Source organism: uncultured Ruegeria sp. (assembly GCF_947497005.1).
Lineage (GTDB): Bacteria > Pseudomonadota > Alphaproteobacteria > Rhodobacterales > Rhodobacteraceae > Ruegeria.
In genome coordinates this window covers 1-55,965 of record NZ_CANMFF010000002.1, presented here as the reverse complement: position 1 = coordinate 55,965, position 55,965 = coordinate 1, and the positions used below count along the sequence as shown (strand labels likewise).

60 protein-coding genes, 1 tRNA gene and 2 pseudogenes (1 of these 63 only partly in view) are annotated in these 55,965 nt (G+C 55.7%); 36 read left to right on the top strand and 27 right to left on the bottom strand.

Annotated features, from left to right (window positions below):
- From Q0816_RS02700 to Q0816_RS02675, 6 genes are all read left to right on the top strand, one after another.
- A protein-coding gene (locus Q0816_RS02700; RefSeq protein WP_298847453.1) for a xanthine dehydrogenase family protein molybdopterin-binding subunit crosses the window boundary here: on the top strand, positions 1-606 show its final stretch. 1,581 nt of this gene lie to the left of the window's left edge; only the last 606 of its 2,187 coding nucleotides appear in the window; its start codon lies off the left edge, out of view; the stop codon is at positions 604-606.
- Positions 607-742: 136 nt separating this feature from the next.
- A complete protein-coding gene (locus Q0816_RS02695; RefSeq protein WP_298847448.1) occupies positions 743-2,062 on the top strand; it encodes a glutamine synthetase family protein in 1,320 nt (439 codons plus the stop codon).
- Positions 2,063-2,120: 58 nt separating this feature from the next.
- Entirely contained in the window at positions 2,121-2,801 is a 681-nt protein-coding gene (locus tag Q0816_RS02690) for a type 1 glutamine amidotransferase (RefSeq protein WP_298847445.1), read from the top strand.
- A complete protein-coding gene (locus tag Q0816_RS02685) occupies positions 2,801-4,159 on the top strand; it encodes a glutamine synthetase family protein (protein WP_298847440.1) in 1,359 nt (452 codons plus the stop codon). The genes Q0816_RS02690 and Q0816_RS02685 overlap by 1 nt, the downstream gene beginning before the upstream one ends.
- Positions 4,160-4,167: 8 nt before the next feature.
- Positions 4,168-5,472 carry an FAD-binding oxidoreductase gene (locus Q0816_RS02680; protein ID WP_298847437.1) on the top strand — a complete coding sequence of 435 codons (1,305 nt, stop codon included), beginning with the start codon at positions 4,168-4,170 and terminating at the stop codon, positions 5,470-5,472.
- Positions 5,473-5,585: 113 nt separating this feature from the next.
- Positions 5,586-6,800 carry an aminotransferase class I/II-fold pyridoxal phosphate-dependent enzyme gene (locus tag Q0816_RS02675; RefSeq protein ID WP_298847434.1) on the top strand — a complete coding sequence of 405 codons (1,215 nt, stop codon included), beginning with the start codon at positions 5,586-5,588 and terminating at the stop codon, positions 6,798-6,800.
- 51 nt (positions 6,801-6,851) lie between these two features.
- Here the strand turns inward: Q0816_RS02675 and phaR are convergent, their stop codons facing one another.
- From phaR to Q0816_RS02660, 3 genes are all read right to left on the bottom strand, one after another.
- Entirely contained in the window at positions 6,852-7,403 is a 552-nt protein-coding gene (phaR, locus tag Q0816_RS02670; RefSeq protein WP_298847432.1) for a polyhydroxyalkanoate synthesis repressor PhaR, read from the bottom strand.
- A gap of 134 nt (positions 7,404-7,537) precedes the next feature.
- On the bottom strand, positions 7,538-7,984 hold the full coding sequence (locus Q0816_RS02665) for a phasin family protein (RefSeq protein ID WP_298847427.1): 447 nt from the start codon (positions 7,982-7,984) through the stop codon (positions 7,538-7,540).
- 131 nt (positions 7,985-8,115) lie between these two features.
- Positions 8,116-9,918 (bottom strand): class I poly(R)-hydroxyalkanoic acid synthase, encoded by a 1,803-nt coding sequence (locus Q0816_RS02660; RefSeq protein ID WP_298847422.1) that lies wholly within the window; start codon positions 9,916-9,918, stop codon positions 8,116-8,118.
- 111 nt (positions 9,919-10,029) lie between these two features.
- Here Q0816_RS02660 and phaZ point away from each other — a divergent pair, with 111 nt between their 5' ends.
- A complete protein-coding gene (gene phaZ, locus Q0816_RS02655) occupies positions 10,030-11,301 on the top strand; it encodes a polyhydroxyalkanoate depolymerase (RefSeq protein WP_298847419.1) in 1,272 nt (423 codons plus the stop codon).
- Positions 11,301-11,894, top strand: a complete 594-nt coding sequence (locus Q0816_RS02650; protein WP_298847416.1) for a DUF6151 family protein — start codon at positions 11,301-11,303, stop codon at positions 11,892-11,894. Before phaZ ends, Q0816_RS02650 begins: the two co-directional genes overlap by 1 nt.
- On the opposite strand, the gene Q0816_RS02645 is transcribed toward Q0816_RS02650, so the two are convergent.
- From Q0816_RS02645 to Q0816_RS02630, 4 genes are all read right to left on the bottom strand, one after another.
- A complete protein-coding gene (locus Q0816_RS02645; RefSeq protein ID WP_298847414.1) occupies positions 11,891-12,601 on the bottom strand; it encodes an alpha/beta fold hydrolase in 711 nt (236 codons plus the stop codon). The two genes, Q0816_RS02650 and Q0816_RS02645, sit on opposite strands and share 4 nt — an antisense overlap.
- A gap of 84 nt (positions 12,602-12,685) precedes the next feature.
- Positions 12,686-13,300: a hypothetical protein gene (locus Q0816_RS02640; RefSeq protein ID WP_298848151.1), complete on the bottom strand. Its 615-nt coding sequence runs from the start codon at positions 13,298-13,300 to the stop codon at positions 12,686-12,688.
- A 42-nt stretch (positions 13,301-13,342) separates the two neighbouring features.
- On the bottom strand, positions 13,343-14,335 hold the full coding sequence (locus Q0816_RS02635; protein WP_298847412.1) for an alpha/beta fold hydrolase: 993 nt from the start codon (positions 14,333-14,335) through the stop codon (positions 13,343-13,345).
- Entirely contained in the window at positions 14,332-15,084 is a 753-nt protein-coding gene (locus Q0816_RS02630; protein ID WP_298847409.1) for an alpha/beta hydrolase, read from the bottom strand. The genes Q0816_RS02635 and Q0816_RS02630 overlap by 4 nt, the downstream gene beginning before the upstream one ends.
- A gap of 194 nt (positions 15,085-15,278) precedes the next feature.
- Here Q0816_RS02630 and thrS point away from each other — a divergent pair, with 194 nt between their 5' ends.
- The 5 genes from thrS to Q0816_RS02605 all read left to right on the top strand — a co-directional run bounded on the left by thrS (position 15,279) and on the right by Q0816_RS02605 (position 19,964).
- Positions 15,279-17,237: a threonine--tRNA ligase gene (gene thrS, locus Q0816_RS02625; protein WP_298847406.1), complete on the top strand. Its 1,959-nt coding sequence runs from the start codon at positions 15,279-15,281 to the stop codon at positions 17,235-17,237.
- A 221-nt stretch (positions 17,238-17,458) separates the two neighbouring features.
- Positions 17,459-17,761: a DUF2282 domain-containing protein gene (locus tag Q0816_RS02620; protein WP_050602032.1), complete on the top strand. Its 303-nt coding sequence runs from the start codon at positions 17,459-17,461 to the stop codon at positions 17,759-17,761.
- Between the two features lie 72 nt (positions 17,762-17,833).
- Positions 17,834-18,691 carry a DUF692 domain-containing protein gene (locus tag Q0816_RS02615; RefSeq protein ID WP_298847396.1) on the top strand — a complete coding sequence of 286 codons (858 nt, stop codon included), beginning with the start codon at positions 17,834-17,836 and terminating at the stop codon, positions 18,689-18,691.
- Complete coding sequence (locus tag Q0816_RS02610; protein WP_298847393.1) at positions 18,688-19,449, top strand: DNA-binding domain-containing protein; 762 nt, start codon at positions 18,688-18,690, stop codon at positions 19,447-19,449. Before Q0816_RS02615 ends, Q0816_RS02610 begins: the two co-directional genes overlap by 4 nt.
- Positions 19,446-19,964: a DoxX family protein gene (locus Q0816_RS02605; protein ID WP_298847390.1), complete on the top strand. Its 519-nt coding sequence runs from the start codon at positions 19,446-19,448 to the stop codon at positions 19,962-19,964. The genes Q0816_RS02610 and Q0816_RS02605 overlap by 4 nt, the downstream gene beginning before the upstream one ends.
- A 1-nt stretch (position 19,965) precedes the next feature.
- Here Q0816_RS02605 and Q0816_RS02600 read toward each other — a convergent pair whose 3' ends face one another.
- Both Q0816_RS02600 and Q0816_RS02595 read right to left on the bottom strand, forming a co-directional pair.
- On the bottom strand, positions 19,966-20,334 hold the full coding sequence (locus Q0816_RS02600) for a hypothetical protein (RefSeq protein ID WP_298847388.1): 369 nt from the start codon (positions 20,332-20,334) through the stop codon (positions 19,966-19,968).
- Between the two features lie 41 nt (positions 20,335-20,375).
- Positions 20,376-20,693 carry an ArsC/Spx/MgsR family protein gene (locus Q0816_RS02595; RefSeq protein ID WP_298847385.1) on the bottom strand — a complete coding sequence of 106 codons (318 nt, stop codon included), beginning with the start codon at positions 20,691-20,693 and terminating at the stop codon, positions 20,376-20,378.
- 214 nt (positions 20,694-20,907) lie between these two features.
- Between Q0816_RS02595 and Q0816_RS02590 the strand changes: the two genes are divergently transcribed.
- Positions 20,908-21,114, top strand: a complete 207-nt coding sequence (locus Q0816_RS02590; RefSeq protein WP_152458488.1) for a cold-shock protein — start codon at positions 20,908-20,910, stop codon at positions 21,112-21,114.
- An 85-nt stretch (positions 21,115-21,199) separates the two neighbouring features.
- Here Q0816_RS02590 and Q0816_RS02585 read toward each other — a convergent pair whose 3' ends face one another.
- Positions 21,200-21,328 carry a hypothetical protein gene (locus Q0816_RS02585; RefSeq protein ID WP_298847375.1) on the bottom strand — a complete coding sequence of 43 codons (129 nt, stop codon included), beginning with the start codon at positions 21,326-21,328 and terminating at the stop codon, positions 21,200-21,202.
- Between the two features lie 240 nt (positions 21,329-21,568).
- On the bottom strand, positions 21,569-22,477 hold the full coding sequence (gene thyX / locus Q0816_RS02580; protein WP_298847372.1) for an FAD-dependent thymidylate synthase: 909 nt from the start codon (positions 22,475-22,477) through the stop codon (positions 21,569-21,571).
- A 175-nt stretch (positions 22,478-22,652) separates the two neighbouring features.
- On the opposite strand from thyX, the gene Q0816_RS02575 reads away from it, so the two are divergent.
- The 3 genes from Q0816_RS02575 to Q0816_RS02565 are packed head-to-tail and all read left to right on the top strand — an operon-like array spanning position 22,653 to position 24,488.
- Positions 22,653-23,081, top strand: coding sequence for a VOC family protein (locus Q0816_RS02575; protein WP_298847369.1), 429 nt, complete (start codon positions 22,653-22,655; stop codon positions 23,079-23,081).
- Positions 23,078-23,782 carry a DUF1194 domain-containing protein gene (locus Q0816_RS02570; protein WP_298847366.1) on the top strand — a complete coding sequence of 235 codons (705 nt, stop codon included), beginning with the start codon at positions 23,078-23,080 and terminating at the stop codon, positions 23,780-23,782. The genes Q0816_RS02575 and Q0816_RS02570 overlap by 4 nt, the downstream gene beginning before the upstream one ends.
- On the top strand, positions 23,775-24,488 hold the full coding sequence (locus tag Q0816_RS02565) for a DUF1194 domain-containing protein (RefSeq protein WP_298847363.1): 714 nt from the start codon (positions 23,775-23,777) through the stop codon (positions 24,486-24,488). Before Q0816_RS02570 ends, Q0816_RS02565 begins: the two co-directional genes overlap by 8 nt.
- Here Q0816_RS02565 and Q0816_RS02560 read toward each other — a convergent pair whose 3' ends face one another.
- The 3 genes from Q0816_RS02560 to Q0816_RS02550 all read right to left on the bottom strand — a co-directional run bounded on the left by Q0816_RS02560 (position 24,489) and on the right by Q0816_RS02550 (position 25,711).
- The gene (locus Q0816_RS02560; protein WP_298847360.1) at positions 24,489-24,986 is read right to left on the bottom strand and encodes a winged helix DNA-binding protein; all 498 of its coding nucleotides are present in this window, start codon (positions 24,984-24,986) and stop codon (positions 24,489-24,491) included.
- Positions 24,987-25,064: 78 nt separating this feature from the next.
- Entirely contained in the window at positions 25,065-25,322 is a 258-nt protein-coding gene (locus Q0816_RS02555) for a succinate dehydrogenase assembly factor 2 (RefSeq protein WP_298847357.1), read from the bottom strand.
- Entirely contained in the window at positions 25,319-25,711 is a 393-nt protein-coding gene (locus tag Q0816_RS02550) for a helix-turn-helix transcriptional regulator (protein ID WP_298847354.1), read from the bottom strand. The genes Q0816_RS02555 and Q0816_RS02550 overlap by 4 nt, the downstream gene beginning before the upstream one ends.
- Positions 25,712-25,803: 92 nt before the next feature.
- Here Q0816_RS02550 and Q0816_RS02545 point away from each other — a divergent pair, with 92 nt between their 5' ends.
- A complete protein-coding gene (locus Q0816_RS02545) occupies positions 25,804-27,006 on the top strand; it encodes a pyridoxal phosphate-dependent aminotransferase (RefSeq protein ID WP_298847351.1) in 1,203 nt (400 codons plus the stop codon).
- Positions 27,007-27,008: 2 nt separating this feature from the next.
- The gene (locus Q0816_RS02540) at positions 27,009-27,410 is read left to right on the top strand and encodes a hypothetical protein (protein ID WP_298847348.1); all 402 of its coding nucleotides are present in this window, start codon (positions 27,009-27,011) and stop codon (positions 27,408-27,410) included.
- Here the strand turns inward: Q0816_RS02540 and Q0816_RS02535 are convergent.
- Positions 27,407-28,777: an MATE family efflux transporter gene (locus Q0816_RS02535; protein WP_367180457.1), complete on the bottom strand. Its 1,371-nt coding sequence runs from the start codon at positions 28,775-28,777 to the stop codon at positions 27,407-27,409. The genes Q0816_RS02540 and Q0816_RS02535 overlap by 4 nt on opposite strands.
- A gap of 107 nt (positions 28,778-28,884) precedes the next feature.
- Positions 28,885-29,808, bottom strand: coding sequence for a polyphosphate kinase 2 (ppk2, locus tag Q0816_RS02530; RefSeq protein ID WP_298847342.1), 924 nt, complete (start codon positions 29,806-29,808; stop codon positions 28,885-28,887).
- A gap of 122 nt (positions 29,809-29,930) precedes the next feature.
- Here ppk2 and Q0816_RS02525 point away from each other — a divergent pair, with 122 nt between their 5' ends.
- Positions 29,931-30,809: an alpha/beta fold hydrolase gene (locus tag Q0816_RS02525; RefSeq protein ID WP_298847340.1), complete on the top strand. Its 879-nt coding sequence runs from the start codon at positions 29,931-29,933 to the stop codon at positions 30,807-30,809.
- Positions 30,810-30,897: 88 nt separating this feature from the next.
- On the opposite strand, the gene Q0816_RS02520 is transcribed toward Q0816_RS02525, so the two are convergent.
- Positions 30,898-31,506: a carboxymuconolactone decarboxylase family protein gene (locus Q0816_RS02520; protein WP_298847337.1), complete on the bottom strand. Its 609-nt coding sequence runs from the start codon at positions 31,504-31,506 to the stop codon at positions 30,898-30,900.
- Between the two features lie 182 nt (positions 31,507-31,688).
- On the opposite strand from Q0816_RS02520, the pseudogene Q0816_RS02515 reads away from it, so the two are divergent.
- The 3 genes and pseudogenes from Q0816_RS02515 to Q0816_RS02505 form a co-directional block, all read left to right on the top strand.
- A pseudogene (locus Q0816_RS02515) lies at positions 31,689-32,486 on the top strand (IS110 family transposase); the annotation flags it as partial.
- Between the two features lie 81 nt (positions 32,487-32,567).
- Entirely contained in the window at positions 32,568-32,744 is a 177-nt protein-coding gene (locus tag Q0816_RS02510) for a hypothetical protein (protein ID WP_298847335.1), read from the top strand.
- A 519-nt stretch (positions 32,745-33,263) separates the two neighbouring features.
- A complete protein-coding gene (locus tag Q0816_RS02505) occupies positions 33,264-35,177 on the top strand; it encodes a DUF3604 domain-containing protein (protein ID WP_298847332.1) in 1,914 nt (637 codons plus the stop codon).
- Between the two features lie 414 nt (positions 35,178-35,591).
- Here the strand turns inward: Q0816_RS02505 and Q0816_RS25990 are convergent, their stop codons facing one another.
- Positions 35,592-35,963 (bottom strand): invasion associated locus B family protein, encoded by a 372-nt coding sequence (locus tag Q0816_RS25990; protein ID WP_367180468.1) that lies wholly within the window; start codon positions 35,961-35,963, stop codon positions 35,592-35,594.
- A 298-nt stretch (positions 35,964-36,261) separates the two neighbouring features.
- On the opposite strand from Q0816_RS25990, the gene Q0816_RS02500 reads away from it, so the two are divergent.
- The 6 genes from Q0816_RS02500 to Q0816_RS02475 all read left to right on the top strand — a co-directional run bounded on the left by Q0816_RS02500 (position 36,262) and on the right by Q0816_RS02475 (position 41,746).
- Entirely contained in the window at positions 36,262-37,002 is a 741-nt protein-coding gene (locus Q0816_RS02500; RefSeq protein WP_298847329.1) for an alkyl sulfatase C-terminal domain-containing protein, read from the top strand.
- Between the two features lie 31 nt (positions 37,003-37,033).
- Positions 37,034-38,992, top strand: a complete 1,959-nt coding sequence (gene parE, locus Q0816_RS02495) for a DNA topoisomerase IV subunit B (protein WP_298847327.1) — start codon at positions 37,034-37,036, stop codon at positions 38,990-38,992.
- Between the two features lie 9 nt (positions 38,993-39,001).
- A complete protein-coding gene (locus tag Q0816_RS02490; RefSeq protein ID WP_298847324.1) occupies positions 39,002-39,970 on the top strand; it encodes a DUF3578 domain-containing protein in 969 nt (322 codons plus the stop codon).
- Positions 39,971-40,074: 104 nt separating this feature from the next.
- Positions 40,075-40,293, top strand: a complete 219-nt coding sequence (locus Q0816_RS02485; protein ID WP_298847321.1) for a hypothetical protein — start codon at positions 40,075-40,077, stop codon at positions 40,291-40,293.
- Positions 40,254-41,225, top strand: coding sequence for a UDP-glucuronic acid decarboxylase family protein (locus Q0816_RS02480; RefSeq protein WP_298847320.1), 972 nt, complete (start codon positions 40,254-40,256; stop codon positions 41,223-41,225). The genes Q0816_RS02485 and Q0816_RS02480 overlap by 40 nt, the downstream gene beginning before the upstream one ends.
- A 239-nt stretch (positions 41,226-41,464) precedes the next feature.
- A complete protein-coding gene (locus tag Q0816_RS02475) occupies positions 41,465-41,746 on the top strand; it encodes a hypothetical protein (RefSeq protein ID WP_298847317.1) in 282 nt (93 codons plus the stop codon).
- Between the two features lie 39 nt (positions 41,747-41,785).
- On the opposite strand, the gene Q0816_RS02470 is transcribed toward Q0816_RS02475, so the two are convergent.
- Both Q0816_RS02470 and Q0816_RS02465 read right to left on the bottom strand, forming a co-directional pair.
- On the bottom strand, positions 41,786-42,625 hold the full coding sequence (locus Q0816_RS02470; RefSeq protein WP_298847314.1) for a DMT family transporter: 840 nt from the start codon (positions 42,623-42,625) through the stop codon (positions 41,786-41,788).
- A gap of 99 nt (positions 42,626-42,724) precedes the next feature.
- Positions 42,725-43,495: an alpha/beta hydrolase gene (locus tag Q0816_RS02465; RefSeq protein ID WP_298847311.1), complete on the bottom strand. Its 771-nt coding sequence runs from the start codon at positions 43,493-43,495 to the stop codon at positions 42,725-42,727.
- 104 nt (positions 43,496-43,599) lie between these two features.
- Here Q0816_RS02465 and Q0816_RS02460 point away from each other — a divergent pair.
- Positions 43,600-44,355 (top strand): annotated as a pseudogene (locus Q0816_RS02460) (hypothetical protein); the annotation flags it as partial.
- 7 nt (positions 44,356-44,362) lie between these two features.
- On the opposite strand, the gene Q0816_RS02455 reads toward Q0816_RS02460, so the two are convergent.
- Positions 44,363-45,037 (bottom strand): TIGR04283 family arsenosugar biosynthesis glycosyltransferase, encoded by a 675-nt coding sequence (locus Q0816_RS02455; RefSeq protein ID WP_298847308.1) that lies wholly within the window; start codon positions 45,035-45,037, stop codon positions 44,363-44,365.
- Between the two features lie 73 nt (positions 45,038-45,110).
- Here Q0816_RS02455 and Q0816_RS02450 point away from each other — a divergent pair, with 73 nt between their 5' ends.
- Together Q0816_RS02450 and Q0816_RS02445 are read left to right on the top strand one after the other, a co-directional pair.
- Positions 45,111-45,848: a folate-binding protein gene (locus Q0816_RS02450; RefSeq protein WP_298847305.1), complete on the top strand. Its 738-nt coding sequence runs from the start codon at positions 45,111-45,113 to the stop codon at positions 45,846-45,848.
- 113 nt (positions 45,849-45,961) lie between these two features.
- Positions 45,962-46,903, top strand: coding sequence for an ABC transporter transmembrane domain-containing protein (locus Q0816_RS02445; protein ID WP_298847303.1), 942 nt, complete (start codon positions 45,962-45,964; stop codon positions 46,901-46,903).
- Between the two features lie 53 nt (positions 46,904-46,956).
- Here Q0816_RS02445 and efp read toward each other — a convergent pair whose 3' ends face one another.
- Positions 46,957-47,520 carry an elongation factor P gene (efp, locus tag Q0816_RS02440; protein ID WP_298847300.1) on the bottom strand — a complete coding sequence of 188 codons (564 nt, stop codon included), beginning with the start codon at positions 47,518-47,520 and terminating at the stop codon, positions 46,957-46,959.
- A 218-nt stretch (positions 47,521-47,738) separates the two neighbouring features.
- Between efp and Q0816_RS02435 the strand changes: the two genes are divergently transcribed.
- Positions 47,739-48,059, top strand: coding sequence for a DUF6280 family protein (locus Q0816_RS02435; protein WP_298847297.1), 321 nt, complete (start codon positions 47,739-47,741; stop codon positions 48,057-48,059).
- An 86-nt stretch (positions 48,060-48,145) separates the two neighbouring features.
- On the opposite strand, the gene Q0816_RS02430 is transcribed toward Q0816_RS02435, so the two are convergent.
- Entirely contained in the window at positions 48,146-48,715 is a 570-nt protein-coding gene (locus tag Q0816_RS02430; RefSeq protein ID WP_298847295.1) for a cobalamin biosynthesis protein CobQ, read from the bottom strand.
- A 62-nt stretch (positions 48,716-48,777) separates the two neighbouring features.
- Between Q0816_RS02430 and Q0816_RS02425 the strand changes: the two genes are divergently transcribed.
- Positions 48,778-50,235, top strand: coding sequence for a cobyric acid synthase (locus Q0816_RS02425; RefSeq protein ID WP_298847292.1), 1,458 nt, complete (start codon positions 48,778-48,780; stop codon positions 50,233-50,235).
- A gap of 3 nt (positions 50,236-50,238) precedes the next feature.
- On the opposite strand, the gene Q0816_RS02420 is transcribed toward Q0816_RS02425, so the two are convergent.
- The 3 genes from Q0816_RS02420 to Q0816_RS02410 all read right to left on the bottom strand — a co-directional run bounded on the left by Q0816_RS02420 (position 50,239) and on the right by Q0816_RS02410 (position 53,253).
- A complete protein-coding gene (locus Q0816_RS02420; RefSeq protein ID WP_298847289.1) occupies positions 50,239-51,012 on the bottom strand; it encodes a hypothetical protein in 774 nt (257 codons plus the stop codon).
- A gap of 73 nt (positions 51,013-51,085) precedes the next feature.
- Complete coding sequence (locus Q0816_RS02415) at positions 51,086-52,504, bottom strand: TolC family outer membrane protein (RefSeq protein WP_298847286.1); 1,419 nt, start codon at positions 52,502-52,504, stop codon at positions 51,086-51,088.
- A 95-nt stretch (positions 52,505-52,599) separates the two neighbouring features.
- Positions 52,600-53,253, bottom strand: coding sequence for a protein-L-isoaspartate O-methyltransferase (locus Q0816_RS02410; RefSeq protein ID WP_298847283.1), 654 nt, complete (start codon positions 53,251-53,253; stop codon positions 52,600-52,602).
- A gap of 224 nt (positions 53,254-53,477) precedes the next feature.
- Here Q0816_RS02410 and Q0816_RS02405 point away from each other — a divergent pair.
- Positions 53,478-53,551, top strand: a tRNA-Cys gene (locus Q0816_RS02405).
- 164 nt (positions 53,552-53,715) lie between these two features.
- Positions 53,716-55,131: a tyrosine-type recombinase/integrase gene (locus Q0816_RS02400; RefSeq protein WP_298847280.1), complete on the top strand. Its 1,416-nt coding sequence runs from the start codon at positions 53,716-53,718 to the stop codon at positions 55,129-55,131.
- A 19-nt stretch (positions 55,132-55,150) separates the two neighbouring features.
- On the opposite strand, the gene Q0816_RS02395 is transcribed toward Q0816_RS02400, so the two are convergent.
- Positions 55,151-55,965: hypothetical protein (locus Q0816_RS02395; RefSeq protein WP_298847277.1), on the bottom strand; the 815-nt coding region annotated here is incomplete at its 5' end.

The window sequence follows — 55,965 nt, the reverse complement described above, 5'->3', positions numbered from 1 at the left end:
ACGATGGAAACCATGATGGATCTGGTAGCCGAGGCCGCAGGCCTTGATCCGGTGGAATTCCGTCTGGCCCACCTGTCTGACACCAGTAATCCCGACCAACAACGCAAGGCAGCCGTTTTGAAGCTGGCGGCTGAAAAAGCCGACTGGGGTAAAGCGCTAGAAGGTCGGTCTCAAGGTGTCGCTGTTCACAAGTCCTTTGGTTCTTACGCGGCCGAAGTGGTCGAGGTCTCGGGAGATCCGGAAAACGGCATCAAGATCGAAAAGGTCACGTGTGCCGTTGATTGCGGCATTGCCGTGAACCCGGATGTCGTGCGCGCCCAAATGGAAGGTGGCATCGGCTATGGTATCGGCCATGTGATGCGTGACCAGATCACGCTGACCGGAGGCGCCGTGGATCAATTCAACTTCCCGGACTATGAACCTTTGCGTATTGGCGATATCGCTGCAATTGACGTTCATATCGTGCCCTCAGCCGAAGCGCCGACCGGGGTTGGCGAGCCCGGCACGCCGCCTTCTGCGCCTGCACTGGCCAATGCGATCAATGCCTTGTCAGGCGTGCATGTGGCGCAACTGCCAATGGAAGAAAACGGCATTAGCTTTACTTAAACGCACCGCTCCGCGCCGGGCCCAACCGGCGCGGGGTGATTCCGATATCACCAAAACCATAATTTGATCAAATTTAGTGACAAAGCAGATCCATTGAAGTAAATCACTGGGGATTAGCACCGACGGAGCCCCCCCAATGGACCTGAGCGCCCTGCACAACTTTCGCGTGGCAGCATGTGATCTGAACGGTCAGATGCGTGGCAAACGCGTACCCCCCGGTTATGCCGGAAAATTGGACAAGGGCGCGGTGCGGATGCCGTTCTCGGCACTGAACGTTGATCTTTGGGGCGCAGATATCGACGGAAGCCCGCTGGTTTTTGAAACCGGCGACGCAGATGGCGTATTGCGTCCAACCGAACGTGGCCCGGTGCCGGTGCCCTGGCTGGAGACGGAAACGGCGTTGGTGCCAATGAGCCTTTATGATGATGAGGGAGTACCATTTTCAGGCGACCCGCGACATGCCTTGTCCGCCATACTCGACCGCTATGCGCAACGCGGCTGGTCAGTTGTTGCAGCGACCGAGTTGGAATTCACACTCGTTGATGCTTCTGGCCCACAGCCGCAGCCCCCAATAAATCCGATCACCGGGCGCCGCTTGTCGGATGAGGCCGTTCTGTCGGTTGCCGAAATGGATGCGTTCGAGGCCTTCTTTACCGACCTGTACGACGGCTGCGCCGATATGGGTCTCCCCGCTCAGACGGCCATCTCGGAAAGCGGTATAGGCCAGTTCGAGATCAACCTGAATCATCAGGATGCCATGCGCTGTGCCGACGATACGTGGCTTTTCAAGGCATTGACACGTGGATTAGCGCGCAAACACGGGTTCGCCGCAACCTTTATGTCCAAGCCCTATGCTGACGATGCAGGCAACGGAATGCATGTGCATTTCTCGGTGCTGGATCAGGGCGGGCGCAATGTTTTCGACAATGGCGGGCCGGAAGGTACGGACATTTTGCGATCAGCCGTGGCGGGCTGTGTCGCAGCTATGCCGGGTAGCACTCTGATCTTTGCCCCACACGGCAACTCTTACACACGGCTCATACCGGGTGCGCATGCGCCCACGGGGGCCTGCTGGGCCTATGAGAACAGAACCGCCGCGATTCGTATCCCGGGCGGCGCTCCGGCTGCACGGCGCATCGAGCACCGTGTCGCCGGGGGTGATATCAACCCTTATCTGATGCTGGCTGCGGTGCTGGGTGCGGCGCTTGTTGGCGTCGAAGACGGGCTGCAGCCTCCTGCCCCGATCACTGGCAACGCCTATGACATCGCGGACCTGCCCCAACTGATGCCTGATTGGTCCGCTGCAATTGACAGGTTCGACTCTGATCCCATGGTCGCCCGGCTGTTCCCCGCCGATCTGATCCGCTATCTGACCATGACCAAACGGCAAGAGGTCACCCGATTTGCGAGCATCCCACCAGAGGATCACTGGCTGAGCTATCTCGAGACGGTTTGACCCCCTTGCCGCATCAATCAGTCTCGGCTAGGATTAATTTGATCAAATTTGGTGACACATGAAAATCGGTATTCTACAAACCGGCCACACCCCCGATGTGCTGCAGGATGAATTCGGGGATTATGACGAGCTATTTCCTACGCTACTGGGTGGCAACGGGTTCGAGTTTGTGACCTTTGCCGTCGTGGATGGCACCTTCCCCAAAGATGTCGATGATGCGGATGGATGGGTGATTACCGGCTCGCGCCACGGGGTCTATGAAGACCTTCCCTGGATCGCCCCGCTGGAAATGCTGGTGCGGGATATCCAGCAGAGTGGAAAACCACTGATCGGCGTGTGTTTTGGCCATCAGATCATCGCACAAGCGCTGGGTGGAAAGGTTGAAAAATTCTCGGGCGGATGGGCCGTCGGTCGTACTGAATATGACTATGACGGAAACAATATTTGGCTGAACGCCTGGCATCAGGATCAGGTTGTCGAACTTCCAGAAGACGCTCGTGTTTTAGGCCAGAATGCATTTTGCGAAAACGCGATGCTGGCTTACCGGGACACGATCTGGACAGTTCAGGCCCACCCCGAGTTTACCAATGGATTTGTCGCAGGCCTGATGCGTACACGAGGTAAAGGCGTCGTCCCCGAAGACCTGATGCGCGCGGCTGCAAATCGCGAAACCGCACCGGACGACAACGCCAAAATCGCGCGCCACATGGCCGATTTTTTAAAGAAAGAGAGAGCCTGATGGCTGATTGGACTGATAAACTGCCGGAAGCCGCCAAGTCGTATTTCCACGGACAGCGGCTGGACGAAGTTGAATGCATCATTTCGGACCTGCCGGGTATTGCGCGTGGCAAGGCGGTTCCTGCATCAAAATTCGCAAAACAATCCTATTTCCACCTGCCCGACAGCATCTTCTATCAGACCATTACCGGTGGCTGGGGCGAAGCTGCGGGTGACGATGGCTTCATCGAAAAGGACATGATCCTGAAGCCCGACTTCTCGACCACCTCTGCCGCACCGTGGACCGGAGACTGGACGCTGCAGGTGATCCACGACGCATACGACCGGGATGATAACCCGATCCCATACAGCCCGCGCAACGTGTTGAAACGCGTTGTGCAGCTTTATCACGACAAAGGGTGGAAGCCGGTTGTTGCGCCCGAGATGGAGTTCTTTCTGGTCGCCCCCAACGTAGATCCCGCACAGGGCATTAAGCCTATGATGGGCCGTTCGGGTCGCCCGGCTGCTGCACGGCAGGCTTATTCGATGACGGCGGTGGACGAGTTCGGCCCGGTGATCGACGATATCTATGATTTCGCCGAACACCAGGGGTTCGAGATCGACGGCATCACGCAAGAAGGCGGTGCCGGGCAGTTGGAAATCAACCTGCGCCATGGCAGTCCGGTAAAACTGGCTGATGAAGTGTTCTATTTCAAACGCTTGATCCGCGAGGCTGCACTGCGGCACAATTGTTTTGCCACATTCATGGCCAAACCGATCGAGGAAGAACCCGGTTCGGCCATGCATATTCATCACTCGATTATCGACATAGAAACCGGTCAGAACATCTTCTCCGGCCCTCAGGGCGGTGAAACGGACGCGTTTTATCACTTCATTGCCGGGTTACAGAACCACCTGCCCGCTGGTCTCGCAGTGATGGCCCCCTATGTGAATTCGTACCGCCGTTATGTGAAGGATCACGCCGCACCAATCAATCTGGAATGGGCCCGTGACAACCGCACCACCGGCATCCGCGTACCTCTGTCCGGCCCCGAGGCGCGCCGTGTTGAGAACCGCATCGCCGGTATGGACTGCAACCCGTATCTGGGCATCGCATTGTCACTGGCCTGCGGCTATCTGGGATTGGTTCAACAAGAGCGCCCGCGTCGTCAGTTCTATGGCGACGCTTATGAAGGCGAAGGTGATATCCCCCAGGTCATGGGAGAAGCGCTGGACTTGTTTGACGAGGCCACTGCCCTGCACGACGTTCTGGGCCCCGAATTTGCCCGTGTCTATGGCATCGTGAAACGGGCCGAGTACGAGGAGTTCCTGCAGGTCATTTCTCCGTGGGAACGTGAGCATCTCCTGATGAACGTCTGAGGCACGCCGTGAATCTGCTCTATTCCAATGACCGCAAGGGCGAATACCCTGCCAGCTGGTATGCCGCGACAGCAAACCCGATGGATCGTTTCCCTGAATTGCCGGAAGACATCAAAACGGATGTGTGTGTCGTAGGCGGCGGATATACGGGACTGTCCGCGGCATTGCATCTGGCCGAAGCCGGGTTTGATGTTGTGCTGCTTGAAGCCCACCGTGTGGGCTTTGGCGCGTCCGGCCGCAATGGCGGTCAGTTGGGCAGCGCGCAGCGGATGGATCAGGAGGATCTCGAACGTCTTGTTGGCGATGCTGACGCCGCCAAGCTGTGGGATTTGGCCGAAGACGCCAAGGATCTGGTCAAATCCCTGATCGCCAGACACCAGATCGCGTGTGACCTGAAGCCCGGCATCGCCGTCCTGGGCCTGAGCAGATCTGAGCAGAAAGAACTGCATGACCACGCTGGCCATCTTTCTGAGCGGTACGGATATGACCAGATCGAATTGTTGGACGAAAACGCAGGTCACGTGCTTTGCCCGTCCCTTGCATACAAAGGCGGTTATCTGGATATGGGTGCGGCGCACCTGCATCCATTGAACTTTGCGTTGGGGTTGGCGAAAGCGGCGGTGAAAGCAGGCGTTCGGATCTACGAAAGCACCGAGGTCACCGGGATAGATGAGACACAGCCTGCGGTGATCCGAACCTCAAACGGGAGTGTCCGCGCCGAGCATGTGATTCTAGCCTGCAACGGATATCTGGGCAATCTGAATCGCAATGTGTCTTCTCGGGTCATGCCGATCAACAACTTCATTGCCGCCACCGAACCTTTGGGCAGCGATGCGGCGCGGGTTCTGGCTCAGGATGTCGCGGTTGCGGACACAAAGTTTGTAGTGAACTATTTCCGCCTGAGTGCGGATGGTCGCCTGTTGTTCGGGGGCGGGGAAAGCTACGGCTACCGTTTCCCTTCGAACATTGCCGCCAAGGTCCGCAAACCCATGACCGAGATTTTCCCCCATCTGCATGATGTAAAAATCGACTACGCGTGGGGTGGAACACTGGCTATCACCATGCGGCGGATGCCCTATTTGACCCGCGTCGCACCCAATATCCTTTCGGCTTCGGGTTATTCCGGCCATGGTGTCGGGACCGCAACCCATGCCGGGCAACTGATGGCGATGGCCATACAAGGTCAGGCCGATGGCTTTGACACAATGGCCCGTGTGCCTGCCTTGCCGTTTCCCGGTGGCCCTGCCCTTCGCAACCCGCTGCTGGTGCTGGCCATGACGTGGTTCGCGCTGCGCGACCGGCTTGGGGTCTGATCCACGTAAATTGCGACAGATAGGTGAATTTTTGCCGCCCCGGAGTTTGAGGGGTTGGCTTGCCATTTTTTTAGCTTTATCTTTCCCAAAGATAGAATTCGGGAAATCCAAATATGACGCTTCCACCCAACGTTCATGCCGCAGAACCCATCCCCGCAGCCGCAAAAGACGCCATCGACGCCCTGATGCAATCGGGCGATCTGTTCCGCTATACCGCACCGCAAGATGCCCCGGTGGCCTTGCTGGAAGCCGAATTCGCTGAATTGCTGGGCACGAAATATGCACTTGCGGTGTCGTCCTGCTCGGCCGCACTGTTCCTGTCGCTCAAGGCGCTTGATCTGCCCCGCGACGCGCGCGTTCTGATCCCTGGCTTTACATTCGCGGCGGTACCTTCGTCAGTTGTGCACGCGGACTGTATTCCGGTGCTGTGCGAGGTGGGTGAAAACTATCGCATTGACATGGTCGATTTCGCGGCCAAGCTGGACGATGTTCAGGCGGTGATCATCAGCCACATGCGCGGACACACGTCAGACATGGACGCGATTATGGAACTGTGTGACGCGCGCGACATCCCGGTGATCGAGGACGCTGCGCACTCGCTGGGAACAACATGGCATGGCCGCAATATCGGTACGATCGGCAAGGTCGGATGTTTCTCGTTCCAGTCCTACAAGATGATCAATGCAGGCGAAGGCGGCATTCTGATCACAAACGATGCCGATCTGGTTGCGCGTGCCGTCATCATGTCAGGCGCGTATGAACATAACTGGAAGAAACACAAAGGTCCGCAGGGTGACAACTCGCCCGAGCTGGAAGAAGCCTTTGCACGCTGGCAGAATAAACTGCCGCTGTACAACCTGCGCCTGAGCAATCTGAGTGCTGCGGTGATCCGCCCGCAGATCCCGGAACTGGCACGCCGCGTCCGCGATGGTCTGACGAACCACGATTATGTGGCCGGACGCCTGAACACATCCCCTTATATCGACGTTCCAGCACCGCTGGCACCCGAACAGCGTGCGCCGGATTCAATCCAATTCAATCTGGTCGGGATGCAGGAACATGAGATCCGCGCCTTTGCCGAAGCGTCCGAGGCGCGCGGCGTCAAAGTTCAGGTTTTTGGTCTGAGCGAGGATAATGCGCGCGCCTTCTGGAACTGGCAGTTCCTGCCCGAAACGTTCGATCTGCCGCAGACACGCGATATGCTGATGAAGGCATGTGATGTTCGCCTGCCCGTACGACTGACCCGCGAAGAGCTGGACGTGATTTCAGATATCCTGCTGGCTGCGGTTGGCGAAGTGACTGGTCCCATGCCAGTTTACGGCACCTGAAACATAAAAAGGCCCACTTACCAGTGGGCCTTGTTCTTGCTTGAGTTCAAATCAATTCAGTTTTGAAAGCTTCTGCTGAAGTTCGGCCAGCTGCTTTTTAATGTCGTCCAAATCTTCTTTCGGCTCCGACTTTTCCTCTTCCTTGTCCGGGCCGGACCACCCTCCGGACAGCCCGCCGGTCATCGCTTTCAGGAACGCCTGTTGCTGCGCCTGCAATGCGTCGAAACCCGGCACCTGGGACATCGGGTTCATGGCGCTCATGTTTTCCATCATCTTGCTCTGGCTTTCGCGCAGCATTTCGAATGAGCTTTGCAGGAATTGAGGCATCATACCGCCGCCCGGCACCATATAGCTGCGGACCAGATCATTCAGCACGTTCACCGGCAGCACATTCTCGCCCCGGCTTTCATGTTCAGCAATGATTTGCAGTAGATACTGGCGCGTCAGGTCATCGCCGGATTTCAGATCGATGATCTGAACTTCGCGCCCGTCACGGATGAACCCTGCGATATCTTCGAGCGTCACGTAATCGCTGGTCTCGGTGTTATACAGCCGACGGCTGGCATAGCGCTTGATCAGCAGTGGTTTTTCTTGGTCCGACACCGGTTACCCTCCCCAAGGATGATGCGTTGCAGCGCAGGTTATGCGAGTGCAGCACAAAAAGAAAGGGCAGGTCAATGACCTGCCCAACGCGATTGCACCTAATGGGAGGGTTGGGTGCGTCTCGCTGACGTTATTTACTTCGCGGTTGCAGCTTTCTTAGCGGCAGTGGTCACGTCGTTGGTTGCTTTTTTGACAGCAGAAGTTGCTTCTTCTGCAGCATCTTTGCCAGCAGCCATCAGCAGTTCGACGGTTTCAGTCTGAACTTTTTTCGCGATCTCAGCGAAAGCGGCCATGTTCTCAGCTGCAACTTCAGCAGACGCGCTTGCAAAGTCGGTTGCTGCTTTTGCGTAATCAGCAGGCTCTGCCTTGGCTTTCGACATCTCGGTCAGTTTGGCCAGGGTGTCCTTGGTCCATTTGCTCGAGATCTCGGCCGATTTCTCAGCAGCTTCCAGAGCAACGCCCGACAGTTTCTCGTTCAGCGAAGCGGTCGATTTGAATGCGCCTTCCATTGCAGTGGTGTCCACCGGAAACGCACCCATCATGTCTTTCATGATCGCGGTAAAGTCTTGGGTCTTTGCCATTGTCCTAATCCTTTTAGCCTGTCCGGGCCCACCCCGGGTTTCATCAGCTTGAGGGCAATATGATTGCTGCACCGCAGCATTGCAAGTTTTTTCTTGCTGCAGTGCAGAATTCTTTAAGTTTCAAAATGAAATCAGGCGTTTGGTTTCGCTACAACATAGGTCCCGGGTGCCGGTGCCAGGCTCGGATGCTTCGAATCGCCCGGTTCACGAGCCGGAACCTGCTTACCGGATCGCTTCTTCAGCCAGGCGTCCCACATGGGCCACCATGAACCCTCGTGAAAATCAGCTTCTTTCCGCCAGGTGCCGGCGTCCGACTTCAGATCCGGGTTGGTGTAATGGCCATACTTTTTCTTGCTGGGTGGGTTCACGATCCCCGCAATATGACCCGACTCTGAAACCACGAAAGTTTTTGACCGAGAGCCCATTTTCTGCACGCCTCGGTAACAGTCCTTCCATGCCGCAATGTGGTCGGTTTCGCAGGTGATGGCCATCAGCGGCACATCCACATCGTCAAGTTTCAGCTTATGTCCCATCAACTCAAAGCCGTCGGTGGCGAATTCGTTGCGCTGGCACAGTCCGCGCAAATATTCCACGGCCATTTTCGCAGGCAAGTTTGCTCCGTCGCCATTCCAGTACAACAAATCAAACGCCGGAGGCACCTCTCCCATCATATAGCTACGAATGGCCGGGCCATAAATCAGGTCGCGTGATCGCAGGAACGACATCGTGCGCGCCATGATCCATGACCGAAGAACACCTTCCTTGTTCACTTCTTCTTCGATCCCGTCGATAAAGTCGTTCTGCAGGAATGGCGTAAACTCACCCTGATCGGAAAAATCTGTCAGTGCCGTGAACAGGGTCGCCGATTTGACCGACTTGTCGCCACGCTGTTTCATCAGAGACAATGTCAGACTCAGGGTGGTGCCAGCGATGCAATAGCCGATTGCGTTGACCTGTTTGACCTTGCAGATTTTCTTGGCCGTCTCGATTGCAGTCAGGAAACCGTCCTGAATGTAATCCTCCATGCCAGTTTCGGCATAGCTTTCGTCCGGGTTCACCCAGCTTACAACAAACAGGGTATAGCCCTGCTCGGTGATCCATTTGATCATGCTGTTTTGAGCTTTCAGGTCCAAAATATAGAACTTGTTGATCCAGGGCGGAAACAGGACGATCGGAGTTTCGTAAACAGTTTCGGTCGCGGGCTTGTACTGGATCAACTCCATCATGCGGTTTCGGTAGACGACCTCGCCCGGCGAGGTCGCCAGGTTTCCACCAACCTCGAACGCGCTTTCATCCGCCAGTTTGACAACCAGCTCACCATCATTGGCCTCAAGGTCTGATACCAGATTCTCCAACCCCGTGATCAGCGACTGACCTTCGGTCTCGACCGCTTTTTCCAAAGCATCCGGGTTGGTCGCCAGAAAATTCGTCGGCGCCATCATGTCGATGATCTGCTGCGAGAAGTACTGCAAGCGCCGTTTGTCCTTGGCATCCAGATCGTCGACCGCCGAAACCGCCTGCGCAATGGCTTGCGCATTGGTCTGGTATTGCTGGCGGATCAGACGGAAATAGGGGTTTGTTTCCCAAAGGGGGTTGGAAAACCGCTTGTCTCCTGACTTGGGTTCCTCGTCTTCCACTTCGCCCGAAGTCAGCGCCTGCTGCGCTTCTGCGAAGTTCAGAACCGATTTTCCCCAAAATTCTATCTGCTGCTCCAGCAACTTGGCGGGATTTTGCCAAGCCTCGGCCCAATAGGCCGTTGCTGCTCGTGCGAAAAGCTCTTGATTCGGGCCGTCCAGCGCGGGGGTATGCGACTTTTTCGAGGCCATCGCCTCAATCAGACGCTTCGAGAGCTGCTCAACCTTTTCCATATTTTCTTTAAGGCGTTCAATATGTTCTTCGGATACGTCGGGCATTTGGTCTCCGCTAGTTGTCATTTTAACAATTCCCCCCTAACCTTGCTGCTATGCAGAATAACGTCGTGGGTGCTGGGGGGCAAAGCGACGAATGGTCCGAACATTCAGACTGACACTCAGGAGGCCCCTTCTATGCGCTACATGATGACCTACGACCTTATGGAAACCATGCGCAACACCAACCAGTGGCTGGGTGCAACGGCCAGCGCGATGGCATCTTATCCAATGTTTTCCATGGTTCCCAACCCCGCGTTCAACTGGATGGCTGCCTGGGGTGAGGTAACCGAGCGGACCTTCCAGCGGATGGTTGTCAAACCGGACTGGGGTATTCGAACCTTCACCTGCGAAGACGGCAAGGATCACCTGGTCGAGATCACGACGGTTCTGGAACGCCCCTTTGGCGATCTGGTTCATTTCCGCGTTAACGGCCGGGAAGAGCAACCACGCAAGGTTCTGTTGGTTGCGCCAATGTCCGGCCACTATGCCACGCTGCTGCGCTCGACCGTCAAAAGCCTGCTGGTCAATTGTGAGGTTTATATCACCGATTGGCATAACGCGCGTGATATTCCTGTGTCTGCGGGCAAGTTCGATGTCGAGGACTACACGCTCTACCTTGTAGATTTCATGAAAGAACTGGGGCCGGACACTCATGTCGTTGCAATTTGTCAGCCTGCCCCTCTGACTTTGGCAGCCACAGCCTATCTGGCCGAGTTGGAACCCAAGGCCCAACCCAGCACGCTAACACTCATTGGCGGGCCGGTTGACCCGGATGCGACACCCACGGATGTAACCGATTTCGGTCGACGTGTCACAATGGGGCAGCTGGAAGAGACCATGATTCAACGGGTCGGGTTCAAGTACAAAGGTGTCGGGCGCATGGTCTACCCTGGCTTGCTGCAACTGGCCTCGTTCATGTCGATGAATGCGGATCGCCATTCCAAGGCGTTTTCGGATCAGATTCAGCGCGTTGCCCGCGACGAAGCTTCGGATCTGGATGCACATAACCGTTTCTATGATGAATACCTTGCTGTCATGGACATGACCGCCGAGTTCTATTTGTCGACCGTCGAACGTATCTTCAAAAATCGTGAGATTGCGCGCAACGAATTTGTCGTTGCCGGTCACAAGGTGGATATCGGAAAGATTACCGATGTTGCGGTAAAATCCGTTGAAGGTGCGAATGATGACATTTCAGCACCCGGGCAGTGTATTGCCGCACTCGATCTGTGCACCGGTTTGCCAGACAGCAAAAAAGCCAGCCACGTGGAACCCGGCGCAGGTCACTATGGCATCTTCGCAGGCCGTAGCTGGCGCGACAACATTCGCCCGCTCGTGATTGATTTCATGAACGAAAACAGCCGCAAGAAGAGCCGGCGCGCTGCAAACACCAACAAAGTCGCCTGATGGACAAGGGCGGGCCCGCACATGGTGGCCTGGCCTTTTCCTGCACTTGCGGCCAGTTGACCGGGCATATCTCGGATCGGGGCGTTCGGCTTGGAACGCATGTCGAATGCTTTTGTCATGATTGCCGTGCTGCTCAGCTGTATTTTGGGCAACCGGATCCGGCCCCCGGACCCGTTGACATTTTTCAGATGGCGCCGGATGAAATTGAAATCGATTCCGGCGAACAGTTTCTTTCGGCTATGAAGCTCAGCCCTAAGGGCATGTTGCGATGGTACGCCAGCTGCTGCAACGCCCCGCTTGCGACCACCCCTCCGAAACCGAACCTTCCGTTTGCCGGGTTTATTGCCGACAGGATTACCGGTGATGTCTCGGCATTGGGCCCGATCACAACACGCGGGTTTGTCCCTCAACCCAACAGCAAACAAAAACACGAAAAGGTCAGGTTTGCCGTATTTGGCCTCTTGCGCCGCGCCTTGGGCTCACGCCTGTCAGGACGGTGGAAGAACACACCGTTCTTCGACCATGAGACCGGCAAAGCCACGGTAACGCCAAATGTGATTTCGAAAGACGAACGCGCAGCGCTTTATCCTTAGCCGAACCGCTGCGGGATATTCAGCCGGGTTTCCAGGGCTTCGTTCGCGGTATCGGGTGCTTCAAGTGTCAGCAGATGCCCTGCACTTTCGACGACCCGCAACTCCGCCCCCGGTATCAGATCAGACATGAAGGAATGCCGTTTGACGGGGATGAGAGTGTCATGCACGCCGCAGATGACCAAAGTGGGGACTTTGATGCGGCGCAACGTGCCCTGCTGGTCCGGGCGGCGTTGCAAGGCACGCATTTGACGTACAAACGTCTCAGCGCCCAGATCATTCGCCATTGTCAAAAGGTCGTTCAGGATAGGAATTCGCTTTGGTCCCGGCGCCAACGTGTCAGTCCCGACCAGTTGGCGGACGACCTCTTCCAGCCGCCCCCCCTGGGCACCAATGATCATATCCTCGCGACTGGCAGCGATCTGAGGAGTATCCGCCTGAGCATCTGTCGACATCAGGCACAGGCGCGACACCCGTTCTGGTGCCCGGCGGATCAGCTCGAGCGCCACAACACCGCCCATGCTCAGCCCGGCCAACGCAAACCGATGTGGCAATTGATCCAACAGACCCGAGGCGATTTCTTCGATTCGCTCACCTGCGGATATCGGCGCGACAGTCACGGGCCGCGCTCGCGACAGCACCTCGATTTGAGGGCGAAACAGTCGGGCGTCACACATCAATCCAGGCAACAACACCAGCGACTCGATCACGCGGGGCCTCCATCTGCTCGGTTGTCCGAGTCCTTCCATTTACGCTCAGGATGAAAGTTTTGCCGCATCCGGGCAAGGAAAACTTCACGGATAGGCGATTGCACGAAATGCTGGAAAATCAGCGTAACGAGTTTGCCGGGCTGAAAGGTTCTCACCGGGTTCAGCAGCCGGATGCAACAGACATCCACGCGGCGCAATGTAACTGTCGATCCGACGATGGGGCTTGGGCCGCCACACCAGATTGAACGCGCAGAGTTTTGGGAAAAACCAGATCTCGGAATACTCCAGATGATCGTGCATCCACCATGCCAGATCCCGCCAATCCCGGCCCTGCGCATATTGATCCGCAAACCATGGGATAACGACGGACGCCCCGGCGATCCGCGCGTCCCCTTCTCCACGGTCCCAGATATGGCATTCCAGTGGGTTGTCGTTTCGGGCGCAGTTCAGTTTGTTTTCATTCCCAAACTGGTTCAAGGACGGTGAGCGATAACCAGATCGCACGGCAATCCGGCCAAACGTCTCCTCCAAAGGATCAAGAAGCGTTTCGCAAAACGCACGACCTGTTTCGATCGCGAGGTCCGGGTTGTCTGGGATGTTCTGCTTCTCGTGGAGATTACCAATCTCGGAATATAAAAAATCGCGCATGAAGAAGTGCCGGGACAAGCGCACACGACCCAGAGTCTCCAGGCTCCACATGCTGCCCGGTTTACGCATTTTTCACCCTCGTCTGACCGGTGTTCACTCTATCCCTAGCCCTTTCAGCCAATTCAAAATACCTGCAACGGCAGCGTCGGTTTGTCCCGGCGACATCAACCGCCCTGCAATTACGTGCGACGCGGGATCATCCTCAGGACCCATCGTGACCAACTCGACTGTTGCCGGAGCCCCCCAAGCCTTGGCGACCTTGTGAGTCCGGTCCGGGCGCACAACCTGATCATCGTCCGAGAACCAGAACAGTGCCGGCACCAGAGCGCCTGAGAAATCCAGCGCATAGACCGTGTCTACCAGAACAGACATCGGCACGACGGCTTCCCATGGATAAATTGCTGACCAAAATTTATTTTTCTCTGGGTCCGGTCCTGACACGTCACGCTCTGACCCCATTAGGATCGGTAACCAATTCCTCGCCCAAGGTAGGGAAGGCACCCATGCAGCTACGGTATTTACGCCGAAATTAGGAGAAACAAAGATCATACCGACCACATCCTTGCTGAGATCGGCGTCCAGCGCAGCAGCGGCAGCCAATGTCCCCCCGGTCGAGGTGGAAATCACGATCACCTTGTCGCCAACCGCGCGCGCAGCCGCTAACCCTTCTGCAGCGTCATCCATCCAGCCCGAGGCTGTACCGTCTGCCATCGCTGATCCATGCCGACCATGGCCCTGCAAGCGCGTGTAAACCAGATTTGCCCTCAACGCGTCCGCCACCAGATCAGGCACGGGCCGAATTTCCTCGGAACTTGCCGAAAAGCCGTGGATGTACAGAACGGAATATGGCGTCCGCTGTTCCTTGTGCCCATCCTGCCAGACCACACGCTTTTCGACACCTGGAACAATATCGTCGAAGGTGGATTCAGTGCTTTCAAAATAGACCTGCACGCCTTCGCCAAACTTTCGAGAGTCAAAAGTCGGGTGCAGGTTCACTTCTTCCCTCGGGCCGAACCAATAGATGAGGCCGCTGAGGACAATCAACGCCAGAAGAATTCGCCCCAGAAACCAGCCAAAGCGCCTCATAATACTTCTCCCAACACATTCAGAACGGCCGTCTCGATCAAGCCCAGACATGTCTCGTCCGAAAACCGGTGGTCGGCGTCCTTGACCAAAAGAAGCCGTATATTCGGACCCGTCGCATGTTCCAGCAGCCGCATGGCTGTTTCAGTCGAAACAGCTGTATCTGCAGTTCCCTGCAAGAACCGAACCGGGAACGGTAGGTCCAAAGCCCTACGCAGAACCAAATTTTGCCGCCCGTCTTCGATCATCCGCTTGGTGATTATGTATGGCTCCATGTAGTCAGACGGCAGCTCGACATGGCCGACGGTGTTCAACGCAGCTTTTTGATCGTCGCTGAATGACGCCCAATACCCATCTTCCGTAAAGTCCGGGGCGGCAGCGATCGTGACCATTCCCGCAATCCGTTCCGGCATGGACCGGGCCAACAATAAGGCTTGCCAACCTCCCATTGAAGACCCGACAACAATCAAGGGTCCTTTCGTCAATTCGCTGACAGCAGCCAAAGTGTCCTGGTGCCAGTCTCCTATGCAGCCATCCGTGAACACGCCCGAGCTTTCACCGTGGCCAGAATAGTCAAATCGCAAAAACGATCGCCCTCGCGCCTGCGCCCAAGCGTCGAGATGCACGGCCTTGGTGCCTTCCATGTCGGATTTGAGCCCGCCCAGAAATACTATGGTCGGCCCTGATCCTTGGCTTTGGTGATAGGCCAGTCGCCGCCCTTGCGCTGTTTCCAGAAAATCCGTCGCTGCCATGAAGTCCTCTTTCTCTTTCAGGAACATCATGCACGCCAGCAGGTCGGTCGCAATTCCTGAATTCGTACTCTCATAACGTCAGCGAAAACAACCCGCGACACTTGACAGAAATTGCTGCGCCTGCCAAATCAGCCGAACACACATAACCCGCAACCGGGCGTTCAGTGGGCGCCAAACCGACGAGGAGAGCCGATATGGCCCTGGACTCACAGTCAGTCTCTCTTACTTTTCCCGATGGCAATTCCCGATCCTTTGACGCAGGCGTAACGCCCGCACAGGTGGCTGCCGACATCTCAACTTCGCTGGCCAAAAAGGCCATCTCGGCCACCGTCGACGGCAAGCACTGGGATTTGCAATGGCCCATCGAAGCCGACGCGCAGATTGCCATCCACACCATGAAGGATGAAGAACAAGCCAATGAGCTGATCCGTCACGATCTGGCCCATATCATGGCGCGTGCCGTTCAGGAAATCTGGCCCGCCACCAAGGTTACGATCGGACCCGTGATCGAAAACGGCTGGTATTATGACTTTGACCGCGCGGAACCTTTCACGCCCGAAGACCTCGGGCTGATCGAGAAAAAGATGAAAGAAATCATCAACAAACGCGATCCCGTCACCACCGAAGTTTGGGACCGTGGGCGCGCGATCGAGTTCTACGAGGCCAACAACGAGCCCTATAAGGTCGAACTGATCGAGGCCATTCCGGGCGACGAGCCGCTGCGTATGTATTGGCACGGTCACTGGCAGGATCTGTGCCGTGGCCCGCACCTGCAACACACCGGTCAAGTACCCGGAGATGCATTCAAGCTGATGTCAATCGCTGGCGCCTATTGGCGCGGTGACAGTGACCGCGCGATGCTGCAGCGCATCTATGGCGTGGCCTTCACCGGCAAAGAGAAGCTGAAAGCTCACCTGCACATGCTGGAAGAGGCCGCAAAGCGCGACCACCGCAAACTGGGCCGCGAGATGAACCTGTTCCACATGCAGGAGGAGGCACCGGGTCAGATCTTCTGGCATCCCAACGGGTGGAAAATCTACACCACCTTGCAGGATTATATGCGTCGGATGCAGGACCGTGACGGCTATGTAGAAGTGAACACACCGCAGGTCGTTGACCGCAAATTGTGGGAAGCATCAGGTCACTGGGACAAATATCAGGAAAACATGTTCATCGTCGAAGTGGACGAGGATCATGCTCGTGAGAAAGCAATCAACGCGCTGAAGCCTATGAACTGTCCCTGCCACGTGCAGGTGTTCAATCAGGGCCTCAAGTCCTATCGCGACCTGCCGCTGCGCATGGCCGAGTTCGGCTCCTGTGCTCGTTACGAGCCATCAGGCGCTTTGCACGGGATCATGCGCGTTCGTGGTTTCACGCAGGACGATGGTCACATCTTCTGTGCAGAGGACCAGATCGAATCTGAGACCGCCAAGTTCATCGCCTTCTTGTCCAAGGTCTATGCGGACCTTGGCTTCCACGACTGGACTATCAAGCTGTCGACCCGCCCTGAAAAGCGGATTGGCACGGATGAAAGTTGGGACTTCGTGGAAGAGGCTCTGGGTGATGCCTGCAAGGCCGCTGGCTATGATTTCGAGCTGCTGGAAGGCGAAGGCGCGTTCTACGGCCCCAAGCTCGAGTTTACTCTGACCGATGCGATCGGGCGAAACTGGCAGTGCGGCACCCTGCAGGTTGATCCCAATCTGCCGGAACGGCTGGACGCGAACTTTATCGGCGCAGACGGGTCGAAGCACCGTCCCTATATGCTGCACCGCGCCTGCCTTGGATCGTTCGAACGCTTCATCGGCATCCTGATCGAGGAACACTCGGGCAAACTGCCGTTCTGGCTGGCTCCGCGTCAGGTCGTGGTTGCGTCTATCACTTCAGATGCCGACGAATATGTCGCCGAGGTTGTGGAAACGCTGCGAGCTGCCGGTGTGCGGGCAGAAGCCGACATTCGCAACGAAAAGATCAACTACAAGGTTCGCGAGCATTCGGTAGGCAAAGTGCCGGTGATTCTGGCCGTTGGGCATCGCGAAGTCGAAGACCGCACGGTCAGCGTCCGCCGTCTGGGTGAAAAACAGACGCATGTTCAAGAGCTTGACGTTGTAACAAATGAGCTGTCGCAGGCAGCTACCCCACCAGATCTGCTGTAACATTCGGCAGTATATCGCTGGAAATCTGGCCCCCGATTTGGGGTCAGATTGAAACATTTCATCCTTTTTTCATCAAAAACAATGCATTACGCTTCAAGAGGGCATGCCGCCCCCTGACGCGCTTGTGAGACACGGGCTCGTGAATTCAACTCTGGCCATCAAACCACTACCTTTGTCATTGTCACAAGCAGACATACCCAGTCATCAAGAGGATTTCCGAGATGTCGAACACAGCTAAGTCCCTGGTTATCGCAACCGCAGTCGCAGCCGCCGTATCGGGCGCCGCAACTACAGCAACCGCTCAGGCGAAAGAAAAATGCTATGGCGTATCGCTGGCCGGTCAGAACGACTGCGCCGCAGGCCCCGGCACCACCTGCGCGGGCACCTCGACTGTTGACTACCAGGGCAACGCATGGACCCTGGTCGACGCAGGCACCTGCGCGGACATCGAACTGCCTGCAGAGGCAGACGGCACACCGCGCAAAGGTTCGCTGGAAGCCCAGGAGCGCGACCTGCCGGCATAAGGTCGGCCTAACGAATTCAGGGGGCGGGCACCATCGCCCGCCCCTTCACTTTCGTGATCAAGGAACTGGCCCATGTTGGATGATGCACACCGGTCGAACCGTCTGCCCGCAGCGCCGGGCGTTGGCTACAAACCGCAACATTTCGCTCAGATACTTGAACACGCGCAGCCCGTTGCATGGCTGGAAATCCATGCCGAGAACTATATGGGCGACGGCGGGCGTCCTTTGGCGCAGCTGCGCCATCTTTCCGAACAATTCCCGATCTCGGTCCACGGCGTTGGCCTGTCCATCGGCAGCGAAGGCGCGCTGGACCCCGATCATCTGGCCCGGCTGAAACATCTGATCGGCTGGCTGAACCCCGCCAGCTTTTCCGAGCATCTGGCCTGGTCTACTCATGATACCCATTTCTACAATGACCTACTGCCCTTGCCTTATACAGACGAAACTCTGACGCGCGTATGTGAACATATCGATCAGGTACAGGATACTGTCGGGCGGCAGATGCTGCTGGAAAACCCTTCCAGCTATCTTGCATTTGAAGAGAGCACATGGTCTGAACCCGACTTTCTGCGGGAAATTGCGCGCCGCACCGGCTGTGGCCTTTTGCTGGATGTAAACAACGTTTTTGTCTCTGCCACCAATCTGGACTTTTCTCCTCAGAGTTACATTGGCGCCTACCCACTTGATAAAGTGGGTGAAATTCACCTTGGCGGCCATGATGAGGATGAAGACGACCACGGCCATCCGTTGCTGATCGACAGTCATGGGCGCGAAGTGGTCGATCCGGTCTGGAGCCTGTTGGATTATGTACTGGACCGTTCGGGTCCTAAACCTGTTCTCATCGAATGGGATACCGATGTCCCCGATTGGCCAGTTCTGCGTGATGAGGCAGTGCGTGCTCAAACCGCCCTGGAACGGATCCCGGCATGAGCGTGTCGCAATCCGAATTTCGCGCGGCCATGATGGATGCTTCGGCCCCCGTCCCCGATGGTTTGCTGGACGCCGAGACGCGACCGGCTGGTCGCCGGTTCAGCGTCTATCGCAATAATGTCGCCGTCTCGCTGACCGAGGCCATGCATCAGGCGTTTCCGGTCATCACCAAGTTGCTTGGGCCACAGAATATGGACGGGCTGGCGGGGATATTCCTGCGGCAGCACCCGCCATCCTCACCGCTGATGATGTTTTACGGCGAAGCGTTCCCCGATTTTCTAGCTGGAATGCAGCAGCTTTCGCATCTTGGTTACCTTCCAGATGTGGCCCGGCTGGAACTTGCCCTGCGCAACTCTTACCACGCCGCCGACAGCCAACCTGCTCCGGCAGAGACGCTGGCTGTGGACCCTGAAAAGGTCATGCAGGCCAGGCTACGTTTTGCCCCGGCCATGCAGATGATCCGCTCGGACTGGCCCGTCCACGCGATCTGGCGCTTCAACACTGAAACGGATGCTCCAAAACCGGATGCGCGTGCCGAGGATGTGTTAATCACACGCCCGGAATTCGACCCTATCCCCCAACTGCTGCCCGCAGGCGGAGCAAACTGGATCGCCCACATGAAAAACGGCGATACGATCGGCGAAGCATTTGAAAAAACCGCTGTGGAATTGCCGGAATTTGATCTTGGAACCACACTGGCACTGCTTCTACAGGGCGGTGCAATAACATCTGTGACTATCGAAAGGCTAGAGACATGACTGCCCTGATCTCACTTCACAACAACGTTTTGGGAAAGGTGGACCTTGCGTCCAACTGGCTGACGCCCACGCTGGCGCGGTTGGTTTTTATCGCGGTCCTTCTGGTCTATTATTGGAATTCGGCCCTGCTGAAGATTGATGGCTCGATCTTTTCTCCGTCCAGCGGCGCCTTCGGTCAGATTTTCCCCAAGGCTGCAGAAGCGGTGCTGTGGGATGTCTCGCAGATGACATTCTTCCAGCGCATCGTCATTTTCTTTGGAACGGTTGCCGAGTTCGTCCTGCCTGCCTTGTTGCTGGTCGGCTTGTTCACGCGTCTGGCCGCTCTGGGCTTGATCGGCTTCATCTGGGTGCAGACTCTTGTCGATGTCACTGGACATGGCGTGAAACTGGGCAGCCTGTTCGACGCAGCGCCATCCATTATGGATCAGCGTACGATGTGGACGTTTCTGATGCTGGTGATCGTGATCAATGGTGCAGGCCCGATCTCGCTCGACCGGCTGCTGCGCCTGAAGTAATCTAGAAATGCGCCTTGGGCTGGTCCGGTTTACCCGCCGCCAGCCCAAGTACACCGGCGACCCCTGCGAATGCAATCGGGAACATGGTGAACACACCAAAGCCAAACGCGTAATACATTGCTCCTGCCGAAATCAGCAGCAAAATACCGGCGAATAAGGCGCGGGCTGGTGCCATGGCGCCCCCTGCTATCGCCAGCAAAGGTGCGATGATCGAAACGGCCTGGATCAGATCCGGATTGTCTACCTGATTCAAAACCCCGTCGATCTCACCGACTTGATCAATCACGACCACTTTCGCATACCCGAAAAACCCGACGATCATACCGATCAGCCCGGCAATAACGCCCAGTACCATGGCGGCATTACGCATTGAATATCCTCGCTATTACATGCAGGCACATAAGCATCTCTTTAGGCAATACCAAGCTTCGTGCGTGTTTCGGCTGTCCAGCCCAGCAACAATTCTCCATCTCTCTCGATCAACGGGCGCTTCATCAGGGTCGGGTGCTCTTTCAAAAGCTCCAAGGGCGCCTTCGCGCGCTGGTTGTCATCCAATCCTCGCCACGTCGTCGATCTGGTGTTGAGCAATGCATTGCCGAACGTGGCAAAAGCTTGCGACATCACAGATTCAGGTACACCATCACTGCGGACATCCACAAATTCTGCGTCTGGTAACGATTTCAAAGCCTTGCGACAGGTGTCACAGGTCTTCAGACCATAAAGTTGCATATTTTTACTGCTCCTGCACTTGATTGCTTTTTAGGCAAACTTGCCAGTTTCCGGCGGTTATTCTTGATTTTTTACTTCACCGTGCAATGTTGAAAAAGGCGAAACATGTAAATTGGACTGTTCAAAAAGAGAAAAACAGTCAGGCCTACGATGTCGCTGACCACAGCCCCCACCAATTTGTGGGACAATGCGTAAGTAGAAGGAGACACGGGACATGCCAACCGGCACCGTGAAATGGTTCAATACCACCAAAGGCTATGGATTTATTGCCCCTGACGAAGGGGGCAAAGATGTGTTTGTACATATCTCGGCCGTAGAACGGTCCGGCCTGACCGGACTCGCAGACAATCAGAAAGTCTCATACGAGTTGCAGGACGGACGCGACGGCCGCCAAATGGCTGCTGAATTAAAGCCGCTGTAACGACATCCCAGCCAAACGCGGGATGATGAATTAAGGAGGACGGCCAATTTCCGGCCGTCACCCACGCCCCACCGGTCTTGTTCCATTATCCTCGCGCGGGTTTTGCGTCTGCGTGATCGTGCCAATGTTCGCCCATTGCCACGATGCAGGATGTCCCGGTCGCGTATGTCACAACCATGGTCCAATCGCCGTTCTGGTCTGTCCAGACTTCCATGACCTGCTCTGGCCCACGAACGCCCGTCGCTACACGTTCTGCCGCAAATTGCCGTTCAAGTTTCTGATGCAAACGAGGCGTTGGCTCACACAAAATCTCCGCAATGGGCGACTTAGCCTGCGCAGGGAGTGCAAGCCCTGAAATTAAACATAGTATCGCAAGCGTCGGTAGATGAGTCATGGAACCAATGTAACGATTCCATGATAAAGTGTATAGACAAAAGCTATGCAATTTGAAGTTCTATTTCCGAATAATCTCTTCGAACTCGCGCCATTCCCGGGCCGTCATACCAGAGCTTTCCTGCGTGACTTCTTCACCCGCCAGCATGCCCCGAAGGCTTTCGACCATCTGAGCCGACAGGTTGACCGCACCAAGCCGGTAATCTTCGAAGGCCTTGTATGCAAACGGCACCCAATCGGCGACGATCTTGCACATCGCATCAGCGTAGACGCGGATTTCGTATTGCGCATGAGGGTCAGCGCGCAGGCGCAGAAAGTGGAACAGATTGTGCAGGTCCACCTTCCAATACCACTGCGTATAGATGTTTGCAGGCAGGTTCATCCGCGCCAGTTCACGCGCCAGCCCCTGCTTTCCGTCCTGATTGATCATCGCCTCATAATTGTCATAACACCGGGTGCTGTCCGCCTTTAGAATTTCCAGAACGCGCGCGGCCTCTTCCCCTTCCAGAGCCGAGCCACGGCCCTGATTATTCACTTCTGATTGGGCAGCCACGTTTTCAAGTGCGGGGATGTAGAACTCCCGATCCAGAATAGAATAGCGCGCGGAGTATTCGTTCACGTTTGCTGTCCGGTGCCGGATCCATTGACGCGCCACGAATACGGGCAATTTCACATGCAGTTTGACTTCGCACATCTCAAACGGTGTCGAATGCCAGTGCCGCATCAGATATCGGATCAGCCCTTCGTCATTCTGAACTGACTTGGTGCCCTTGCCGTAAGACACGCGCGCTGCCTGACAGATGGCCGCGTCGTCACCCATATAATCGATCACGCGAACAAATCCGTGATCCAGAACCTGATGCGCGGTATACAGGTGATCTTCCATTCCCGCTGAAACGACGCGACGTGTTGGATACGATTGCGCGCGTTGCGCTTCGATCTCGGCCTGTTGGTCAGCGGACAGCGGCATCAAATTTTCCTTTCTGGCAATGAGTCGCCCCCTACTATATCTCGCTAATCGCAACACCGGAACCGCGATATATGCCGCAACCTGCGCAATTTTCGATTTGTACGACTTGGTGCTCTCGACACGCTAAGCCGGTGCGCTAAGCTCTTGGCAAACTGAGTCGAAAAGGATGGCCAAAATGGCGCTGACATATCTTCACACCATGATCCGCGTGAAGGATCTGGAAAAATCCATAGCGTTTTATGAACTTCTGGGCCTCAAGGAAACGCGCCGGTATGACAGCGACGCCGGGCGTTTTTCACTGATTTTCATGGCCCCTCCGGGACAGGAGGACGCGCCGATCGAGCTGACCCACAACTGGGATGGCGATGATGAATTGCCCAGCGACAGCCGTCACTTCGGCCACCTGGCTTACGGCGTCGACAACATCTACGAGGTCTGCCAGCACCTTCAGGACAATGGCGTTACGATCAATCGCCCTCCGCGCGACGGTCGTATGGCCTTCGTGCGCTCACCCGACAATATCTCGGTTGAGCTGCTACAGAACGGCGATGCGCTGGAGCCGGCCGAACCCTGGACCAATATGGAGAGTGTCGGCAACTGGTGATCCGATGGCTGATCGCATTGGGGCTGGCCTTGCTGGCCAGCCCGATCAGGGCCGAACAATGTCGCTTGGCTCTGGCATTGGCGATGGATATCTCGGTCTCTGTCGACGATACTGAGGACGCATTGCAACGGCAGGGTCTGGCCGCTGCCCTGTTGGCACCTGAAGTTCAGGAGGCTTTCTTTTCCTCGCCTTTACCCGTCGCTATGTCCGTTTACGAATGGAGCGGACGATCTACGCAGCACGTCATTTTGAACTGGCGACTGATTGAAACCCAGGACGACTTGCGGGCAGCGGCAACGCGGATCAGCCAGTCGACCCGGTCCAACGAAGGCTCGGCCACAGCCATGGGGCACGCGCTAAGATTTGGGGCTGAATTGTTGCAAAGCGCACCAGATTGCCTGTTTCAAACCATAGATCTGTCTGGCGATGGCTCGAACAATGACGGTTATGGGCCACAGATCGCATACGCTCGGTATTTCTTCGGAGAAATAGTGGTCAATGGATTGGTGATCAATGCGGCCGACTTTGAAGGAGAGCTGTTTCTGATCCCCTTCTTCAAAAACAATGTCCTGCATGGCCCCGGCGCATTTCTGGAAGTAGCTCAAGGATTTGAAGATTTCGAACGCACAATGCGAAAGAAACTTAAGAGGGAACTGAGCGGTCTGCAAGTTGGCACGCTACAGCACAACGCCCATGATTAGCCGTTTGGTAGCTGCACTGTTATGTATCATCGCCGGGCCCGCATTGGGGCAGTGCCGCCAGGCTCTTGCTCTGGGGTTGGATGTCTCTGGGTCAGTGGACAGCCACGAATACAGGCTGCAACTTGAGGGCCTTGCTTCAGCTTTGCGCCACCCCGAAGTTGGTCAGTTGATGCAATCCGACGGCAGCACTTCCATGTACCTGGCGATTTTTGAATGGAGCGAGCCAAGCCATGAGCGGATGCTGTTGAACTGGACAGAGATACAAACCGCCTCCGACCTGAATGCGATCAGCGACGGTTTGGCCCAAACAACGCGCAGCGCTGCCCCGCAAGGGACGGCTGTAGGTTCGGCCATGGCGTTTGGTGCTGATCTACTCAGCCAACAAACGAAGTGCTGGCGCCGTACATTGGATTTGTCCGGCGACGGCAAACATAACCTTGGGCCGCACCCGCGTGACGTAGGAATCTATTTGCAAAACGACGGAATCACAATCAACGGCCTTGTCATCGGCGCGGACGATCCAAACACCGGTGATCAGCGATATGTGCAGGTAGGTGAGCTTTCCGCCTATTTCTCGGCTTGGGTCATTTTGGGGCCGAATTCATTTGTGGAAGTCGCGCTGGGATTTGAGGCTTTCGAAGACGCTATGACCCGCAAATTGATCCGAGAGCTGGACAGTCTTGTGCTGTCCGATGCCCGGCACTGATCAGTAAATGTATCTGATCTGATCCGTCCAATACCGTTCAACGCGGCGCAGGGACGTGGTGATATCGTCGATACCTTCCAGCTCCAATACTCCTCTGCTTTGCAGGCCTTCGGCATGACGCGCAAACAGATCGGATACGATATCACGGATTTCCCTGCCAAGAGGCGTTAGACGCACGCGCACCGAACGGCGATCGATTTCGCACCTTTGATGATGCATGTATCCCATCTCAACCAGTTTCTTGAGGTTATAGCTGACATTGCTGCCTTGATAATAACCACGGCTCTTCAACTCACCCGCAGTTACTTCATGATCGCCGATATTAAACAGCAGCAACGCCTGGACCGCGTTGATTTCTAACACCCCAACGCGTTCAAACTCGTCCTTGATGACGTCCAGCAGCAACCGATGCAGCCGTTCAACCAAGGCCAGAGCTTCAAGATAGCTGGTCATGAACCCTTTGGTTCCCAACCCGGAGACCTGCATTTCCATACTCATCCGACCCTCCGATTCAGTCGTGCTGTTTGAGACACGATGAACCGAAAATCCGAAAAATCGGTTAAGCCGGACTTTTATTTAGTTCTGAAAGGTTTGGGCTATGTCCGAAATCAAATTTGCATACTGCGCCGGTGGCGGCACCTGACCTGTGACCCATTGATACAGGTCCTGATCATTCTCGTGCAGCAGCGCGTCATAGACATCCAACCCGACCGCATCCATGTCGGCGAGATTGCTATCCGCATAGGCAGACAGGATAATGTCCATCTCTTTGATCCCACGCCGCATGGACCGCATTTTCATACGCTTGATGCGCACATCCCGGGGTTCGCTCAATTCTTCTGCTCCAGCATAAGGCGCATTTTCTTTTCCAGCCGCGCGGCACGTTCGGCACTTGCCCGCATCTCGCCGCGAATGGCGCGCAGTTCGGCCACTGCAGTTGACAGTTCCATACCGCCCTCGCCTTCTTCGACGGGTGCCTGCATGCCTTCGCCCTCGCCGGTCAGCAGCCACATGATCGATACATTGACCATACCCGCCATCATCGACAATCGGTTCGCGCGCGGCTCGGATAAATCGTTTTCCCAATCGGCAATTGTCGCTTTCTTGACGCCAAGACGGCGTGCCAATTCTGCTTGCGTCATTCCGGCGGCTTCACGAGCGCCCGCCAAACGATCCCCAAATGTTGCAGACTCCGGACCATACCAGTCTTTTTCATCATTCATTCGGGTCTCCAATTCACATTATCTATACGGCTTGATCGTCATTCCGGCGCACCCTATGACAGTCGGGTTGAACATACAAACCGAGGCCGCTCATGAGTTTCCTGTCTGCGACACTGTCACGCGTTAAACCTTCACCCACAATCGCTATGACAGCCAAGGCAGCCGAGCTAAAAGCCGCCGGGCGCGACGTAATTGGCCTGAGCGCGGGTGAGCCGGATTTTGACACGCCTCAAAACATCAAGGACGCCGCAGTTGCGGCCATTGCGGCTGGTAAAACCAAATACACCGCGCCAGATGGCATTCCCGAGCTAAAGCAAGCGGCATGCGCCAAGATGAAGCGGGATCATGGACTTGAGTATACGCCCGCACAGATTTCGGTCGGAACCGGTGGCAAGCAAACGCTATACAACGCCCTGATGGCGACAATGAATGACGGCGACGAGGTAATCATCCCCGCGCCTTACTGGGTAAGTTACCCCGACATGGTTTTGCTGGCCGGTGGAACACCGGTTGTTGTTGAGACGACGCTGGAGAACAGCTTCAAACTGACTGCGGAACAATTGGAAACCGCAATCACCCCCAAAACAAAGTGGTTCATCTTCAACTCGCCCTCTAACCCAACGGGCGCAGGATACAGCCGGGATGAGCTGAAGGCGCTGACCGATGTGCTGATGCGCCATCCGCATGTCTGGATCATGTCGGACGACATGTACGAACATCTGGCGTATGACGGGTTCGAATTCTGCACCCCGGCCGAGGTTGAATCCGGCCTGTATGACCGGACGCTCACCTGTAACGGCGTGTCAAAGGCCTATGCCATGACTGGCTGGCGCATCGGCTATGCGGCCGGTCCCGTCGAAATCATCTCTGCAATGCGCAAGATACAGTCGCAATCGACCTCGAACCCCTGTTCTGTCAGTCAGTGGGCGGCCGTCGAAGCGCTGAACGGAACGCAAGACTTTTTGGTCCCAAACAACGAAATGTTCAAACGGCGCCGCGATCTGGTAGTGCGGATGCTGAACAATATAGACGGCCTCACCTGCCCCACGCCCGAGGGCGCGTTTTATGTCTACCCCTCGATCTCGGGCCTGATTGGCAAAACGACACCTGCAGGAACGGTCATCGAAAATGATGAAGCCTTTGCCACTGCCCTGCTGGAAGAAGCGGATGTCGCCGTTGTATTCGGCGCAGCATTTGGTCTTTCGCCGAATTTCCGGGTCAGCTACGCTACATCCGATGCAGCCCTCACCGAGGCCTGCAGTCGCATTCAGCGTTTTTGTGTATCTCTGAGGTAAACATGTCCGCCGTTCTTCCCGAATACTACTTTCGCATCCGTGAAAACGGGGCTGCGGTTTTTCGGATAGATACGGAAAACCGCCAGCACCGGATCGAGATGGATCAGATTGCGGTCATCAACATCCGCAACGGCGAATTCAAGCCGCACGGCCAGAGGACGTTATCCGAGCGGGACCAGGCAGAAATCGCCCAATGGATGGAGGAGCGCCGGGATTTGCTGGCCCAGCGCGACATAGACGACATACATCGCGCCGTCGACTATCTGAATCTGACTACGCAATGGGCGCAGTCCAAGGCAAGTGACGAACAGCTTGAGGACGTGACCGATCGTTTATTGATGGCGATGCATGACCTACGCACGGTTCTTGTCCGTAAAAAGGCAGACCGGTTGAGCAAAGACTAAGCAGGCTCAGCCGGTGCCTGCATTTGTCGCACCGAATGCATCCAGAATCGGGCCATCAGCAGCACAGCTGCGAAGGCCAGACCAAGCACCAATCCCAGCCAGATACCGATGCCGTCCATCTGACGGACGAAGCCGAAATAGTATGATGCCGGGATTCCTACGGCCCAATAGCTGAGCGCAGCCATAACCATGGGAATCTTGGCATCCTGCAACCCGCGCAACAGGCCCAGCGCAATGACCTGCGCCCCATCTACCAGCTGAAACAGCGCCGCCATGGCAAGCAATCCGGTCCCGATAGCCAGGATTTGCTCGCGCTGCGGATCATCGGCCTCCATGAACAGGGAAATCAGCGGCTCGGCGTACGTCAGGAACAAGATAACGGTCACAATGGACATGATCAGCGACATGCCCGTTACGGCAATTGCACCTTTTTCAAGATGTGCCCTGTCCCGACGGCCCAGCGCGTTGCCCGCCCGAATGGTGGCCGCATTCGATAACCCCAGATGCACCATGAAAGTCGCCGACGCGAGGTTTAGCGCGATCCCATGCGCGGCCAGAGGGACCTGACCCAGCCAACCCATCATCACGGCGGATGTTGCAAACAGCGAAACTTCGGCCAATGTGGTCAGACCAATGGGCACACCCAGTTTCCATACGCTGGCGAACATCTCCCAATCCGGCCGCCAAAACCGTTGAAAAAGGCTGTGTTCTGGCAGCGTCCGAACCACATAGATAACAACAGCGATCAGCGAAACGACCTGGGTTGCGATTGAGGCGATGGCCGCCCCCGTCACGCCCAGTTCCGGTGCCCCCCAATTGCCGAAGATCAGCGCATAGTTGGTCATCGCGTTCACAAATGCCGCCGCGACAGTGATCCACAGCACGATCTGCGTCCGTTCCAATGCCGCAAGGTAGGACTTCAGCACCATCACAAGCAGGGCCGGAAACAACCCCCAACCTGCAACGCGCAAATACTCGGATGCGGTTTCAGCAATTTGCGGTTCCTGCTTCATGGCGATCAGGATCGGATAAGACCACCACAGCAATGGCATAACCACTACTGCGTATAGCAACGACAGCCAAAGCCCCATTCGGGTTGAGCGGCGAATGCTGGTTTCGTCCCCTTCTGCTGCCGCTGTGGCAACCATTGGCATGACGGCCCAGCCAAACCCCGCACCGAACAAAAACAGCACAAAGTAATAGCTGCTGGCCAGCGTGACCGCAGCCAACGCCTCGACCCCGTACCAACCCAACATGATGGTATCTGTCAAGCTGATCGCATACTGCGCCAGATGCCCTCCGACCAGTGGCAAGCCCAGCACGGCAATCGCCCGAAAATGGGCGGGATATGTCATCACTTTTGTCATTGCACCAGCCATATGCGCGGGCTTGGCGCGGGACAAGAGTGGATCAATAAAATTTCACCATGAGACTCTGAAGCCCGCTCAAAACATGAGAGCGGGCACTTTGGCTTTTAACGAGCATCAGGATGCAATGTCGTCCCCAAAATATGCTCGGACCGGTGAATCACGTGATGCGCCTGTCCCACGATCAATGGATCGGGTTCGTCCACAATCTCGTGATCCTTACCGGGGTAATCCAAGGTCGACAGGAAATGCCGCATGCAGTTCAGGCGCGCGCGCTTCTTGTCATTCGACTTGATGATCGTCCAAGGCGCGTCAGCCGTGTCAGTGTAAAAGAACATGGCCTCCTTCGCCTCGGTATAATCATCCCACTTGCTGAGGCTGGCTTTGTCGATGGGTGACAGTTTCCACTGTTTCAGAGGATCCGACTCGCGGCTTTTAAAACGGCGTTGCTGTTCTTCCTGCGTGACCGAGAACCAGTATTTGTATAGCTGAACGCCTGAACGGACCAGCATCCGTTCCAATTCCGGGGTCTGCCGCATGAACTCCAGATACTCGTTGGGTGAACAGAACCCCATCACCCGCTCGACACCCGCGCGATTGTACCAGGACCGGTCATAGAAAACCATTTCGCCAACGGTCGGCAATTCCTGAACATAGCGCTGATAATACCACTGCCCCTTCTCCTCCCAGGTGGGTTTATTCAAGGCAACGACTCGGGCCTGCCGCGGGTTCAGATGCTCCATGAACCGTTTGATCGTTCCGCCCTTGCCGGCGGCATCACGGCCTTCGAACAACAGAACGAACCGCTGCCCCGTCTCCTGCGCCCACAACTGAACCTTCAGCAACTCTGCTTGCAGCTTTGCTTTCTGCGCTTCATACGCCGACCGCGCCATCTTGCGACCGTAGGGGTACTTTCCACTTTCGAACGCCTGCCGGATCTTTTCGGGGCTGGGCGTTGCGGGCTCTGTGGTATTGGCCGGTACGGCCTTGATCTGAGCGGTTTTTGCTTCGACCGGAGCAATGGCTTCCATACATCTTTTCCTTTTTCTACTGTCCTGAAAGAGGGCTAGCAGAAAGGCTTTGGATGCGCTTTGATTGGGGTCAAATTGATGCCTCAAAAACCCATAAATTCCTCATCGGATCAGAGGTTCCAATGCACATGACGTTTATCGACCTGAATGGCAGTTCCTTTTGTGTCCGAACTTGGGGAGATCCCGCCGCGTCTCGGCTTTTGATGCTGCACGGATTCCCCGAATATGGCGGTGCCTGGGTCGACCTCGCCCCACATCTGACGGATCGCTTTTATTGCATCGCCCCTGACCAACGTGGCTATGGCCAGAGTTGGTGCCCCGAAGGTGTGCACAATTATACCCTCTCGCAACTAGTGTCCGACATGGCCGCCCTGATCGAGGCCCAAGGCGGGCCAGTTGCGGTGCTGGGTCACGACTGGGGCGCATCGGTTGCCTATGGCCTTGCCATGTTCCGCCCCGATCTGGTCAAGCGGCTGGTCATCGCAAACGGCGTGCATCCGGTACCATTTCAACGCGCCATGGCTGCGGGTGGCGCGCAATCGCAAGCTTCGCAATACATCAACCAGCTAAGGGCACCCGATGCGGCACAGAAACTGTCCGACAACAACTTTGCGATGCTCGAAAAGTTCTTTCGCCATGGCATGGGATTGGATTGGTTAACCGAGGATCGCATGGCAGAATACCGCTCCGAATGGGCCCGCCCCGGTCGGCTGGAGGCGATGCTGAACTGGTATCGCGCCTCACCTCTGGTCGTCGCACAGCTCGGAACCCCCGCGACAGACCTGCCTGATCTGCCCCTTGAACGGCTGCACATCCGATGCCCGCATCTTTTGCTCTGGGGGCCTGACGACAGGGCGCTTTTGCCCGATGCGACTGAAGGCTTGGAAACCTTCGCCCCTGACCTGACCCGCGTCACGATCCCCGACACCGACCATTGGCTGCATCACCAAAAGCCGCAAGCATTGGCGCGCGCCATTCTGGAATGGGTTCACAATACCTGATCTGACCTGGCATTTTAGACAGGACAGAGTGCAAGGCAGCTATCATGATGACCAAACCGAAGCTGCCGATCTCAGCTTTTTTCTGGCTTTATCGATGCCCCCAATCATCAGGGTTGTCAGCGTTGTTGGGTGACAGGCCCAACTCGTCCCCTACGGTCGAGCATCCAAGCCCCAGAACCGTCCGGTTTGCATAGGAGAAATAAGAACAGACCTGATTGATTTCGAGGATTTCCCCGTCCTCCCACCCTGCGGCGCGCAGGGCGGCCACATCCGCTTCTTCCAGGTCCCCCGGCGCCTCGGTCAGTTTGCGGGCATAGATCATCGCTGCAATCTGCGCTGCATCCAACGGAGCTGCCGCCGGATCGCGTGCCTCGATCGCCGCCCGGATGGCATTACCCCGCGCTTCTTCCCCAAGCAACCGCTGCAACCCGGCGAAATGATGTTCCACGCAATACCCGCATCGGTTCAGTGAACTGACCCACACGCCCAGCACCTCAAGAAACCATTTCGGTATCTTGTTGCCCGAATGATGCAGCACAGCCTTGTACATCGCCATATGGCCTTCCATCGAATGCGGCCGCAACGAATGCGCCATCATGATGTTGTCCACATTGTTGCCGGGGCCCGTGACCCGGTCATAGAGCGTCTTCAGCTTGCCCGCGGCCTCAGCATAGGGGATTGTTTTGATCCAGCTCATTTTGGTCCTGTTATTGTGATTGCTTGATGTCCAGAGACTAGGAGTGCTTCGAGCTGATGGCGAGGTGAATTTTCTGAGTGTCGAACAGAGCCCTAAGCGGATGAGGTGGGTGGCTCCTGCTCCACCGGCATCGAAAGTGCCAAAGAGCAGTTGTTGTCGACTGCGAGGGAAGGAGCCACCCAATGACAGTAAAGACAATCGGCCTGGATCTGGCCAAGGATGTTTTTAAGTACACGGTATTTCTGAGAGCGGCCGCATCATCTTCAACAAGACCGTCAAACGCGCGAAACAGCTTAGCTTCTTTGAGACGCTTTTACCGTGCAGGGTTGGCATGGAAGCCTGCGGCTCGTCCCATCACTGGGGTCGCCAGCTGCGCAAATTGAGGCACGAGGTGCGGCTTATGCCCGCCGGATACGTCATCCCTACGTGAAACGCGGTAAGAGCGACGCTGTTGATGCCGAGCCAATCTGTGAAGCCGTCCGTCGACCAACTATGCGCTTTGTCGAGATCAAAACAGAAGAGCAGCAAGCCATTCTCTCAATCCACCGGACTCGAGATCTGGCCGTCCGGCAGCGCACCCAACTGGCCAACATGCTCCGCAGTCCTTTGCGCGAGTTTGGGCACATTTTACCCACTGGAATCGAAGCAGTGACGGCTTTTGCAAAGCGTCACCTTGATGGCGACCATCCAGAAATGCCGGAGATCGCCAACGGCGTGCCCAGTATCCAGCGCTACCAGTTCATCGGCTTGAACGCGCGCATCGACGGCTATTCGAAGATGATCCGGCAACATGCCCTTCTGAATGCAGACGCGCGTGGATTGATGCGTATGCAGTCGTCCTTGTACTTGAACCAATGGCGCACAAATGGCTCATCATCGGCCCGATCACGACGTCAGCGATTGTCGCTACGATCGGCGATGCAAACCAGTTCCGGATCGGACGCGATCTGGCAGCCTGGCTCGGTCCGACCCCACTCAACAAGTCTAGCGGTGGCAAGGAACGCCTGGGCAAGAACGCAAAGCAGGGTGATCGCTACATTCACTAGCTGTTGGTCGTACGCATGACGTCGCGCGCTGTGATGGCGAAACGTTCTCCTGAGAAAGTCGATTTGTGGACAGCAAAGATCATCGCAGACAAACCATTCCGACCGGCAACAACCGCCATGGCCAACAAGGCCGCGCGGGCCATCTGGGCGATGCTCACGAAGAAACAGGAATACCGGCAGCCTGCGTTCTAACCGCGCCGGCTGCCCACGAGATGAAAGACGTTGAAGTGATGATGCGGAATTAAGTCAACCAAGAGCAAGGACACTCCGGGAATGGCAGCGACCCTCAGAGGTCGATAAGCCGATTGGAACCTCGCTCGCGGAATTCATCAAGGCCAGTGGCGACAATGCCGCCACGCAAACAGGCCGGACAGACGAAGGTACTGACAAAATACTCGCAAACATCACCAAAAAGTTCTTGCAATGCAGGAACCACCCACAAAGGTCGTCGACCGAGCTTCGGACTTTCGCTCCTGCGGCAGGTCGCGAACCGCATATTCCAGACATTCAAGACTTGATGGCAAATGGCAGGTGAGCGGGACAAAACCGCCGTTCGCAACAGCGCAGATTATTAAACGGATTACGGCTGATTGATATGCCGCAAGGTGCGCTCTCTGCGATTAGGGTGGAAGCCAAAACTGTGCTAGCATCGCCTAAAAGTCAGTTTAAAGGATGGGGGGATAATTCAGTTTAAAGGATGGGGGGATAATCATGAAACGCGCCAAATTTATAAACAAATTTGCCGTGGGATTTGCTAGCTCAGCAATCTTGGCTTCGACGAGCGCTTTGGCGTTTGAAGGTGTCGTGTCAGAAGCCACTGTTGACGCCGGGACCGACTATTCGCCATTTGTTGATCGGTCGTACCCGGATCAGGTGCTTTTTGGCGATTTGCACTTTCATACAGAGATTTCCTTTGACGCCGGGTTGGTAGGTACTTCACTAAACATTCACGACGCCTTTCGTGTAGCGCGCGGCGAGCGGATCATCTCTAACACCGGACAATCGGTGCAACTTGTCCGGCCACTCGATTTTCTGGCCATCACAGAACATGCGGAAATGCTCGGGCTGTCCACCGCCATCCGCGCGGCAGACCCCCGCCTGCTGGCTGATGAATGGGGTCGCCTGACATACGAGCGGTTTAATTCGGGACAGGAAGGGCGGATGGCGGCCTTCGCGGACATAATCGAAATATCGACAGTGCAGGGCCGCGACCCTACGGCGGGTTTGGATCTCGATGGCGACTTGTGGCAACAGATCATTGAAACCATTGACCATTACAACAATCCCGGCATTTTCACAGCGATTGCGGGTTACGAATGGACATCGACCCCGCTTGGGAACAACTTGCACCGTGTCGTTCTTTTCGGTGACGGGGCGGATAAGACAAGCCGCACCCGCCCTTTCACGTACTTCGACAGCGAAGATCCTGAGCTGATGTGGGATCACTTGGCTGCCTACGAAGAGGAAACCGGTGGCAGCGCGATTTCGGTACCACACAATGGGAACGTGTCGAATGGTATCATGTTTGCGCCAACCAAGTTCGACGGATCACCCATGGAAGCGGACTATGCGGCCAAACGCGCCCGTTGGGAACCAATGCACGAGATAACGCAAATCAAAGGCGATGAAGAAACACATCCAATGTTGTCGCCAGATGATGAATTTGCCAACTTCGAAACATGGGACGTCGCAAATCTCGCAGGGACAGCCGCCAAAGAACCTGAGATGCTGCGTTATGAATACGCGCGCTCGGCGCTCAAAGTAGGGCTTGAGATTAAACGTGAGATTGGTGTGAACCCGTTCAAATCAGGTTTCACAGGCACAACAGATTCCCACACAGCGCTCCCGACTACGCGTGAAGACAATTACTTTGGCAAGTACCAGCACACAGAGCCGTCGCCAATACGGCACAACCTTGATGTGATCCCGTCGGACGACCCGGCGCTACGGATTGTCACCGCACAGGAATCCGCAGCAGGGCTGACTGCCGTCTGGGCGCGCGAAAACACCCGCGAGGAAGTACATGGAGCGATCTCCCGCAAGGAGGCTTATGCCACTACAGGCAGCAGAATCCGTGTGCGCGTCTTTGGCGGATGGAACTTTGATGCAGAGGACCTTGGCGTATCCGACTTTGCGGCACACGGTTATCGTAATGGCGTGCCGATGGGCGGCGATCTGGCCAATGCGCCGGAAGGGGCTGCACCTGGATTCCTGATCCGCGCACTGCGCGACCCTGACGGTGCTAATCTGGACCGCGTGCAGATCATCAAGGGCTGGATCGACGGGAGCGGCGAGACTTTTGAACGTATCTATGATGTCGCGGTGTCAGGAGGTCGCGAGATCGACACAGACGGTCGCGCCCGCGAATCCGTCGGCTCGACTGTCAACGTTGAAAAGGCAACTTACAATAACTCAATTGGGGCCGCAGCACTGGACGGATATTGGCAGGACCCAGACTTTGATCCCTCTCAGAATGCCTTCTACTACGTGCGCGTTATTGAGATTCCAAAACCGCGTTGGACCACAATTGATGCTGCGTTTTACGACATTCCTCTACCGGATAGCGTTCCAGCAGAAGTACAGGATCGCGCTTACACCTCGCCAATATGGTACAGTTCGGAGTAGCACCTTGTATTATGGCAGATTGCCGTTAGCGCGGCGCGCCAGAATGCTCTTTTGCTGCGAAAACAAATTGACTTGCCAGAACAATAGCTGCTTTGGGCTCGCTGCTGCCATTCTCTGCGACGTGCTTGAATTGGTACGTTGAGCCCTTAGCCGTCGTTGATCACACTTCAGTATTGCACCCGTGTAGCAGGTCGCGAACCGCGGAAAACGGACATTGTCTGCGTGACTCACAGATGGCGGTAATTCTTGTTACTTTATAAGGATGGTACTCTTTATAAGGATGGTACTCTTTCGCAAATCTGGTTTGGTTGCGCTGTTTTTTTTGGAACGAAGCAAAACAGACTAGGTGGTCAGAGCGCATAACAAAGAGGTTATGTCCTCGACGTGCAATAAAGTGAGCTTTCAAATAAGTGACTACTTGCTTGGGTATACCCGTTTCCTGACTTCATCGAAAGCGGATGCGAAGCCATAAAATGAAGACTTGATACGCCGTTGGGTGTCGGGTGAAGAGGCAAGGTAGAAGAAAACTTCTGCGGAATTGCCCTTTCGATAGGTGTTCAAAGTATTTTGCGTCAAACCGATTTTGACTAAGCAATATGAAGGCGCACAATTGCTGTAGTTGTACTTGAACCCATAATTTCCATCTATCCTAACTACGACACCCGGACTCAGATTTGCCCCTACCGGCGACAACAAATCTACCCCCGCGACTGCTTCGCCTTTTTCAATCGGAAACCCTGTGAAATTGGCGGTGTTCCGGCCTTCATATTCCACGTTTTGATTGATGAAGCATTTTCAAGTCTCCTTGCTGCAGAGGATCCTCCAATCACCCGCGCTCGCCATCTTCCTTGGAATTGCGATGCTTGGCCCTGCGGAAACAGTCAGAACAGCAACAATAAAGAAAAATCTCACATAAGCAGCCTGTTGATTTTGGTCCCAAAAGGTTCGCTCGTTCTTTTGGCGTAGCAGAACGTGAGGGGAGCCATTAGGGAAAAACTTCGCCTGGTCGAATGCAGTAATCGGTGACCAGCTTCTCAAACTCTCGAGCCAAGCAAACATTTTCATTGATGGCCTTTCGCATCAATTGGGCCTCGCGGCTCTGTCCGGTGCTTTCGAGCTTAGGTCGGGCATTCCTGAAGGGGATATTCCGGACACCTTCAGCCCGGACGTTATCCGAGCCATGTCGACGGAGCTGTTCCTGAACTTTCTTGCAATCAAGATGGTCAACCGCAAGGTAGAAGACCATGAGTTTGCCATGAACTTTGTAACGCCCGACAATGGCGAAAAGTTTCTGGTTGAACTCCGAAACGCTATTCTTACCGAAGTTGAGGGTTTCCAAGCTGCCTCACCGGATCTGACGTTGAGGATTAATCGCAGCGATCTTGAGATGACAATGGCCGGTGACAAAACGCTGGATACTCAACTTGCAGATGGGAAAGCGGTCATTGAAGGTGATCCATCTATGCTTGGGGTTTTGGCTCAGGCTATGGTCGACTTCGATCCGTTCTTCGAAGTTTTGCCACGAATACCTGATCCAAATCATGTTGAGTCGCATTCCGACGCCTTCGAAGCTGTTACTGGGCTTCCTGCGATAGAGTTATTTCAAGATACCGGCGGGACTTTTTGCACGAGCGAAATCTTACGCGTGCGCTTTGTATCGTCATTTGCGCCAAGATTTCGCCATGGCAGCTATTTGCGCAAAGCTGCCGCTGCTCGCAACCGGTATTGCGACCGAAGCGAATGTCAGCTTGGGTGGCCGTCTGCCTCCCAAACCCTCCACAACACCTCGCGCCCCTCTTCCCCCGAACCACATCACCTGCCATAATGGGAGAAACTCAAAAACAAGAGCAGCACCCATGCCCGACGATCTATTGACGCCTGAAGCGACCAATACCTATGACGCCTCATCGATCGAGGTGCTAGAAGGGCTGGAACCGGTGCGCAAACGCCCCGGTATGTATATCGGCGGCACGGATGAGCGGGCGCTGCATCACATGGTGGCCGAGATCCTCGACAACTCGATGGATGAGGCCGTCGCGGGCCATGCCAATCGGATCGAGGTCGAGCTGCACGCCGATTACGCACTGACCGTGCGCGACAACGGGCGTGGTATCCCAATCGACCCGCACCCCAAGTTCCCCGACAAATCCGCGCTCGAGGTGATCCTGTGCACCTTGCACGCGGGTGGCAAGTTTTCGGGCAAGGCCTATCAGACCTCGGGCGGTCTGCACGGTGTGGGTGCATCCGTGGTAAATGCCTTGTCGGATTCGATGGTCGTGCAGGTCGCGCGCGACAAGCAGCTGTTCGAACAACGCTTCTCACGCGGCGTCCCCCTTGGCCCGGTCGAAAAGGTCGGCGCAGCTCCAAACCGCCGCGGCACCACAGTCACCTTCCACGCCGATCCCGACATCTTCGGCCACCACAAGTTCAAACCGGCCCGCCTGTTCAAGTCCATCCGCTCCAAGGGCTACCTGTTCTCGGGCGTCGAAATCCGCTGGAAATCCGCCATCGACGATGGCGAGACGCCGACCGAGGCCACGTTTCATTTCCCCGGTGGCCTGTCGGATTACCTGAAAGAGACGATGAACGGCTCGTCCACCTATGCCGAGCAGCCATTTGCCGGAACAGTGGACTTTCAGGAGAAATTCGGCACCCCCGGCAAGGTCGAATGGGCGATCAACTGGACGCCCTCGCGCGACGGGTTCATCCAGTCCTACTGTAACACCGTCCCCACGCCCGAAGGCGGTACCCATGTGGCAGGCTTCTGGGCCGCGGTCCTCAAGGGGATCAAGGCTTATGGCGAGTTGATCAACAACAAGAAGGCCGCGCAGATTAACCGCGACGACCTGATCACCGGTGGTTGCGCGCTGGTGTCGTGCTTTATCTCTGAACCGGAATTCGTGGGCCAAACCAAAGACCGCCTTGCCACGGTCGAAGCGCAGCGACTGGTCGAGAACTCTGTCCGCGACCATTTCGACAACTGGCTGGCCGCGGACAACAAATCCGCCGGCGCGATCCTGGATTTCCTCATCCTGAGGTCAGAGGAACGCCTGCGCCGACGGGCCGAGAAGGAAACACAACGCAAGTCCGCCACTAAGAAACTTCGTCTCCCCGGCAAGTTGGTGGACTGTTCTAGTTCAACACGGGACGGCACGGAATTATTCATCGTCGAGGGAGATTCTGCGGGCGGGTCTGCCAAGATGGGCCGGAACCGCAAAACACAGGCCCTGCTGCCCCTGCGCGGCAAGATCCTGAACGTGCTGGGCGCGGCCAGTTCGAAACTGGGCACCAATGCCGAAATCAGCGATCTGACGCAGGCGCTGGGTGTCGGGCTTGGCACCAAGTTCAACGTCGACGATCTGCGTTATGACAAGATCATCATCATGACCGACGCGGATGTGGACGGGGCGCATATCGCGGCGCTGCTGATGACGTTCTTCTTCACCCAGATGCGGCCCATGATTGACGCGGGCCACCTCTACCTCGCCTGCCCGCCTCTGTACCGCCTGACCCAAGGCGCCAAACGCGTCTATTGTCTGGACGAGGCAGAGCGGGATGAATGGCTTGAGAAAGGTCTGGGCGGCAAAGGCAAGATCGACGTCTCACGCTTCAAAGGTCTGGGCGAGATGGACGCCAAGGACCTGAAAGAGACCACGATGGACCCGGCATCCCGGAAATTGATCCGGGTCACCATCGACGAGGACGAACCCGGCGAGACCGGCGATCTGGTCGAACGCCTGATGGGCAAAAAACCCGAACTGCGGTTCCAGTATATTCAGGAGAACGCGCGGTTTGTGGAGGAGTTGGATGTTTGAGTAGCCCTAATGCTTCATGAATATCTATCGCGTCTCGCGAGCGAGTATGTCTTTGAACGTGCTAAAAGTTTCTCTGGGAGTGATTTTGGAAATTTTGTACGGCACGACATAGCGATAGAAGCAAAGAAACGCCTACTTTTCCTACCATACGAACTAGAAGTGAAAGCAAGTGTCGGCCAATCACGTTGGGCTTCGGTACCGTGGTTAGCTTTCTTCGACCCACTCGTAACAGACACTGCAACTCGCGGTTATTACGTCGTTTACCTTATTAACGCACAAACAGAAGAGGTAGTGTTATCTCTCAATCAAGGTACGACTGAGGTTTACCGAGAATTCGGAGAAAACGACAAAGGTCGGAGTATTCTCGCTCGTCGTGCTGTCGACATAACAGAGAGAATTCCTGAGTTTTTTGAAAGATTTGACAGTGGTAGTATCAATCTCGGCTCGACGGAAAAACTTCCAGCAGGATACGTTGCTGGCCATGCATTTGGTAGGGTCTACCAAGCAGATGCCATTGATCCTAACCAGTTCTACGAAGACTTGGAAATGATGCTCGCGGCGTACAAAGCGCTTGTAGACCGAGGGGGCAGAACACCTGTCGACACCATGATGGAGGAGTCTGGTTCAACTGACATCCTCGAGACCAGGAGTTACGTTCTTTCTAGAAGAATTGAACGCGCAAAGAATGTAAGGTTGCGGGTTTTGGAGCGTCGCGGGATAAAATGCGAAGGTTGCGGTTTAGCGCCAGTCGAACACTATCGTTACGAAGGCCCAATCAAGAACGTTCCGCTTGATGTTCACCATGCAAAACCAATTCGAGAGCTCTCAGAAGGTGAGACACGCAGGTACAAAATTCCAGACGACTTCCTGGTGCTATGTCCAACTTGTCACCGAGTGATTCACAAACAGGAGGATGTAGCGGATATTGAGAAACTCAAGAATAGCATCAGCTTCTTTCACAAAAAAATAGTTGGCTAACAACTAGCTTGGGATGGGTGCATATATCTGTTTTTCAACTGCTGCTAGATTGCTGCAAGTATTCATCCTAACTAATTATGCATCTAGCGTGCTTAGGAGGCAAATTGCCCGAGTACAACCAGCCTCGCGCAATACGTTGGGAAGATGAAAAACGCAGCAACACCACACGTGCCGTCAAAAAACCAAAATATACTGCAATTCAAACATCTTCGGTTTACAAAACAAACCAAGAGCCGGCTTCCCCGCGACAAGCTGGCTTGGATTTAACGATTAAGGATTTGCAATGGCCCGCCTTTATGACAGTCGAAAACGTGTTCTCGTAACCGGTGGGGCCGGTTTCTTAGGCTCGCATCTGTGCGACCGGCTTTTGGATCAAGGGCATGAGGTTCTGTGCGTCGACAACCTGTTCACCGGCACCAAGCGCAATATCGACCATCTGCACAACAACCCGCGTTTCGAATTCCTGCGCCATGATGTGACCTTCCCGTTGTTCGTAGAGGTCGACGAGATCTACAACCTCGCCTGCCCGGCCTCGCCCGTGCATTATCAGCACGACCCGGTGCAGACGACCAAGACCAGCGTTCACGGCGCGATCAACATGCTGGGCCTGGCGAAACGGCTGAAATGCAAGATCTTTCAGGCCTCGACCTCCGAGGTGTACGGCGACCCGACCGTCCATCCGCAGACCGAAGATTATTGGGGCAACGTCAACCCGATTGGTCCGCGGTCCTGCTATGACGAGGGCAAGCGTTGCGCCGAGACGCTGTTCTTCGACTATCACCGCCAGATGGGGCTTGAGATCAAGGTGGCCCGCATCTTCAACACGTACGGACCCAGAATGCACCCCGCCGACGGGCGCGTGGTGTCGAATTTCATCATGCAGGCGCTGACGGGCGAGCCGATCACCATCTTTGGCGATGGCACGCAGACCCGGTCTTTCTGCTATGTGGATGATCTGATCGAAGGGTTCATCCGTTTGATGGAGTCCGACAAGGACGTCACTGGCCCTGTCAATCTGGGCAATCCCAATGAGTTCTCGATGAACGAACTGGCCAGCGAAGTGCAGGCGCTGGTGGGTGCGGAAACCCCTATCAGTTTTAAGGAGCTTCCTCAGGACGACCCAAAGCAACGCCAGCCCGATATCACACTGGCGCGGACCCTGCTGAATTGGGAGCCCAAAGTGCAGTTGAAAGAAGGGCTGGATGCAACCATCCGGTATTTCCGAGAGCTTCAGGCGGACGTCGCTTCGGGGTAAGTGAACCCGCAGGCTTTTCTGGTTCAGCGTCGGGTCGATCCCGATAGCCGGTGCTCTTCGAGCCTTCCAGGACACGCGACCTTTGGTTCAGTTTTTTGGCCAGAGTTTGGATCTTCACAGTTTCCCGTTGCCTAAACCGTTGATCCCGTTCACACTTACCTCAATTATAACAACAAAAAATTGAGGTAAGGGCGTCTAAACTTTTGACTGACACCAAGTTTACAGGACGGGAGGACGACATGAAAACACCGACCTATGGGCTGGCCTTTGCCCTTCTCGCGACCCAAGCTGTGGCGCAACAGACGCTCAGCCTGGCGTCTCCGATCCCGGACGGGGCGGAAACACGGTTTTGCTATTACAAAGGGCTGGCCTATTCCCCGGATTCCTTCATCGTGATCTTCGGCGACAATACCGTTACGGATACAATCAACACGCGTGAGGAACGGTTGCTGCGTTGCGTGGCAAGTGACAAAGGCACCATGCACTGGAAGCCTCAAAGCACATTTCAGGTGGGCCGGTAGGACACCCGCACCGCCATCGTCAAAGACGTTATGGCCGGATCAGACGGCCATTCCGATCAGTGCGACTCCGACGGCCATGAGTACGGCGGCGCCAAGCCGTCGTATCCAGTTGCCTTCCTTTAGGAAAATGAACCCTATCAGCGCAGCAAAAATGACCGAGGTTTCCCGCAGCGCCGAAACCGCGCCCAGAGGTGCAAAGTTCTTGGCATAGAGCACCAGACCATAAGCCGTCACCGAAACCAGCCCGCCAAGAATGCCCGTCATCCATACTTTGGCTGGCAAATCTTTTAGGGCGGCACGTTTCCGCACCCCGACGAATCCGGCTATGAACAGGTGTAAAAACGCCCCCCACGCCCAATAGCTGAGCGTATTGCCAGATAGCCGTACCCCAATTCCGTCAACGACCGAATAGATCGAAATGCAGAACCCGGTGCCCAACGCAAACACCATCGCACTGCGCCCTACGCCCGAGCGCAGCGCCTTCCAGCTGCTCAATTGAATACCCAAGGCGATCAGAGCGATCCCGGCCCAGGCCTGCAAGGGCAACACCTCGCCGACCAGAACCATTGCCCAAAGCGAGACCAGCGCCGGAACAATCCCGCGGGCGATGGGATAGACCACACTCAGGTCACCGTGCTGATAGGCTTTACCCAACATGAAATAATAACCGAAATGCACAACGGTCGAGAGCAGGATATAGACAAAGCTCTCTGCGTTTGGCAGTGGCAGCACCATCACCATAACCGTAGCGGGCACCACGTGGCCAAACGCGACCAAGCCCAGCATGGTGGTGCGATCAGCGGCCGTTTTCACGATCGCGTTCCACACCGCATGCAACAGGGCAGCCGAAAGAATAATGAGGACGACGAACAGGGACATGCCCGGACCTTTCTCGCAGAATTTGTGCGCATCAAGGGTCGGTTGCCCTATTCACATGTCGCGGTGTCGGCCAAGTAACTGATTTTTGTCAAGCCCGTTTCACTTCGGCTGGCCTTTCAGCCAAGTCTCGATTTGCGCAGCAGGCCCTTCCCAACCGGGTTCCATGAACAGGAAATGCGCATGATCCTCGACCAGCAAAAAGGTTCCGCGATCCCCATAGCGTTCTGCCAGTGCGCGGCAGGTATCAGGGTTGACCGCCCTGTCTTGCGCACCTGAAACCACCAAAACGGGGCACTCAACGTTGTCGAATTCAACTTTGATCGCGTGATGGTCGTCAAACATCCAGAAGAACATCTCAAACATCACGCGCCCGCTTTCAGCGCCCAACTGATCGAACACTGCGTGCTGTCGGGCCTCATCCATCTTGTTCAGAGCAAACGGGGCCATCAAATCGAACGCGACCCGCATGGGCTGTTTCCAGAAGGCTCCGCCTTCCATCAAGGCTCGTGGTACAGCTCGTTCATCATCGGTTTCGGGCAAGGTGCCCCAGGGTGCATTCGGATTGATCAAAACGATGGCACTGGCCAAACCGCGCGTCGCCACTTGCTGCGCCACCACCCCTGCAATGGCATGCCCCAGAATGACAGGTTTGCTGTCCAGACCCTGAACAAATTCCGCTATGTCGTTTGTGTAGTCCATGACACTGGTATCTGTTAGTCCCGGGTCAGGGTCCGCTTTCGGATCACCGCCATGGAAACGCAAGGCCGGAACGTGAACCGTCCAACCCAGGTCGCGAAAAAAAGCCGCGTAATCCTGCATGCACCAGGGCCCGGCAAAAGCACCGTGGATCAGAACAATTTCTTTAAACATCGAAGTCCCCCTCTGCGCTGCTTCCAGTATGAGGATGTGGTAAGATGTTACAACTGCTCGTGATCCCTGTTGCAGGACACACAACAGGTCCTAAGATCGGGCATATGAGTTTTATAGCCGACAACCAATTGCCTTTGCTGATCCTGTTTTTCCTGATCGGATCAATCGGCACCGCCTTTTTGTTTCGAAAACCCGCAGGTCACCGGGCATGGAAACTGGCCGATCTGGTCTGGGTCGTGCTGGGGGGCTTCGGCGCTTTGATTGCGGTTCTGGCGGGGCTTTATACCTCTGACAGTTCGCGGCTGGATCGTCAGATCGATGTGGCTTACGCAGCGACGTTGGCTTTTGACCGCGACGCTGCGCGGTTCCGGTTGCGATTCTGCGATCCCGCCTACGACCCGGACACGGCAGTGTTGTGCGACAAGGTCGAATTTCTGTCGGCCTCTACCGCCAGCAACTCGGAACTGCCATTGTTCATCGCTGTCACCAATGAAGTGGCCCCGCTGCAGGGGCTGCATTTCCTGTTCGGGGGCCAGTCCAAGGATGAAATGGAGGAAATTCGCGGTATGGCAGCTAAGGCGGACGCCTTCGATATCGATCAGTTTCTGGTCTTCACCTCAATGGACGAGAAAACTCAGACAGCCATCGATAACATGCGGCGCAAGGTTCCGGCGATCGCCGGAGACTATTTGATCCTGGCACAGAGTTATGACGATCTGATCGAGCAGGTCAGCAAGCTGAAGGAAGAATGGGAATACTTGCAGGACAACGCCCATATTCTGGTTTTGCAGATCGTTGCCCTGTGCCTTGTTAGTTTTGCGGCCCCATTCCGGCTGGGAAAATCTGTGGTCGAACTGCGTGCAACACTTAACGCCGATAAGCCTGCGCCAGTACCTGTGGATCAGTCCCCAGAAAATAGCGCAGAAGCGTCCATAGATTCCGCGCGCCCCGCCGAAACCATCCCACCCGTTCATACCGCTCCGCACTCGTAAATGCACGAGTGTTAAAAATCGTGATCCGCGGCAACGCGCGTGCCAACGCCACATCTTCCATCAACGGCTGGTCCGGAAATCCGCCCGCAGCCTGATATACATCTCGTGGAACCAGCAATCCCTGATCTCCGTATGGCAATCCAAACACCCGGCTGCGCAGATTGGCCCAACCCGCCACCCAGGCCGGAGCGATCCCGCGCGCGCGAAACGCCAGCCGGAAGGCGGCGGGTGTGTTCGAAGGAAAATGGGTGCTCACGGTCTCGCTCCATCCCTGTTGCAACACTGTGTCCGCGTGAAGGATCAGCAGCCAATCGCCTTTGGCCTGCGCGCATCCCCGGCGCAACTGACCACCACGGGACGGCGCACCTGTCACGACCTCTGCACCTGCCTCATGCGCTATATCCAGCGTGTGGTCCGTTGATCCTGCATCGCTGATGATCAGCTCCCGGATCAGCCCGGTTTGCAGCCCTTCCATCAAAGCCTCAAGGCACGCGGGCAAGGCGTCGGCGGCATTGCGGGTCGGAATCACAACTGAGATGGGGGCAGGCACGTCTGATAACCTCTGGTCTTGGCATCGGAACTTCCTATATCACGAGGCCAAAGGAAATGACGAGGACCAAGCCATGCCCACCCGCCGCATACTGCGCCTGACCGGCTCGGATACCGAAAGTTTTTTGCAGGACTTGATCACCAATGACATTCAGGGTCTGAACAACGGGCTGGTTTATGCAGCGCTGCTGACACCGCAAGGCAAGTATCTGGCGGATTTCTTCCTGAAACGCGATAGCGATGGCGTACTTCTGGATGTAGCCGAGCATCTTGCGGATGATCTGGTCAAACGTCTGACAATGTACAAGCTGCGTGCGGATGTTGCGATCGCGGGCACCAATCTGAACCTGCAACGCGGCACAGGTCCAGCGCCGGATGCCGCCCTGCCCGATCCCCGCCATCCGGACATGGGCTGGCGCATCTATTCCGCAACCCTTGAAGGGGATGACGGATCCGACTGGGACGCGCTGCGAGTTCAGCATTGCATTCCCGAGGCCGGCACAGAGTTGACCCCGGAAAGTTATATTCTGGAATCCGGGTTCGAGGCGCTGAATGGCGTGGACTTCAAAAAGGGCTGCTATGTCGGTCAGGAAGTGACCGCGCGCATGAAACACAAAACCGAGTTGCGCAAAGGTTTGCGAAGGGTGAACGTCGAAGGCTCAGCCCCAGTGGGAACCGAGATCACGGCAAATGGCAAACCCGTCGGCACGTTGCACACTCAGGCAGGCGGGCAAGGGATTGCCTATCTGCGATTTGATCGCGCGGGCGACAAGATGCAGGCGGGCGACGCCATGGTGCGTCTGAAGGACTGAACGCGCCTTGTTGCCAAATCGGCACGTCCGGCACAGCAGGATATATCGTAAAGTTTGAACCTGTCGTCCTTGGCTGCCAAAGTGCTGGCAAACAAGGCAACCCGGATACCTGCATGTTTCGACTTTATTCCGCGATCTGGCGCGCCAGCGCCGGGCGGCAAATCCTACTCATCCTTCTGTCCATTGCTATTGCAGGCCTTGCCGCCGTGCCGCTTGAGTTCCAACGCGGAATCGTCAACCACCTGACGTCCGACGATGTCGGGATCGAGAAACTGATCCAGCTGGGCATTGGCATGATGGCGGTCATCCTGCTGAGCCTGATATTGAAGTGGGTATTGGGGTTTCGCGCCGGAACCTTGGGTGAAGACATGATCCGGCTGATCCGGCAACGCTTGCTGTGGCGTTCGACCGACCTGAAGGATTCAGGCGAAGGCCTGCGCAAAGGCACTATGACCACGGCAGTTTCTGCCGAAGCTGAAGAGTTGGGAAAATTCGCAGGCGGTGCATTTTCAGACCCAGTCGTTCAGATCGGCACGCTGATCAGCGTAATCGGCTATATCTCATCCACCCAACCTGGCCTTGGGCTGATTGCGTTTTCCATGATTGTACCGCAAATCATCATCGTTTTGGCCTCGCAGCGCAAAGTGAACACCTTCGTCGCCGAGCGGGTCCATATATTACGCAACGCCACAGACAGGCTGACGACAGAGGATATTGAAGCCGTTGAGCGGGATATCAATTCCATGTTCGACGATATCTATGACACACGGCGGCGGATGTTTCTGTGGAAACTGTCAGCCAAGTTCCTGTTGAGCGTGATCAATGGGGCCGGAACCGTCGGCGTTCTGATGTTGGGCGGGTATCTGGTGTTACAAGGTAAAACGGATGTCGGCACCGTGGTGGCTGCCACCAGCGGGCTTACCCGCATACAAGGGCCCACGGCCTTTTTGATCGCCTTCTATCGCCAGGTGAGTGCGAACCGCATCAAATACGAGCTGATGCTAGAGCTGTTTGGCCCAGACCCGGCCCGCTACCGACATCGCCCCACCGCATAAAAAAGACCGCGCGGCGGGTGCCTGCGCGGTCTGGTGCGAAAAGTGACGGAATGTCACGCGCGTTCGGAATAATCCATCGTTTCGGTGTTCACGATGATCATTTCATCCTGACCGACGAAAGGTGGAACCATGACTTTCACACCATTGTCCAGCACCGCAGGCTTGAAAGAGTTCGCCGCCGTCTGTCCTTTGACGACCGGTTCGGTCTCGACAATTTTGCAGGTCACTTTCTGCGGCAGTGTCGCATTCAGCGCTTCGCTTTCGTAGAATTCTACGACGATGGTCATGCCGTCCTGCAGAAACGGGCGGCGATCACCCAGCAAATCAGCGGGCAATTCTATCTGTTCATAGGTTTCGGCATCCATGAACACCAGCATGCCGTCGGATTCGTACAGAAACTGCTGGTCCTTCTGTTCAAGGCGCACACGTTCAACCTTGTCCGCAGAACGGAACCGTTCGTTCAGCTTCGAACCATTACGCAAGTTGCGCAGTTCAACCTGCGCGAAAGCCCCGCCTTTACCGGGCTTTACATGGTCGACCTTGACCGCTGCCCACAGGCCGTCGTTATGCTCAAGCACATTGCCGGGGCGAATTTCGTTCCCATTTATCTTGGGCATGACTTAAATCCTTCACAAACGGTTGATGCGTCAGTTGCGCCCCCTATATCTGGCGGGACCACACCTGACAAGACAACGAAACCTAGTGCTGCAGGTGCAGCGAGATATGCAAATGACGCAACGCAACTATGCATTTCAACTGTATCCGAATCACACCTAATAGGTCATAAGGACCCTCACGCCGAAAATGCAAGAGCAAGAACAACAAGGGAAACGAGATGAGAGATTTCGTTGACGGCACTGCCTTTAACAATGAGCAAGGCAATCGTGCACGTAAACTTTTCGCGGCCGTTGTGTTGGCTGCGCTGGACGACGCAATTGCCGATGACAAGAAATATGGCAATGGCCCGGAACAGATCGCCCGCTGGGCTCGCTCGCGCGATGGCCGCGAGGTCCTGTCCTGTGCAGGCATCGACCCGAATGAACGGGTTGTGGACGGATTGATGGATTTCGTAGGACGTGGCGTACGCACCTCGGTTGCGCTGTCGCGTGAAGAAAGCGAACGCCGTAATGCTGCACAGCAGGCAGAAGCCGCCTGATCCAAGGCGTTTTCAGCATGAAAAAACGCGCTCTGCCAGTTAGAGCGCGTTTTTCTATGCCCGATCGCCGTGCAGTCAGTGGTTGATCAAAAGAACAATAGCCACTGCCGTACCACCCAGATTTCAGCTGCCAGCATAGTTGCAAACAGCGCTTTGCCCCAAACAGGCAAGCCACGCCGCCACAGCAAGACATATGCAGCCAGACAGATCGCGGCTGACATCGGCGCCACCCATAGGGCGTGATAGTCGCTGTCCCAGTAACTGACCGGGCTGTAGAACACCCAATTGCTGAGGGGCCAGAACTGTGGCCGCCCATCCCCGGCATGAAGTAGAAAATCTGTCGCAAGATGCAGAAGACCTGCCGCTGCCCCGACAGCCAGAACACACCAACCTCTCCAGACTGCCAGCAGGAATGCCAACCCCCATAAGATAAAAGAATTGTCTATGGCGAATACGGTCTGCCAAGCCGGAGAAAAGTAAAGCTGCCCAAAGACCACCTGTTCCGGAATACCCAGAACAAACAGGGACACGCCTGCCATCAGGTACAGGGACAGATCCGGCAGCAACGCTCCTGCCAACGCAGCCCAAAGAATACGCCCCTGTGGAGGCCGGGCAAACGCCGCAGCCCCGATCAAAAGATGTGCTGGCGTATTCATCCGGGGCTTTCCCTTTCGGCTTAAATCAGATCATCTGCGCCTCGACATATAGGAGACAAAGCATGGTTCGCGCCATCATGATTCAAGGCACCGGCAGCAATGTTGGAAAATCGGTTCTGGTGGCAGGGCTTGCGCGCGCCTACACGCGGCGGGGGTTGCAGGTCGCGCCGTTCAAACCGCAAAACATGTCGAACAATGCAGCCGTCACCGAAAACGGGGGGGAGATTGGCCGCGCGCAGGCGCTTCAGGCACGCGCGGCAAAGCGGGCAACCCATACGGACATGAACCCTATTTTGTTGAAACCCGAAACGGATACCGGGGCGCAGATCATCGTTCAGGGGCAACGAGCGGGCACAATGAAGGCTGGCGACTACCGCAAGGACAAATCCAAGTTGCTTGGGGCCGCGCTGGATAGCTTTGACCGGTTGTGCGCTGACGTCGATCTGGTTCTGATCGAGGGCGCTGGCAGCCCAGCTGAAACCAACCTGCGCAAGAGCGACATTGCCAATATGGGATTTGCCTGTGCTGCGGATGTTCCCGTGGTTCTGGTCGGGGATATTCACCGCGGCGGCGTGATAGCCCAGATCGTCGGCACTCAGGCGGTGCTGGACATGGGCGATCTGGCGCAGATCCGCGGATTTGCCGTCAATCGGTTCAAAGGGGAAGTGTCCCTATTTGACGAAGGCCGCGATGACATTGCCGCCCGTACCGGCTGGCCTTGTCTGGGGGTTGTGCCATGGTTTCACGACGCCTGGAAACTGCCGGCCGAGGATATGATGGACATCCGCTCTCATACCGGCGGCGCATGCAAGGTCGTGGTGCCTCAGCTTGAGCGCATGGCAAATTTCGACGACCTCGATCCGCTGTCGGCGGAACCCGGCGTGAGTGTCGAAATCGTCCCTGCTGGGCGACCCCTGCCCGGTGACGCAGATCTGGTTCTGTTGCCGGGAAGCAAATCCACGATTGGTGATCTTACCTATTTCTTGGCACAGGGTTGGGACATCGACCTTTATGCCCATGTCCGTCGGGGCGGGCATGTTCTGGGGCTGTGCGGTGGCTATCAGATGTTGGGCAAAACCATTTCCGATCCGGATGGCGTCGACGGCAGGCCGGGCAAGGTCACCGGGTTGGGGTTGCTGGATGTCGACACCATCATGGGCGGCCATAAACAGGTCATCCTGCGTTCGGCCCATGCCCTGCCCGACCAGGAACCGGTCAGCGGGTACGAAATTCACATGGGTCACACAGATGGGCCGGACTGCGCCCGGGCATGGCTGGAGGTCGAAGGTCGACCAGAGGGTGCGGCCAGCGCAAACGGACGGATCAAAGGCAGCTATTTACACGGTATCTTTTCGTCCGACGCATTCCGCGCACGCTATTTGTCTAAGCTGGGTGTGACATCGGATACTGCTTACGAAGACGGTGTAGAACAGACGCTGGATGATCTGGCCGATCATCTGGAACGCCACATGGATCTTGACCTGCTACTGAGCCTGGCACAGCCACCGAAACCCGGTTAAGGCTTATTCCAACTCTTTCGCAGCAAGCGCGCGCGCGATTTCCCGCCGTACCATCTTACGCACGTTCCGCGTGATGCGTTCTCCCATCGCACCCTGAAGCTCCTGCCGGACCACTTCAGAGATCAGGTCGCGCAATGCTTCTTCATCCATGTCGATCGTCGCGACATCTTCGTCAACTTCATCGCCCGACACGGGGTCGAACGTCTGGGACGACCGGATGAACTCTGCTTGAAATGACGCATCATCCCCCTGCTCTGGGTTATCTGCCGCTTTGACTTCGGCTGATCCCACGGACATGGCGGCCGCGAATTCCTCTTCGACATTCCATGGCAGGGATTGCGTCGGCGTGCCCGAATAGGCATCGGCACTATCGCCATCCGGCTCCCACTGATCCTCGGTTTGCGCGATAGCGGCTTCCAACGCTTCGATTTTGGCGCTCAGACTGATCGCGGGATCATCCGACCGGTCTGGTTTGGAGGTTTTTACCTCTGCCTTCTGATCCGTTGTGTTGGCCGGTTCGCCCGCGCGAACAATATCACATGCACGCAGCAGCATCGGCTTGGCCGAGTCGGCATTATCGTGCCCCGGCTTGCCGGGACTCACTTCAGCCCGAGCAGGCTTGCTGATACGCAACGCGTCAGTCAGCACCAATCGCCCTGGCTTGCGCGATACAGCCTGTTGATCTGAGGTGGATTTACTGCGACTGTCTTCACTGACCAGACGTTTGACCGAAGACAGAACGTCTTCGATCCCTGCTTTCACGACATTATCAGACATTGTTCTCTACCGCTCTATCGTTGGATCGAGTGTAGCCAAACAATCCGAACCCCACAACAGATAGTATTGCCGATCAATCCCGACGCAACGCTTTGAGAACGCGATCCAGATCTTTGCTCTGCTTGCTGACCCGAGCCGGGGCCTTCTTGACCAGATTATAATACAAAGTCGGATCATAGATCTGCACGGCCAGCCCCAGACGTTCTGCCGTCAGCAGACCTTGCGCCTGCAACAGCTGATACGCCGCACGGGACCGTTCAGTGCGCGATGCCACTTCGGCCAGCTGCGCGTCCAGCAGATCCTGCTGGGCATTCAGAACGTCCAATGTTGTCCGGGCACCCAATGTCGCTTCTTCGCGGATGCCATCAAAAGCAACCTGCGATGCGCGAACTCGTTCCGTCGACGCCCTCAGGCTGGCGCTGGCCGCCTGAAACGCGGCGTATCGATCTGTAACGCCCTGCGTGATGTCCTTTTGCACATTCAGGAGGTTCGCGCGCGACGCATCCCGGGTTGCCATAGCGCGCCGCACATTCGCGGCCAACCGGCCACCGGCATAAATCGGTTGAGTGAAGTCCAGCGACACGGTCGCGTCATTCACATAATCGTCGTTGTCATAGCTTTCCCTAACGCCCGCATCCGCGTTCAGGCTGACATTCGGCCCAAAGTTGGCCCGCTGTTGCTGTACAATCAGATCAAATGCACGGACCTGATGTTGTGCCGACAGAATCGCCGGGTGGTTGCGTTGCGCGAGGCTGACCGCCTCGGCCTCACTCCGCGGCAGTTTGGGCAGGCTCGGTTGACCGGCCGTCCGTCCTGGCGCCTTGCCAACCGCATTTACATATTCAGCCTGCGCAATGCTTAATTCACCGCGTGCAACCGCAAGATCCGCCTGCGAGCTTGCCAGCTGCGCCTCGGAGAGAGCGACATCCGTACGGGTAACCTCCCCGACCTCAAAGCGGTCATTTGATGCGCGCAGTTCTTCCGCCGAAACATCCACGTTGTTCTGGCGAATAGAGACGGTTTCTTCCTGCAGCAGCACGCCAAGATAAGCGTTCGTGGCGCGGATAAGAACCTGTTGCTCAATGTCGATCAGGCTTTGCCGCGTCGACAGCACAGTTTCCTGCGCCGATTGCTTGCCTAGAACCGAAGCGCCGCCATCATAAAGAAGCTGGCTAAGCCCCAGCCCGGTGAAAAACCGGGACGGCTCGGTCGTCGTGACCACATTGCTGGTCCGTGACCGAGTATAGTCCTGGCTGACCTGCACGGTCCAGTTGATGATCGGTCGCAACGCGGAAAGCGCGATCGCCACGTCTTCATCTGCTGCACGCAGCAGCGCCCGGTTCTGTTCCAGCAAGCCGCTGGTGTTATATGCGCCAATGAAGGCGTCTGTTATATTATCAGCCCACGCCGCACGCCCTGGCATTATGCTCATGGCAAGTCCTGCGGTCACTGCGAATGCCCTGACCAGCTTGCCTGTCGCCGAACCACGCATACCGAAATCCTCTCAAATCGAAATTACACTGCCCTGCAGGCAGTTTGCGGTCTTCTTTTCAACTAATCAAGGCGGCAGAAAAATCTATCGGCGGACTATAGCGAAAATGCACACTCTGCCGAAAAACTCTCTAGTATCGGTGCGCTGGCGTTGAATGCATTGCGCCAGCTGACACGACCACCCGACTTCCGGCCAATCCGCACCGTGCCAAGGTTGCCTTCGACAAACAGGCAAGCGATCCGGCCATGTTCCTTGAGCTGACCCAGCAGAACCTCTGGAATCTGTTCAACGCCACCCTGCACCATTATTGCATCATACGGGCCATGCTCAGCCACGCCCTGCTCCAACGGGCCTACATGGATAATTGCATTGTCCACATCGGCTTCAGCCAAAAGACTCTGCGCCTCTGAGGCCAGCGTCTCGTCGCTTTCCACGCCAACGACCAATTGTGCCATCTGCGCAGCAACGGCCGTGGAATACCCCATTGCCGGAGCAATATCGAGAACCATCTCGTCGTTCGATATGTTCAGCGCATCCAGCATTTTAGCCAACGTCCGCGGTTCGAGCATGTTACGCCCGCCACCCAGATCGATCACGCCGTCCACATAGGCGGCTTCGCGCTGTGCGTCAGGCACAAAGCTCTCGCGCTGGACACTCAACATCGCCTCAATGATCGGGAACTTGGTAACATCAGAGGGTCGGATCTGCGTATCAACCATTGTGCGGCGCCGGGCTGCGAAATCTGTCATTGGATCTCTCGTCTCATTCCCAAAGTTATCCGGCTTGTGCCATATCCTGAACCGCCCAGCAACGGCCCTGTTGACGCAACCTGGCTGCACCTTTGCGTTTGCGGTCGTGGGCCTCGGCAAATTTCAATCTTGTCGTCAAAATTGCACGCAATCCACTGGACGCCCCCAAGGAAAGCTGTTAAAACCCACGCACACCACGGCAAGTATTTGATTTTACTTGAAAAGGCGAGTTGGCGGAGTGGTGACGCAGCGGATTGCAAATCCGTGTACACCGGTTCGATTCCGGTACTCGCCTCCACAATATCTTGCGCTTTAGTCCAAACTTTGCCACTCCCGCCACAACATGTAGTCGCGTAATTTTTGTGCACAATTCGTACACAGTCCGCGTGCAGATTCGACTGCAATTTGAGACCTTTTGCCGTATACTGAGAAAAAACAGACATCTAGGCGAAGCAGCACGCGATGAGCTACGGCGTTACCACTGTAAATGTGCACAAAAAACTGAAGCTGGATAAGCGTGATGGCAGCGAAAATTGGTACGTGCGGCTGACTTTGGACAACGGCAAACGTGTTGTGAAAAGCACAAAGACAGACGACTTGGAGGAAGCGAAAGAGCGCGCAATTGAATTGTACCACGAGACCAAAGCGCGCATCAAAAACCACCTCCCTGCTCAAACCCGTAAATTCAAGCACGTAGCTGAGTATGCGATTGCGCGAATGCAGCGCGAACTTGATGAAGGCGGCGGCAAGCAAGCTTACAAAGATTACTTCTCAGCACTGCGCATTTGGCTCATCCCGTATTTTGGTGACACGGATGTAGCGAAGATAGACTTGGCAATGCTGACCAAGTTTGACGCATGGCGTACTGAGACGAACAAAAAGCCATTCTCCCAAAGCGGCATCAATAATCACAATGCAGCACTGAACAGAGTTTTGGACGAAGCGGAGCTACACGGTTGGATCGTAAAATCCATGCGGCCCACCCTGCTTAACAAAGGCGTCAAAAGCGAAAGCAGAGGAAGCTTCACTGACGCAGAGTACAAGAAGATTTATTCGGCGCTGCGCAGTTGGCACAAAAAGACGAAAGACAAGAAGGCGATTGCGACGCGCGAGGTGCTACGAAACTACGTGCTGTTTCTGGCAAACACTGGAGTGCGACACGGTACGGAGGCATTGCGGCTGCGTTGGCGCAACATTGAATGGCAGGAAAATGACGGCGAACGCTATTTGGTTGTGAACGTAGACGGGAAAACACGAAAGAGAAGCGCAGTGGCGCGAGACACAGTGGAAGGCTACTTGGACAGACAAAGTAAGCTGAACCCTGCTCTCAGCTACGACAGCTTCGCTCAGCTCATCTCAGCTAAAAACAACGAACTTGTTTTCACGACGCGCTTGGGCGCTGTTGCAAACATCGCGAGTTTAAACCGCGCATTTAATGCGCTGCTGGACGACTTGGGTTTGAAAGTTGGTGCTGATGGCAAATCTCGCACTCTGTATAGCTTGCGGCACTACTACGCGACGCGCGACTTGAAGCGCGGCATCAGCACACATGCATTGAGCAATCAAATGGGTAACAGCACGGCGATGCTGGATAAGCACTACAGCAAATACAGCCCCTTGCTTAATGCGGATATGCACAGCGGACGCGACATGCGAAAAAGCCAGAAGAAGGAGGCGGCGGCAAACGGCGGGGGCGTGGTGGAAACGGCGTTCAGAATGCTTGCAGCGGGCAAACTGGATGAAGCAGGGCTTCTGGCGGCTTTGGGCGTTGAACGGCAGAACTACGTGGTGACAGAAGAGATTGCGATGAAGGCGTTGGCGGCAAAGAGTGACGACTTGATAGAGGGCGATACACTACTGCGGATACTGAATGGATAAGTATACTGCCCGCGCAATACTAACTGTCGATCAGAACCTTTATCGTTTTCAACGTCGCCTTAAGCTCAGCCTCCTGCATGTTGACGGTCCTGCCATGCATAATTGCATTTCTGATGTCGAATACACTCCTAAGATTTGCCAACTGCTCCTTGTCTAGACCAAGGCTGTTCAGTGTACTTATTTTGCCAAACTTATTGAGAACATCTGTCATGTTCCAGTTTTCAATGCGCTTCCGTATCGCAGTCTCAGTTGCAGGGAGTGCGGCAACGGAATCCATCAATTTTTGACGTATGAATGCTTCAGCGGAGACTGCGGCATCCAAGTGAGCACCGCGAACGTCACCTGCTGCCAACCTGCGGTTCGCCTCATGAAAAATGTCAATCCAAATTGGAGTTTGCTCTCCAGATTGAAGCTTTTGTTGAATAAGCTCCCAATTCTCAATCGAAACACTTGGAAGCATGTAACCAATTATCGTGTCATTAAAGCTGGCCACGTATTCCAGAGGATCAACAGCAGCTAAATACCGCCACCCAGGGTGAGCATCGTGACGTTCGAGCGGCAGGCCAAAAAATGAAGAACCCGTTGTCCACCTTGTTACCCTGCACCAGTAATCAAAGGAACGGGACGCGATGTTCGATAGCTTCCGCCCCTCACTTCGAAAGCCCTCATTAGTGTTCTGCTCCCAAAACAAATGATTGGTTCTCGTTTCAGATTCGACCATTTCTTCTGTTAGATTGAAATTGTCACTTTCTAGCACTGACCTGCCCCCCGAAACTTCCCTCGCTCTGATGTAGAGTTTGCTCAACTTTTCGAAGGAGCAAACGAATGCGAAAG

Bases quoted from the DNA above. Each gene is read 5' to 3' on its own strand.
- Q0816_RS02620 (WP_050602032.1), top strand. From the start codon at position 17,459: ATGTCGAACACAGCTAAGTCCCTGGTTATCGCAACCGCAGTCGCAGCC.
- parE (WP_298847327.1), top strand. From the start codon at position 37,034: ATGCCCGACGATCTATTGACGCCTGAAGCGACCAATACCTATGACGCC.
- Q0816_RS02590 (WP_152458488.1), top strand. From the start codon at position 20,908: ATGCCAACCGGCACCGTGAAATGGTTCAATACCACCAAAGGCTATGGA.
- thrS (WP_298847406.1), top strand. From the start codon at position 15,279: ATGGCCCTGGACTCACAGTCAGTCTCTCTTACTTTTCCCGATGGCAAT.
- Q0816_RS02545 (WP_298847351.1), top strand. From the start codon at position 25,804: ATGAGTTTCCTGTCTGCGACACTGTCACGCGTTAAACCTTCACCCACA.
- Q0816_RS02525 (WP_298847340.1), top strand. From the start codon at position 29,931: ATGCACATGACGTTTATCGACCTGAATGGCAGTTCCTTTTGTGTCCGA.
- Q0816_RS02470 (WP_298847314.1), bottom strand. From the start codon at position 42,625: ATGTCCCTGTTCGTCGTCCTCATTATTCTTTCGGCTGCCCTGTTGCAT.
- Q0816_RS02465 (WP_298847311.1), bottom strand. From the start codon at position 43,495: ATGTTTAAAGAAATTGTTCTGATCCACGGTGCTTTTGCCGGGCCCTGG.
- Q0816_RS02505 (WP_298847332.1), top strand. From the start codon at position 33,264: ATGAAACGCGCCAAATTTATAAACAAATTTGCCGTGGGATTTGCTAGC.
- Q0816_RS02410 (WP_298847283.1), bottom strand. From the start codon at position 53,253: ATGACAGATTTCGCAGCCCGGCGCCGCACAATGGTTGATACGCAGATC.
- Q0816_RS02550 (WP_298847354.1), bottom strand. From the start codon at position 25,711: ATGAATGATGAAAAAGACTGGTATGGTCCGGAGTCTGCAACATTTGGG.
- Q0816_RS02595 (WP_298847385.1), bottom strand. From the start codon at position 20,693: ATGCAACTTTATGGTCTGAAGACCTGTGACACCTGTCGCAAGGCTTTG.
- Q0816_RS02615 (WP_298847396.1), top strand. From the start codon at position 17,834: ATGTTGGATGATGCACACCGGTCGAACCGTCTGCCCGCAGCGCCGGGC.
- Q0816_RS02425 (WP_298847292.1), top strand. From the start codon at position 48,778: ATGGTTCGCGCCATCATGATTCAAGGCACCGGCAGCAATGTTGGAAAA.
- Q0816_RS02560 (WP_298847360.1), bottom strand. From the start codon at position 24,986: ATGAGTATGGAAATGCAGGTCTCCGGGTTGGGAACCAAAGGGTTCATG.
- Q0816_RS02650 (WP_298847416.1), top strand. From the start codon at position 11,301: ATGGACAAGGGCGGGCCCGCACATGGTGGCCTGGCCTTTTCCTGCACT.
- Q0816_RS02475 (WP_298847317.1), top strand. From the start codon at position 41,465: ATGAAAACACCGACCTATGGGCTGGCCTTTGCCCTTCTCGCGACCCAA.
- Q0816_RS02665 (WP_298847427.1), bottom strand. From the start codon at position 7,984: ATGGCAAAGACCCAAGACTTTACCGCGATCATGAAAGACATGATGGGT.
- ppk2 (WP_298847342.1), bottom strand. From the start codon at position 29,808: ATGGAAGCCATTGCTCCGGTCGAAGCAAAAACCGCTCAGATCAAGGCC.
- Q0816_RS02565 (WP_298847363.1), top strand. From the start codon at position 23,775: ATGATTAGCCGTTTGGTAGCTGCACTGTTATGTATCATCGCCGGGCCC.
- Q0816_RS02660 (WP_298847422.1), bottom strand. From the start codon at position 9,918: ATGACAACTAGCGGAGACCAAATGCCCGACGTATCCGAAGAACATATT.
- phaZ (WP_298847419.1), top strand. From the start codon at position 10,030: ATGCGCTACATGATGACCTACGACCTTATGGAAACCATGCGCAACACC.
- Q0816_RS02540 (WP_298847348.1), top strand. From the start codon at position 27,009: ATGTCCGCCGTTCTTCCCGAATACTACTTTCGCATCCGTGAAAACGGG.
- Q0816_RS02690 (WP_298847445.1), top strand. From the start codon at position 2,121: ATGAAAATCGGTATTCTACAAACCGGCCACACCCCCGATGTGCTGCAG.
- Q0816_RS02600 (WP_298847388.1), bottom strand. From the start codon at position 20,334: ATGCGTAATGCCGCCATGGTACTGGGCGTTATTGCCGGGCTGATCGGT.
- Q0816_RS02445 (WP_298847303.1), top strand. From the start codon at position 45,962: ATGTTTCGACTTTATTCCGCGATCTGGCGCGCCAGCGCCGGGCGGCAA.
- Q0816_RS02640 (WP_298848151.1), bottom strand. From the start codon at position 13,300: ATGTGGAGCCTGGAGACTCTGGGTCGTGTGCGCTTGTCCCGGCACTTC.
- Q0816_RS02400 (WP_298847280.1), top strand. From the start codon at position 53,716: ATGAGCTACGGCGTTACCACTGTAAATGTGCACAAAAAACTGAAGCTG.
- Q0816_RS02675 (WP_298847434.1), top strand. From the start codon at position 5,586: ATGACGCTTCCACCCAACGTTCATGCCGCAGAACCCATCCCCGCAGCC.
- Q0816_RS02575 (WP_298847369.1), top strand. From the start codon at position 22,653: ATGGCGCTGACATATCTTCACACCATGATCCGCGTGAAGGATCTGGAA.
- Q0816_RS02420 (WP_298847289.1), bottom strand. From the start codon at position 51,012: ATGTCTGATAATGTCGTGAAAGCAGGGATCGAAGACGTTCTGTCTTCG.
- Q0816_RS02635 (WP_298847412.1), bottom strand. From the start codon at position 14,335: ATGAGGCGCTTTGGCTGGTTTCTGGGGCGAATTCTTCTGGCGTTGATT.
- Q0816_RS02435 (WP_298847297.1), top strand. From the start codon at position 47,739: ATGAGAGATTTCGTTGACGGCACTGCCTTTAACAATGAGCAAGGCAAT.
- Q0816_RS02630 (WP_298847409.1), bottom strand. From the start codon at position 15,084: ATGGCAGCGACGGATTTTCTGGAAACAGCGCAAGGGCGGCGACTGGCC.
- Q0816_RS02520 (WP_298847337.1), bottom strand. From the start codon at position 31,506: ATGAGCTGGATCAAAACAATCCCCTATGCTGAGGCCGCGGGCAAGCTG.
- Q0816_RS02510 (WP_298847335.1), top strand. From the start codon at position 32,568: ATGACGTCGCGCGCTGTGATGGCGAAACGTTCTCCTGAGAAAGTCGAT.
- efp (WP_298847300.1), bottom strand. From the start codon at position 47,520: ATGCCCAAGATAAATGGGAACGAAATTCGCCCCGGCAATGTGCTTGAG.
- Q0816_RS02490 (WP_298847324.1), top strand. From the start codon at position 39,002: ATGCTTCATGAATATCTATCGCGTCTCGCGAGCGAGTATGTCTTTGAA.
- Q0816_RS02585 (WP_298847375.1), bottom strand. From the start codon at position 21,328: ATGGAAGTCTGGACAGACCAGAACGGCGATTGGACCATGGTTGTGACA.
- Q0816_RS02450 (WP_298847305.1), top strand. From the start codon at position 45,111: ATGCCCACCCGCCGCATACTGCGCCTGACCGGCTCGGATACCGAAAGT.
- thyX (WP_298847372.1), bottom strand. From the start codon at position 22,477: ATGCCGCTGTCCGCTGACCAACAGGCCGAGATCGAAGCGCAACGCGCG.
- Q0816_RS02610 (WP_298847393.1), top strand. From the start codon at position 18,688: ATGAGCGTGTCGCAATCCGAATTTCGCGCGGCCATGATGGATGCTTCG.
- Q0816_RS02430 (WP_298847295.1), bottom strand. From the start codon at position 48,715: ATGAATACGCCAGCACATCTTTTGATCGGGGCTGCGGCGTTTGCCCGG.
- Q0816_RS02535 (WP_367180457.1), bottom strand. From the start codon at position 28,777: ATGACAAAAGTGATGACATATCCCGCCCATTTTCGGGCGATTGCCGTG.
- Q0816_RS02605 (WP_298847390.1), top strand. From the start codon at position 19,446: ATGACTGCCCTGATCTCACTTCACAACAACGTTTTGGGAAAGGTGGAC.
- Q0816_RS02685 (WP_298847440.1), top strand. From the start codon at position 2,801: ATGGCTGATTGGACTGATAAACTGCCGGAAGCCGCCAAGTCGTATTTC.
- Q0816_RS02415 (WP_298847286.1), bottom strand. From the start codon at position 52,504: ATGCGTGGTTCGGCGACAGGCAAGCTGGTCAGGGCATTCGCAGTGACC.
- Q0816_RS02480 (WP_298847320.1), top strand. From the start codon at position 40,254: ATGGCCCGCCTTTATGACAGTCGAAAACGTGTTCTCGTAACCGGTGGG.
- Q0816_RS02695 (WP_298847448.1), top strand. From the start codon at position 743: ATGGACCTGAGCGCCCTGCACAACTTTCGCGTGGCAGCATGTGATCTG.